The sequence below is a fragment of the Streptomyces alboflavus genome (assembly GCF_000716675.1).
GTDB classification, from domain to species: Bacteria; Actinomycetota; Actinomycetes; order Streptomycetales; family Streptomycetaceae; genus Streptomyces; species Streptomyces alboflavus.
Window position 1 is genome coordinate 55,118 of sequence record NZ_JNXT01000029.1, and the last position, 56,576, is coordinate 111,693.

The window sequence follows — 56,576 nt, forward strand, 5'->3', positions numbered from 1 at the left end:
CCGTGGAGTGGTCCTGGACGGGGGCCGGGGCGGGGCGCCCGGGGCCGTGCGGACGGGCCGCGGCACCCGGGGGGCGCTCGCTAGGGCGCGCGCCGCCGTGAGTGCGCCCCTCGCGCTCCGTCCACCGCTCGGCTCCGCCATGCGGTGGTGCCTGCCGGCGCTGTGCACCAGCAGACCGGGGGCGAAGGGACGCAGAACGAGTGCGTCGAGACCAGGCGTGTGACGCAGTTCCGGATACGACGTGGTCAGCAGTTGCCCGATCCGGTCGAGCCGGAAGCCGTCCACCTTCTCGGTGGACATCCGGCCGCCGACGTAAGGGGCGGCCTCCAGGACAACGGTCGTTACACCGGCGCTGGTCAGCTGGTGGGCGGCCGACAGTCCCGCGACCCCGGCTCCCACGATGACGACATCCACATGGTGCGCAGGCTCTGGCACGTGCTCCTCCCGGAGGTTGCGCGGCTCGCTCGACTGCTGGGGAGCCTTATGCCCTCACGAGGGCGGCGGAATCCCCGAGTTCCGGTCGAGGGTAGGAGCGCGGACGGCCTCTGGGAGTCGCGCATGGACCGGGCATGGTCGCACGGCGGTCGCACGGTCGGGCGGGGGCGGTCCGGGCGTCAGGCCAGCGCGGCTCTGACGGCGTCCTCGATGCCGGGGTGGGTGAACGCGAACCCGGACTCCGTGAGCCGTGTGGGCAGCACGCGCTGGCTGCCGAGGACGTCCCCCGCCATCTCGCCGAGAGCCACCCGCAGCGCGGGCGCGGGCGCGGTGAACACCGTCGGGCGGTGCAGGACCCGGCCCATCGTGGCCGTCACCTCGCGGTTGGTGACCGGCTCGGGGGCCGTCAGGTTGAACGGCCCCGACAGGTCGTCCCGCGCGAGCAGATGCCGCAGCGCCGCCACCTCGTCGTAGAGCGCGATGAAGCTCCAGTACTGCCGGCCGTTGCCGAGCCGCCCACCGAGACCCGCCTTGAAGAGCGGGAACATCCGTCCCCAGGCGCCGCCCCCGCGCGCGACCACCAGGCCGGTGCGCGTGAACACCGTGCGCACGCCCGCCTCCTGGGCCGCGGCGGCCGCCTGCTCCCACGCCACGCACATCGACGGCAGGAACCCCTCTCCAGGAGGGGCCGTCTCGTCCACCGCGCGCTGACCGGTGTCTCCGTAGTAGCCGATCGCGCTGCCGTTCAGGAACACCCGCGGCGGCTCGTCCATCGCCGCGACGGCGGCCGCGAGCGTCCTGGTGCCGAGCACCCTGCTGTCGCGCAGCTCGCGCTTGTACGCGTCGTTCCAGCGCCGGTCGCCGATCCCCGCGCCCGCCAGGTTCACGACGGCGTCGCAGCCCGCGAGCCCGGCGGCGTCCACGTACCCCTCCTTGGGGTCCCAGCGCACCTCGTCCTTCGCGCGCGGGGCCCGGCGCACCAGACGCACCACCTCGTGGCCGTCCTCGGACAGCGAGCGTGTGAGCGCGGAGCCGATGAGGCCCGAGGCGCCGGACACCGCGACGCGGCGCGGCCCGTGCGAGGGCTCCGCCGGGTCCACCTGGTTCCCCGGGTCCACCTGGCTTCCCGGGTCCACCTGGCCTCCCGGGCCCGCCGGGGGCGCCGGATCCGTCGACTCCGGGGGTGACGCGTGCTGCTCCATGGGGCCATCCTGCCGTGAAAGGGACGGTTGTGCCGTCGTACGCCCGCCGTACAGTGGCGCTCATGCAGCAGACGTACATACGCACCGCGCGGGCCGACGACGATGCCGTCCTGGCCCGCATGGACCGCGCGAACTGGTCCACCGTGCACTCCGTGCAGCCGTGTCCGCAGCCACCCTACGAGCCGTTCTTCTCCGAACGCTTCGGCCCCCGCGACCACTTGGTCGCCGAGCTCGACGGTCACGTCGTCGGCTACATAAGGCTCGGCTTCCCCACCCCGCTCGCCGTGAACGCACACGTGCGCCAGATCCTCGGATTCGTCGTCGCCGACGAGGCACGCGGCAAGGGCGTGGGGCGCGGACTGCTCCAGGCCGCGGTGGCGGAGGCGCGCCGCCAGGGCGCGCGCCGCATCACGCTGCGGGTGCTCGGGCACAACACCGCGGCGCGCACGCTCTACGAGTCCGAGGGGTTCGTGACCGAGGGCGTGCTGCCCGGCGAGTTCCTCCTGGACGGCCGCTACGTGGACGACGTCCTGATGGGCCGCCCGCTCTGACACCTGACGGACCGGCCCGGCGTGCGCCCGCCACGCGCGCGTAGGAGCGTGGACCTGTCCTTTGCTGAGCGTGGACGGCTGAGCGCGGACACGTGTGCCGCGCGCGAGGACGCCTCCTGTGCGGACGTGGGCACGTCCTCGGGCCCGCCGGGAAGGAGCACCGATGATCAGGGCGGCGGCCAGGCGGCGCGGCGCGCGCGACGTGGGCTGGCACCGCGGCGCGCCGACGCCTCCCTGGGCGCGCTGGCCCGCACCGGTCCTCCTGGTCCTGACCTGCACCGTCCAGCTCGCGACCCCCAAGACCCTGGACCTCAGCTTCCTGCTCGCCGCCGTGCCGCCGCTCGCCGCCCTCGCCTACGGGCCCGCGGCCACCGCGCTCCTCGGCGGCACCGTCCTGCTGCTGCTCTCCCTGCCGCACTTCGATCTGGGGCACCCCGGGACGAGCGACACCGCGACCGTCGCCTTCGTGGCGGTGCTCAGCGTGCTCTTCTCCTGGGTGCGCAGCCGCCGCGACGCCCAGCTCGTCACGGTCCGCACGGTCGCCGAGGCGGCCCAGTTCGCGGTCCTGCCCCCGCTGCCGGAACGCGTGGGTCCGGTGCGCTGCGCGGGCCTGTACCGGGCGGCGCAGCGCGGCACCCTGGTCGGCGGTGACCTCTTCGACGTGCGCCGGGGGCCGTGCGGGGTGCGGGCCCTGGTCGGGGACGTGCAGGGGCACGGGCTCGCGGCCGTCGGGACCGTCGCGGCGCTGCTCGGCGCCTTCCGGGAGGCGGTCCTCGACCAGGGCGACCTGGAGGGGGTCGCCGCGCGCCTCGACCGGCGCCTGGTCATCGACTCCGAGGACGCCGAACACGGTGAGCCGGGCGAACTCTTCGCCACCGCCGTCCTCCTGGAGTTCGGCGCCACGGCCGGCGAACTGCGCCTCGTCTCCTGCGGCCACCCGCCGCCCCTGCTGCTGCGTGACGGCGCGGTCACCGCACTGGACGTCACGCCGGGACCGCCCCTCGGCCTCGGCATCGCGGGGGTGGCGCCGCCGGATCCGGTCGTCGTCGGCCTCGAACCCGGCGACTGGCTGCTGACCGTCACGGACGGCGTGACCGAGGCGAGGGACGCGTCCGGGGCCTTCTACCCGCTGGAGGAGCGGCTGCCCGCGATCTTCGCGGCGGAGCGGCACGATCCGGCCGCCTTCACGGACGCGATCTGGAACGATCTGGTCCGGTTCTCCGGTGGGGTGCGGGACGACGTGGCGCTGTTGGTGTTCGTGGTGGAGGAAGGGGCGGGGGCGTAGCGAGGGAGCGGGGCGGGCCGCGGTGGGGGCGCGGCCGGACGGCGAGGGCCTGGGGAGCGTGGGTCGCCCGGCCCGGCCGCCTCATCGCTCCAGGAGCCTGAGGCCGCCCGTGAGTTCGCGCAGGCAGCGGACCGCGAGGTCCGCGGGGGAGCGGGGGCCGCGCGGCGGGTCGTCCGTGGCGGCCCAGGTCTCCAGGGCGATCCGGATGGCGTCGGTGGCGGCCGCGGCGGCGAGCCGGACCTCCAGCTCGTCGGCGCCCTCCCCCGCGAGCCGGGCGAGCACCGGGACCAGCTGCTCCTCCGACTCCTGGTTCACCCGGTACCAGACCGCGCGCAGGGCCGGGTCGTCCTGGGCGGCGCGGAGCAGGCCGCGGGTCCACTCCAGGGCCTCGTCGGTCCGCGTGTCCACGGGGGTGAGGGCCTCGGCGATGGAGCGTTCGAGCGCCGTCGGCACCCCTGCGTCCAGCTCCGCGAGGCGGGCCCGCCACTGGGCGGCGCCTCCGGCGAGGAGCGGCGCGACCGCGTCCTGCTTGTTGCGGAAGTAGCGGTAGAAGGTGCGCAGCGCCACGCCCGCACGGTGCGCGATCTCCTCGGCGGTGGTGCCGTCCGGACCCCGCTCGGCGAAGAGTTCGGCGGCGGCGCGGGCGATGTCGAGCTGCGTGGCCGCTTTGCGGCGCTCGGTCAGCGAGGGGCGGGCCGGCTGTGGTGCTCGCGTGGGCTGCGGCGGTTGGGTGCTCACGTTCGAAGCCTACGCGGGACCGGGCCAGAATTCACGAAATGACGCTATGGCAAAATGTGCCATGAGGGCGTACATTGAAATCAGATGAAGCGTGCCGGACCCGCAGCGGGCCGGCTGTCGGAGGCTGATCGGAGAGACCCATGAACCTGACGCGTCACGCGGACCGCCGCGCCCTCGTCACCGGCGGCGGCTCGGGCATCGGCCAGGCCACCGTGCTCCGCCTGCTCGCGGAGGGCGGCAGCGTGGTGGCCGCCGACATCAGCGAGGCGGGCCTGAAGGACACGGAGCAGAAGGCGGGCGCCGCCGCGGGCCGGCTGACGACGCTGGTGGTCGACGTCGCGGACGAGGCGTCGGTGCGCGCGGGCGTGGCCGCTGCGGTCGCCGCGCTCGGCGGCCTGGACGTGCTGGTCAACGCGGCGGGCGTGCTGCGCTCCTCACACACGCACGAGACCAGCCTCGACTCCTTCGAGCAGGTGCTCCGGATCAACCTGACCGGCACGTTCCTGATGATCCGCGAGGCGATCCCGGCCCTCCTGGAGGGCGAGGACGCGGCCGTGGTCAACTTCAGCTCCACCTCGGCGGCGTTCGCCCATCCGTACATGGCGGCGTACGCGGCCAGCAAGGGCGGCATCCAGTCCATGACCCACGCCCTGGCGAGCGAGTACGCGAAGCGGGGCATCCGCTTCACCGCCGTCCAGCCCGGATCGATCTCCAGCGGCATGACCGACGGCAGCGGCGCCAGCGGGCAGAGCCACGGGCCCGGCCTGCCCGAGGACGCGGACTTCAGCCTGTTCGCGAAGCTGACCCCGGCGATCGGTCAGGGCTTCGCGGGCCCGGAGACGGTGGCGTCCGTCGTCGCGATGCTCGCGTCCGAGGACGGCGCGTTCATCACGGGCACGGAGATACGGGTGGACGGGGGCACACACTTCTGAGGCCGCGGCCCGGACGGCCCACGGGCGCGCGGGGCCGGCGTCAGCGGGCCGCGAACCGCTCCCACAGCTTGGGGTAGCGCTCCGCGAGCACGCGGTCGTCCTCGAAGTCGATCGGGGTGCCCTCCGGCTCCGGCGGGGCGGGTGCGATGCCGAGGTCGGGGGCGACCACGCCGGTCATCCGCTCGTAGGCCTCGTCGGCGGCGTAGCCCAGCTCCTCGCCGTCGCCGTCGATCTCCTCGTCGAAGTCGTCCAGGAGCTCCGCCAGCGAGTCCGGGTCGTGCACGGCGCCCTCGAAGACCTCCCGCCCCTGCCCGATCAGCCAGCACCGGAAGTAGTCGAAGGCGTCGTCGCTCGCCCCGTCGAGCACGATCCAGGCGGCGCCCCACAGATCCCAGCGGTAGGCGCGGTTGTAGCGGGCCTCGAAGTGCCGCGCGAAGTCCAGAACGGCGTCCGGGTCGTATTCGAGCAGCTTGTCGATGAGCAGCTCGGCCTGGTCCTCGGGGTCGCCCTCGGCGGCCTCGCGGGTGCTGTCCACGATCTCCCAGAACTCCGTCTCGTCCATCACGGGTCAAGCATCGGTCCTGGGGGGTGGGGGCGCACGCGGAGTGCGCCGGAATGCGGCTGTGTCGTTATGTGTGCACATGCCCGTGGAAAGACCGACAGGAGGTGTCGGCATTCGCTGCGAGGCTTCACCCATGGAGAACACACAGCGGTCGGCAGGCCGGGCGAGCGGAGCGGAGAGCGCAGTGACGACGAAGCCGGGATCCGAGGGGACCGGGACGACGGGGGCAGCCGGGGTGGCTGCTTCCGGCGGTGGTCTGGCCGGGAAGATCGCGCTGGTGGCGGGGGCCACGCGCGGGGCCGGGCGGGCCATGGCGGTGGAGCTGGGCCGCGCGGGGGCGACCGTGTACGTGACGGGGCGGACGACGCGGCAGCACACGAGCGAGGTCGGCCGCACCCAGGAGACCATCGAGGGCACGGCGGAACTGGTCGGCGCGGCGGGCGCCGAGGCGGGCACGGGCGGCACGGGGATCGCGGTGCCGACGGATCACCTCGATCCCGAGCAGGTGCGCGCCCTCGTCGAGCGGATCGAGCGGGAGCAGGGCCGCCTCGACATCCTCGTCAACGACATCTGGGGAGGGGACATCCATGTCGAGTGGGACAAGAAGATGTGGGAGCACGACCTGGACAAGGGCCTCAGGATCCTCCGGCTCGGCATGGAGACGCACATCGTCACCAGCCGCTTCGCGCTGCCGCTCCTCGTCAGGAACCCCGGCGGCCTCGTCGTCGAGGTGACCGACGGCACCGAGGAGTACAACCAGCGCTACCGCAAGCCGTTCTACTACGACCTCGCGAAGGCGGCCCCGCTGCGCATGTCCCGCGCGCTCGCGGAGGAGGTGAAGGAGTACGACTGCACGGCGCTGTGCCTGACGCCGGGCTGGCTGCGCTCGGAGGCGATGCTCGACACGTACTTCAAGGTCACCGAGGACGACTGGATGGCGGGCACCAAGCAGAACCCGCACTTCGCGATCTCCGAGACACCGACGTTCGTGGGCCGGGCCCTGGTGGCCCTGGCCACCGACCCCGAGGTGGCGCGGTGGAACGGCGCGTCCCTGTCCAGCGGCGGCCTCGCCAAGGAGTACGGCTTCACGGACGTGGACGGCTCGGCCCCCGACGCCTGGCGGTACATCACGGAGGTGGACCAGGAGAGCAAGGAGGCGGACGTGACGGGCTATCGGTAGAGCGCGGCCATGCGGGCCGTCGTCGCCGCGAGGCGGTCCCGCAGCTCCGGCGGCCCGAGGACCTCGGCCTCCGGGCCCAGCATGAGCAGTTGGGAGTAGGCGACCACGGTGGACTCGACGGGCAGGGTGATGGTGACCCGGCCCCGCTCGTCGGGTTCGGCGTCCGCGAGGGCCTCGTGGGCGGCGGCGCGGTCGGTGACGTAGGGGAGTTGCCGGGCGCCGTCGGGGGACAGGCGCAGGACGACGCTCTCGCGCAGGATGGCGCGGGCGAACTGGGCGGCGCGCTCCTCCCAGAAGCCGGGGAGGTCGAAGTCCTCGTCCCGCACGAAGCGGTTCTCGCCGTGGGGTTCGACGGAGGTGAAGCGATCGATGCGGTAGACCCGGTAGGAGCCGGAGCCGGAGCCGGAGCCGGAGCCGGAGCCGGAGCCGGGGTCCGGGACGCGGGCGCACAGGTACCAGACGCCGGCCTTCAGGACGAGGCCGTAGGGCTCCAGTTCGCGGCCGACCTCGGAGTCCTGGCGGCGGTAGCGGGCGAGCAGGCGGCGGTCGTCCCAGACGGCGTCCGCGACGGCGGGCAGCAGGGCCGGGGCCGGGGTCTCCCTGAACCAGCCCGGGGCGTCCAGGTGGAAGCGCTGGGCGGCGCTCTGGGACGCGTCGCGCAAGGAGGGGAGCAGGGCGGCGGAGACCTTCAGGCGGGCGGCGGACGCGGCGTCCTCCAGGCCCATCTCGCGCAGCGCGCCCGGGACTCCGGACAGGAACAGGGCCTCCGCCTCGCTGCGGGCAAGCCCCGTCAGACGGGTCCGGTACCCCCCGATGAGCCGGTAGCCGCCCGTCCGCCCCCGGTCCGCGTACACGGGCACCCCCGCCTCGGACAGGGCCTGGGCGTCCCGCGTGATCGTGCGCTCCGAGACCTCGAGCTCCTCCGCGAGCTCGGCGGCGGTCATGGAGGCCCGAGCCTGAAGCAGAAGCACCATCTTGATGAGCCGGGCAGCGCGCATGCCTCCATGATGCCCGGCACTCGGGGCAGGGGCGCAGCCCAGTGGGGCGAACCCGGGGTCGGCAGTAACGGGTGGGCGGGTGGGAGAAACCGCCGCGGAGCGGCGGGGAACGGTTGCCGCCCGGCGGCAACACAAGGGTGGGGCCCCGTCACCCCGACGGGACCCCACCCTGCGTACCGAGCCGGAGGCTTACCGACCCTGCGTACCGAGCCGGAGGCTTACAGCCCGTACTTGGCCCGAGCCTCCTTCACCGCCGCAGCGGGCACAACCCCCTGCGCGGCGAGCCGAGCCAACGCCGCGACGACGATCGACTCCGCGTCGACGCCGAAGTGGCGGCGGGCCGCGTCACGCGTGTCGGACAGGCCGAACCCGTCGGCGCCGAGCGAGGAGTAGTCCTGCTCGACCCACTGGGCGATCTGGTCGGGGACCTGGCGCATGTAGTCGGAGACCGCGAGGACGGGGCCTTCGGCACCCTGCAGCGCCTGCCGCACGTACGGCACCCGCTCCTCGCCGCGCAGCAGCGCCGCGTCCGCCTCCAGGGCGTCGCGCCGCAGTTCGGTCCAGGAGGTCGCGGACCACACGTCGGCGGCCACGCCCCACTCCTCGGCGAGCATCCGCTGGGCCTTGAGCACCCAGTGGATGGCCGTGCCGGAGCCGAGCAGCTGGATCCGCGCGGCGTTGGCGGCGGGCGAAAGTCCAGCCGTCTCCGCCGTGTTGAAGCGGTAGAGCCCCTTCACGATGCCCTCGTCGACACCCGCGGGCTTCGCGGGCTGCGGCATGGGCTCGTTGTAGACGGTCAGGTAGTAGAAGACGTCCTTGTCCTCGCCGGGCGCGCCCTCGCCGTACATGCGGCGGAGGCCTTCCTTGACGATGGCGCCGATCTCGTAGGCGAACGCGGGGTCGTACGAGAGCGCGGCGGGGTTCGTCGCGGCGATCACCGGCGAGTGGCCGTCGGCGTGCTGCAGACCCTCACCGGTCAGCGTCGTGCGCCCGGCGGTGGCGCCGATGAGGAAGCCGCGGCCGAGCTGGTCGCCGAGCTGCCACATCTGGTCGGCGGTCCGCTGCCAGCCGAACATCGAGTAGAAGATGTAGAAGGGGATCATCGCCTCGCCGTGCGTCGCGTACGACGACGAAGCGGCGATGAAGTCCGCCATCGAACCGGCCTCGGTGATGCCCTCGTTGAGGATCTGGCCGTTCTTGGCTTCCTTGTAGTACATGAGCTGGTCGCGGTCGACCGGCTCGTACGTCTGGCCCTTCGGCGAGTAGATGCCGAGCGAGGGGAACAGCGACTCCATGCCGAAGGTGCGGGCCTCGTCCGGGACGATCGGCACCCAGCGCTTGCCGGTCTCCTTGTCGCGTACGAGGTCCTTGACCAGCCGTACGAGCGCCATGGTCGTGGCGACCGACTGCGATCCTGAGCCCTTGTCGAAGGCCGCGAAGGCCTTGTCGGCGGGGGCGGGCAGCGGCGCGACGGCGTGCGTGCGGCGGGCCGGGGCCGGGCCGCCGAGGGCCGCGCGGCGCTCCTGGAGGTAGCGGACCTCGGGCGAGTCGGCGCCGGGGTGGCCGTAGGGCACGAGCCCGTCCACGAACTGCGCGTCGGAGATCGGCAGGTCGAGCAGATCCCGCATGTTCTTGAACTCGTCCGTCGACAGCTTCTTCATCTGGTGGTTCGCGTTCTTGGACGCGAAGCCCTCACCGAGGGTGAAGCCCTTGACGGTCTGCGCCAGGATGACGGTCGGCGCGCCCTTGTGGGACAGCGCGGCCTTGTACGCGGCGTACACCTTGCGCGGCTCGTGGCCACCGCGGGAGAGGTGGAAACACTCCAGGATCTTGTCGTCGGAGAGCAGCTTCGCCATCTCGACGAGCGCCGGGTCCGAGCCGAAGAAGTCCTGGCGGATATAGGCGGCGTCACGCGTCTGGTACGTCTGGACCTGCGCGTCCGGCACCTCGCGCAGACGGCGGACCAGGGCACCCGTGGTGTCGAGCGCGAACAGCTCGTCCCAGGCGTTGCCCCACAGCGACTTCACGACGTTCCAGCCGGCGCCGCGGAACTGGGCCTCCAGCTCCTGCACGATCTTGAAGTTGGCGCGCACCGGGCCGTCGAGGCGCTGCAGGTTGCAGTTGATGACGAAGGTGAGGTTGTCCAGCTCCTCACGCGCCGCAAGGGCGAGGGCCGCCGTCGACTCCGGCTCGTCCATCTCGCCGTCGCCGAGGAACGCCCACACGTGCGAGGACGAGACGTCCTTGATGCCGCGGTTCGTCAGGTAGCGGTTGAAGCGGGCCTGGTAGATCGCCGACAGCGGGCCGAGGCCCATGGAGACGGTCGGGAACTCCCACAGCCAGGGCAGCCGCCGCGGGTGCGGGTAGGACGGCAGGCCGTCGCCGCCCGCCTCCTGGCGGAAGTTGTCGAGCTGCTGCTCGCCGAGGCGGCCGTCGAGGAAGGCGCGGGCGTAGATGCCGGGGGAGGCGTGGCCCTGGATGTACAGCTGGTCGCCGGAGCCGTCGCCCTCCTTCCCGTGGAAGAAGTGGTTGAAGCCGGTCTCGTACAGCCAGGCGGCGGACGCGAAGGTGGCGATGTGGCCGCCGACGCCGTACTTGGAGCCGCGGGTGACCATCGCGGCCGCGTTCCAGCGGTTCCACGCGGTGATGCGGGACTCCATCGCCTCGTCGCCGTCGATGACGGGCTCGGCGGAGGTCGGGATGCTGTTGACGTAGTCCGTCTCAAGAAGCTTGGGCAGGGCCAGGCCCGCGCCCTCGGCGCGCTCCAGCGTGCGGCGCATCAGGTACGCGGCACGGTGCGGCCCGGCCGCCTTGGTCACGGCGTCCAGGGAGGCCTGCCATTCGGCGGTCTCCTCCGGGTCGCGGTCCGGGAGCTGGTCGAGCTCGCTCGGCTGGATGCGGGGGTCGGTCATGACGCCGCCTTCCTGAGTCGGACGGGGTGCCCGTGCCCGAGTCGGGCGGGGTCCCTAAACGGAAAGGGTCGGGGGTGCCCTTGGTCTTTGGCAGGACAGGGCGAGGGCCCTGGTGAGGGCCCGTCGTCGACTGTAAGCCCGCGATCGATGATCGATCAAAGTCTTGAAGGGAAAACTTCCTCAGATCGACAAAAGTGGGCACAGGGTGCCGCACCGGAAGGCACGGAGTGCCTTCAAAACGAAGGGTTTACGCAGGTGGGGCGACGTATGAGCAGCCTCGCCGGAGAATGAGCGCGCGGCGCCCGCGACCCCTTCCGGCACCCGGCAGGCGCGCGTCGAGCACCCGCCACGTACCTCTCAGGCCCGCGGCGCGCACCCCAGCACATGCGCCTTCACCAGCTCCGCGATGGCCGGGTCACGCCGACGGAAGGCCGAGACAAGCGCCTCGTGCTCCTCCGCGTACGACTGCTGGACCGTGCCCAGCCACCGGATGGACAGCGCGGTGAACACCTCGATGCCGAGCCCCTCCCAGGTGTGCAGGAGCACGGAGTTGTGCGCGGCCCGCACCAGCTCCCGGTGGAAGCCGACGGTGTGCCGCACCTGCCCGGTCCCGTCGGAGGCCCGGTCGGCCTCGTACAGGGCCGCCACGTGCGGTTCCAGCGCCGAGCAGTCGTCGGCGAGCCGCTCGGCGGCCAGCTCGGCGGCGATGGCCTCGAGACCGGCCCGGACGGGGTAGCTCTCCTCCAGGTCGGCGGCGGTCAAGTTCCGTACCCGCACGCCCTTGTTGGGCGCGGACTCGATGAGCCGCAGGGACTCCAGCTCCCGCAGCGCCTCCCGCACGGGCGTCTGGCTGACCTCCAGCTCGACCGCGATCCGCCGCTCCACGATCCGCTCGCCCGGCTTCCAGCGCCCGCTCACGATGCCTTCCACGATGTGCTCGCGGATCTGTTCCCGCAGCGAGTGAATGACGGGGGCGGTCATGTGAGCTCCTAAGAGACAGGGCGACGACCTTTAGACAATACGGCCGCGCCCCCGCCCGGAAACCTCCGGACGGGGGCGTACTCGCTGATGAGACGAGTGTTACAGCCGTAAACGGGCGATTACAGGCCGAGCTCGACCTCGAACTCGCCGGCCTCCAGGATCGCCTTGACCGTGGTCAGGTAGCGGGCGGCGTCGGCGCCGTCCACCAGACGGTGGTCGTAGGAGAGCGTCACGTACGTCATGTCCCGCACCGCGATGGTCTCGCCGAGGTCGGGGTGGTTGATGACGACCGGGCGCTTGACGGTGGCGCCGATGCCCAGGATGCCGACCTGGTTCGGGGGCACGATGATCGTGTCGAACAGGGCGCCGCGCGAGCCGGTGTTGGAGATGGTGAACGTCGCGCCCGACATCTCGTCCGGGCTGATCTTGCTGGTGCGGACCTTGTTGGCCAGGTCGGCGGTCGCCTTGGCGATACCGGCCAGATTCAGGTCACCGGCGCCCTTGATGACCGGCGTCATCAGACCCTTCTCGGAGTCCACGGCGATGCCGATGTTCTCCGAGTCGAAGTACGTGATGGTGCCCTCGTCCTCGTTGATGCGGGCGTTGACGACCGGGTGGGCCTTCAGCGCCTGCGCCGCCGCCTTGACGAAGAACGGCATCGGGGACAGCTTGACGCCCTCGCGGGCGGCGAAGGAGTCCTTGGCCGCGGCACGGAGCTTCATCAGCTTCGTGATGTCGACCTCGATGACGCTGGAGAGCTGCGCCTGGCCGTGCAGCGCCTTCATCATGTTGTCGCCGATGACCTTGCGCATGCGGGTCATCTTGACCGTCTGGCCGCGCAGCGGGGACGCCTCGATGACCGGGGCCTTCTTCGCGGCGGCCGCGGGAGCGGCGGCGGCAGGGGCGGCGGCCGGAGCCGGGGCCTTGGCGGCCTCGGCGGCGGCGAGCACGTCCTGCTTGCGGATGCGGCCACCGACGCCGGAGCCCTTGACCGAGCCCAGGTCGACGCCGTTCTCCGAGGCGAGCTTGCGCACCAGCGGGGTGACGTAGGCGCCGTCGTCGGCCGGGGTGACCGGGGCCGGGGCGGCGGGGGCGGGGGCGGCGGGCTGCGCCGGAGCGGCCGGGGCCGCGGGCTGCACCGGAGCCGGGGCGGCAGCGGCGGGCTGCGCCGGGGCGGCCGGAGCGGCGGGAGCCGCGGGGGCAGCCGGAGCCGCGGGAGCGGCAGGGGCCGGAGCCTCGGCCGGGGCGGCCGGGGCGGCAGCCGGAGCGGCGGCGGGCGCGGCCCCGGGCGCACCGATGACGGCGAGCTTGGCGCCGACCTCGGCGGTCTCGTCCTCACCGACGACGATCTCGAGCAGCACGCCCGCGACCGGCGACGGAATCTCGGTGTCGACCTTGTCCGTGGAGACCTCGAGGAGGGGCTCGTCGGCCGCGACCTCCTCGCCGACCTCCTTCAGCCAGCGGGTGACGGTGCCCTCGGTGACGGACTCGCCGAGCGCGGGCAGGGTGACCTCGGTGCCCTCGGCGGAACCGCCGGAAGCAGCCGGGGCCTCGGCCTGCGGGGCGGCCTGCTGGGGGGCCTCCTGCGCCGGGGCGGGGGCCTCCTCCTGCGCGGGGGCGGCCGGGGCCTCCTCCTGCGCCGGGGCGGCGGAGCCGCCCGCGTCGCCGGAGCCGTCGTCGATGACGGCCAGCTCGGCGCCGACCTCGACGGTCTCGTCCTCGGCGACCTTGATGGAGGCGAGCACACCGGCGGCGGGGGAGGGGATCTCGGTGTCGACCTTGTCGGTCGAGACCTCGAGCAGCGGCTCGTCGGCCTCGACGCGCTCGCCTTCGGCCTTCAGCCAGCGGGTGACAGTGCCTTCAGTGACGCTCTCACCGAGCGCCGGAAGGGTTACGGAAACCGACATGGTTTCTGTTGCTCCTTAACTACGTACGTATGTGGTCGTCGCGCCCGTGTGACTGAAGGCTCAGTCGTGGGAGTGCAGCGGCTTGCCGGCGAGGGCGAGATGGGCCTCGCCGAGCGCCTCGTTCTGCGTCGGGTGGGCGTGGATGAGCTGGGCCACCTCGGCGGGCAGCGCTTCCCAGTTGTAGACCAGCTGGGCCTCGCCCACCTGCTCACCCATGCGGTCGCCGACCATGTGGACGCCGACCACGGCACCGTCCTTGACCTGGACGAGCTTGATCTCGCCCGCGGTCTTGAGGATCTTGCTCTTGCCGTTGCCCGCGAGGTTGTACTTCAGAGCGACGACCTTGTCCGCGCCGTAGACCTCCTTGGCCTTGGCCTCGGTGATGCCCACGGAGGCGACCTCGGGGTGGCAGTACGTCACCCGGGGCACGCCGTCGTAGTCGATCGGGACGGTCTTGAGACCGGCCAGACGCTCCGCCACCAGGATGCCCTCGGCGAAGCCGACGTGCGCGAGCTGGAGCGTCGGGACCAGGTCGCCGACGGCCGAGATCGTCGGCACGTTGGTCTGCATGTACTCGTCGACCAGGACGTAGCCGCGGTCCATCGCGACGCCCTGCTCCTCGTACCCGAGGCCCTGCGAGACCGGGCCGCGGCCGATGGCGACGAGCAGCACCTCGGCCTCGAAGGTCTTGCCGTCGGCGAGGGTGACGCGCACGCCGTTCTCGGTGTACTCGGCCTTGTCGAAGAAGGTGCCGAGGTTGAACTTGATGCCGCGCTTGCGGAAGGCGCGCTCAAGAAGCTTGGAGCTGTTCTCGTCCTCGACCGGCACCAGGTGCTTGAGGCCCTCGACGACCGTCACGTCGGTGCCGAAGGACTTCCAGGCGGAGGCGAACTCGACGCCGATGACGCCGCCGCCGAGGACGATCGCCGACTCCGGCACGCGGTCGAGGACCAGCGCGTGGTCGGAGGAGAGGATGCGGTTGCCGTCGATCGTGAGGCCCGGCAGCGACTTCGGCACGGAGCCGGTCGCGAGGAGGATGTGGCGGCCCTGGATCCGCTGGCCGTTCACGTCCACGGAGGTCGGGGACGACAGGCGGCCCTCGCCCTCGATGTAGGTGACCTTGCGGGATGCGACCAGGCCCTGCAGGCCCTTGTACAGGCCGGCGATCACGTCGTCCTTGTACTTGTGGACGCCCTTGATGTCGATGCCCTCGAAGGTCGCCTTGACGCCGAACTGGTCGGCCTCGCGCGCCTGGTCGGCGATCTCGCCGGCGTGCAGCAGCGCCTTCGTGGGGATGCAGCCGTTGTGCAGGCAGGTGCCGCCGAGCTTGTTCTTCTCGATCAGTGCGACGTCGAGACCCAGCTGCGAGGCGCGCAGGGCCGCGGCGTAACCGCCACTTCCACCGCCGAGGATCACTAGGTCGAAAACGGTGCTGGCGTCGTTCGCCACGTCACGTCCTCCATGCATGTGCGCCGTGCGCCGGACCCCTCTGAGCCGGGGACGACCGGTCGGTCGGCTGGTATACGGCCGCTCTTCTTCGGCCCTGTGGTGGGGGCCCTGTCCTGCCGAGAACCCATCTTCGCACTTGTCGGCGACAGGCGGGACGCCGGGCCGGGCGATGGGGCGGCCGACGGCCCGTCGGCAGGGTCAGAACCACGGGTGCACGTGCGGATTTCATTCACAGCGAAATCCGCACGTGCTTGCGTACGCGCACGGCGGTACGCCCATGGGTACGGCCCCGGACCCGAGGGCGTCCGGGGCCGTACCCAGCGAAACGAATCAGCCGAGGTCACCCGCGGCGGTGCGCTCGGCGAGGCGCACCAGGGTGCGGACGGCGGAGCCGGTGCCGCCCTTCGGGGTGTAGCCGAAGGGGGCGGCCTCGTTGTAGGCGGGGCCCGCGATGTCCAGGTGGGCCCAGGTGATGCCCTCGCCGACGAACTCGCGCAGGAAGAGTCCGGCGACCAGGCCGCCGCCCATGCGCTCGCCCATGTTGGCGATGTCGGCGGTGGGGGAGTCCATGCCCTTGAGCAGGTGCTCCGGCAGCGGCATCGGCCAGGACGGCTCGCCGACCTCCTCCGCGATCTCGTGCACCGAGGTGCGGAAGGCGTCGTCGTTGGCCATGATGCCGAAGGTGCGGCCGCCCAGGGCCATCATCATGGCGCCGGTCAGGGTCGCCACGTCGACGATCGCGTCGGGCTTGTCCTCGGAGGCCTTGGTGATCGCGTCGGCCAGGACCAGACGGCCCTCGGCGTCGGTGTTCAGGACCTCGACGGTCTTGCCGCTGTACATCCGCAGGACGTCGCCGGGGCGGGTGGCGGAGCCGGACGGCATGTTCTCGGCGAGCGCGAGCCAGCCGGTGACGTTGACCTCGAGGCCCAGGCGGGCGGCGGAGATCACGGCGGCGAACACGGCGGCGGCGCCGCTCATGTCGCACTTCATGGTCTCGTTGTGCCCGGCGGGCTTCAGCGAGATGCCGCCCGAGTCGTACGTGATGCCCTTGCCGACGAAGGCGAGGTGCTTCTTGGCCTTCGACGAGGTGTACGACAGCTTCACGAGGCGCGGCGGGGCGTCCGAGCCCACGCCGACGCCGAGGATGCCGCCGAAGCCGCCCTTGGCGAGCGCCTTCTCGTCCAGGACCTGGACCTTGACGCCGTGCTCCTTGGCGGCGGCGCCGGCGACCGCGGCGAAGGCCTCCGGGTTGAGGTCGTTCGGCGGGGTGTTGATCAGGTCGCGGGCGCGGTTGAGCTCTTCGGTGACGGCGGTCGCGCGCTCGACGGCGGCCTTGTGGGCCTTGTCGCGCGGCTTGGCGCCGAGCAGGGCGACCTCGGCGAGCGGCGCCTTGCCGCCCTTGCCGGCGGCCTCGGCCTTGCCCTTGCCCTTGGCGGACTTGGTGTCCTTGCCGTCGCCCTTGTAGGCGTCGAAGGAGTACGCGCCGAGCAGCGCGCCCTCCGCGACGGCGCCCGTGTCGGCCGCGTCGGCGATCGGCAGGGCGAAGCCCGCCCTCTTGGTGCCCGCGAGGGCACGGGCGGCGGCGCCGGCCGCGCGGCGCAGGGTGTCCGCGTCGTACGCCGAGTCCTTCTCGGGGACCGCGCCGAGGCCGACTGCCAGGACGACCGGCGCCTTGAAGCCGGACGGCGCGGGCAGCTTCGTCACCTCGCCCTCGCCGCCCGAGGCGCCGAGGGTCTCCAGGACGGACGCGAGCTTGCCGTCGTACGCCTTGTCCACGGACTCGGCGCCAAGGGCCACGACCGGCCCCTTGGCGCCCTTCGCGACACCGACGACGATCGCGTCGGCACGCAGGCCGGACGCGGCGGCGGTGCTGAGAGTCAGAGCAGTCACGGTGCTGAAGTCCCTCTTTCATAGGAGGTTTCAATGAAGTCTTGCGGGCTTTTGGGTGGTAAGCCCGTCGCGAGCCTACGCCCGTAAGTGTTGCGGTGCGCTTCACTGTGCGTGCTGGCCGAGGGCGAGCACAAGGAGAACAGTGGTGCAGGTGGTCTCGGCGAGTCCTCCGAAGACATCGCCGGTGACGCCGCCGAAGCGCCGCACACAGCGCCGCAGGAGCAGCCCCGCGGCGGCGCAGCCGAGCACGACGGCGGCCGCGTTGTGCGCGATCGCGGGCGCCCCGCCGGGCACTCCCGCCGCACCCGCCGCGGCTGTGACGGCGGCGAGGACGGCCACCGCCGCGGGCGTGGGCACGGTCCCGGCGACGGCTGCGCCGAGTCCCTCGGGCCGGGCCGCGGGGACGCCGGTGCGGGCGGCCAGGGTGAGGGCGAGGCGGGCCGCGGTGGCGGCGACGACAGTGGCGCCGGCGCCGTGCGTCCAGCTCTCGTCGTACAGCTCGGCGAGGGCCGCGACCTGGGCGAGGAGCGTCAGGACGAGCGTGATGACGCCGAACGGGCCGATGTCGGACTGCTTCATGACGCGCAGCGCGTCGTCGGCCGCCTTGCCGCTGCCCAGCCCGTCGGCGGTGTCGGCGAGCCCGTCCAGGTGCAGCCCCCGGGTGGCCGCCGCGGGCACGGCGACGGCGGCGACGGACGCGAGCAGCGGGCTCGCGCCGAGGGCGAGCAGGGCCGACCCCGCCGCGGCCGCGCCGAGCCCCACGACCAGGCCCGCGAGCGGGGCGCACAGCATGCCCGCGCGGGCGGCGTCCCGGTCCCACCTGCGGACGTGGACGGGGATCACGGTGAGCGTCCCGAAGGCGAACCGGAGGCCGTCGGCGGGGGTGGGTCTGGGCATTCGGCGAGGTTACCCGGGGCGGCCGGGCCCGGCAGGAGCGGGCGTGGGCGCCCCGTGACACCGTCGGCCGCCGCCCCACCTGCGAAGGCGGGAGGCGAACCGGAAGATGGGCCCATGGACGACTGGTGGTACCGGAACATCGTGGAGCCGGGGAAGCTGCCGCTGCTGCTCGCGCTGCTCGCCTTCGTGGGCTCGTTCCTGGTCACCAGGACCATCACGCGCCTCATCCGCGCCGGGAAGGGGCCGTTCCGCAACATCAGCACGGGCGACATGCACGTCCACCACGTCGTGCCCGGCATCTTCCTGATGCTGGTGGGCGGCTTCTGGGCGGTCGCCGCCGGGCGGCACAGCTTCGGGTCGATGTGCGCCGCCGTCATCTTCGGCGTGGGCGCGGGCCTGGTCCTGGACGAGTTCGCGCTGATCCTGCACCTGGACGACGTGTACTGGAGCGAGCAGGGCCGCAAGAGCGTGGAGGTCGTGGTCCTCACGACGGCCCTGGTCGTGCTCATCCTGACCGGCTTCAGCCCGCTCGGCGTGAACGAGCTGTCCGCCGACGAGCGCCACGACCGGGTCGCCTTCGCCCTGAACATCACCCTGAACTGCGGCTTCGCCGTGATCGCGCTGGCCAAGGGCAAGCTGCGCACGGCCCTGATCGGGATGGTGGTGCCGTTCGTCGCGCTGGTCGGCGCGGTCCGCCTCGCCCGGCCCGGCTCGGCGTGGGCGCGCAGGTTCTACCGCAACCGGCCGCGCGCCCGGGCCCGCGCGGGCCTGCGCGCGTTCCGCCACGACCGGCGCTGGACGGGCCCGCGGCGCCGCTTTCAGGACCTGATCGGCGGCAAGCCGGACCCCGAGCCGCGCCCCCGCTGACGTCCCCGCCCGCGCACCCGCGCCACCACCTCGACGACCACGGTCGCCACCAGGACCCCGGCGATCGCCGCCAGGTGCTCCTTGCCCGCGAGGTTGTTCTTGACGAGGACCTCGACGACCATCAGGACGATCACCAGGGCCCCCGTGACGTACGCCCGGTAGCGCCAGCACACGTACACCGCGAGCCCCACGACCGCGGCCGAGGGGCCGGTGTCGACCACCTGCGCGTCGGACGCGGGCAGACCGATCCAGTTGTCGGGGCCCAGCTCGATGCCGAGGCGCGCGTACAGGGTGCCGCCGAGCGTGGCCGCGTACCCGATGAGGAGCGTGCGCCACCAGCCGAGGCAGCACTCCGCGATGCCGAAGACCAGCAGGATCTGCGCGAGCGCGCCCCACACCGGCAGGTCGAGTGCGGGCACGAAGAGCGAGAGGGGGGTGCGCAGCAGGGACAGCCACAGCGGGTCCTCGGCCCGGACGCAGCCGACGTTCTGGACGAACTGATAGCCCCAGGACTGGTTCTGGACGTACTGGAACGCCGCCGTCAGACAGACGGCGGCCAGCGTCATGGGGATCGCCCGCCAGCGCCGGGCCACGAGTCTGTCCCGGACCGTGCTGTACAGCGGGCCCCACTCGGCGCGGGCCAGCCGGGTCAGGGTGCTCATCGTCGGGACTCCAGATGTGTGCGGTGCAGCCATTTGGGCAGTCCCGGCGCCTCCAGGAACCCCTCCGCGCGGGCGGCGGCGACGCCGATGCGCAGCAGGTCGCCGCTCTTCTCGAAGAGGAGGAAGCGGGGTTCCCAGATGGGCCGGTACTTGGCGTTGGCGCGGTACAGCGACTCGATCTGCCACCACCGGGAGAAGAAGCTGAGCAGCGAGCGCCACAGCCGGAGCACCGGGCCCGCGCCTAGCCGTGAGCCACGCTCGAAGACCGACCTGAACATCGCGAAGTTCAGTGACACCTGCGTGATCTGGATCTCGGCCGCGCGCTGGAGCAGCTCGATGACCATGAACTCCATCAGGCCGTTCTCGGAGTCCCGGTCCCGCCGCATCAGGTCGAGCGAGAGCCCGTGCGGCCCCCACGGCACGAAGGAGAGCACCGCCCGCAGCGTCCCTTCGCCGTCCCGGCACTCCAGCATCACGCACTCCCCGTCCGCCGGGTCGCCGAGTCGCCCGAGCGCCATGGAGAAGCCCCGCTCGGTGGCGCCGTCGCGCCAGTCGTCGGCGCGCTCCAGGAGGTACGCCATCTCGTCGGCGGGGATGTCGCGGTGGCGCCGGATACGGACCTCGTACCCGGCGCGCTTGACGCGGTTGTAGGCCTGCCGGACGGTCCGCATGGCCCGGCCCTCCAGGGTGAACTCCTGGATCTCCACGATCGCCTCGTCACCCAGCTCCAGGGCGTCGAGGCCGTGCCGGGCGTAGATGGTGCCCGCCTCCTCGCTCGCGCCCATCACGGCCGGGGTCCAGCCGTGCTCGCGGGCCTCGGCGAGCCAGGGCTCGATGGCGCCGGGCCAGGCCTCGGGGTCGCCGATGGGGTCGCCGGAGGCCAGCGAGACGCCGCTGACGACCCGGTACGCGACCGCCGCCTTGCCCGTCGGCGACCACACCACGCTCTTCTCGCGGCGCAGCGCGAAGTAGCCGAGCGAGTCGCGCTCGCCGTGTCGGTCGAGCAGGGCCCGCAGCCGCTCCTCGTCGGCCTCCGACAGCGGGTCGACGGCCCGGCGGGAGCGGAACGCGGCGTACAGGACGGCGCACAGGAGCACCGTGCTCAGGACGTTGATGGCGACGTTGACCCAGCCCGGCGTGGAGATCCCGGCGAACCGGGAGTCGTCGGCGGCCAGCGACACCAGGCGCATCGTGCCGTAGCGCCAGCGGTCGAGGAACGTCGAGCGGTAGTCGTCGTGGGCGTGGTTGGTGACGGTCACGAGGAACGCGGCGAACAGGGACGTCACCAGGAGCCCGCCGACGGCCACGGCCGCCGCGAGCCTGGGGTTCGAGCGGTCGCCGACGGCGTAGAACTCGCGGCGGCCGACGAGGAGCGCGGCGACGAACAGCGCGGTGAGGCCGAGCGAGATCCAGTTCTGCGCGTACTGCCTGATCTCCGGGAAGCACATCGCGAAGGCGAACAGGAGCAGGAACAGGCCGCTCAGAACGAGGTTGAGGATCCAGGCGGCCCGCTTCCTGCGCCGCATGGTGATCGCCAGGAACATCGTGAAGACGCCGGAGGCGAAGCCCGCGGTGAGCAGGTACGGGGTGAAGTAGTTCTCGGTGTTGTGGCGCCGCAGGTCCTGGCCGAGGGAGACCCACACGGCGCTGAGGAAGTTCAGGAACGTCACGGCCCGCAGATACCAGACGGCCACGGCGGCCCCCCGCCGCGAGGCCACCGTGGACGTCCGGAGCCGCTCCTCGCCCGCCCGTTCTTCCCCTGCCCGTGCATCTCCCATGAAACGGGATCTTATGGGGCGTTGTGGTGTGATATGCGGTCAGCGCGACGGGCTGCTGCGGCTGTCGGGGCGCGGCCGGGGGCTGTCGGGCGGCGGCGGGGCTGGTCGGCGGGTGCTGTCGGGGCTACTCGGCGGGTACGTCCGCGGACTTGGCGGTGGGGTCGGTGGACGCTTCGGTCCCGTCGGTCCCGTCGGTCCCGGCGGACTCGCCGGCGGTGTCGGACGCGCCGGTCTCACCGGAGGTGTCGGACGTGCCGGACGCGTCGGATCCCTCGGACTCGGCCTCCGCCACGGGCAGTTCCGCCGACATTGCCGCCGCGGCCCGCACCACCGGCACGGCGAGCAGGGCGCCCACGCCCTCGCCGACCTTCACGCCGTGCGACAGCAGCGGTTCGAGTGCCATCCGGTCCAGGGCCTTGGCCTGCGCGGGCTCCCCGCTGTCGTGCGCCGCGAGCCACCAGTCCGGCGCCCGGAACGCCACCCGCTGGGCCACGAGCGCCGCCGCCGCCGACACGACCCCGTCGAGGATCACCGGGGTGCGCCGCACCGCGCACTGCAACAGGAACCCCGTCATCGCGGCCACGTCGGCCCCGCCCACCGTCGCGAGCAGTTCCAGCTGGTCGCCGAGGACGGGTCGGGCCCGCCGCAGCGCGTCCCGCACGGCGGCGCACTTGCGCATCCACGCGAGGTCGTCGATCGGCGCCCCGCCCCGGCCGGTGACGACGGAGGCGTCCGTGCCGCAGAGCGCGGCGATGAGCGTGGCCGCGGGCGTCGTACCGCCGACGCTGATGTCGCCGAGCACGATCAGGTCCGTGCCGGAGTCGGCCTCCTCGTCGGCCAGCGCGATGCCCGCCGCGACGGCCCGCTCGGCCTCCTCCTGCGTGAGGGCGTCCTCGATGTCGACGCGTCCGGAGCCGCGGCGCACCCGGTGCCCGGCGACCTCGGCGGGCAGCGTCTGCGGGTCGCAGTCCAGGGCCATGTCGACGACCCGCACGGGTACGTCGAGCTGGCGCGCGAGCACGGCCGCGGGGCTCGCGCCGGAGAGGACGGCACGCACGAGGTCGGCCGCGCCGCCGGCCGCGCGCGCGGAGACGCCGAGCTCGGCCACTCCGTGATCGCCCGCGAACAGCACCGCGCGGGGCCGCTCGATCGGCTTGACCGGCACCGCGCCCTGCGCCGCCGACAGCCACTCGGCGAGGTCGTCCAGGCGGCCCAGCGCGCCGGGCGGCAGGGCCTGGCGCTCCCTGCGCTCTTCGGCGTCACGGCGCACCCCGCCGTCGGGCCGCTCGATCAGGTCGGTGAAGTCGTCGAGAATCAGCGAGCTCATTCGGCGAACAGTACCGGCGGGGCGCGACGCGCGCGCGGACGGGCCCGGCGGCCCGGACCACGGCCGACGCGCGCGTGACGCATCGTCAGCGGGTCCGGACGCCCGCAGCGTCGACCGGCCCTCGCCACCTGGCTCGGCGGCCTCCGCCTGGCTCGGCGGCCTCCGCCTGGCTCGGCGGCCGGTTCCGGGCGCGCGCCGCGACGGGCGGCCTTGGGCGTTCCGGCGGTCGGCCGGGTTCTGGTGCCTGACTCGGTGGCGGGTTGTGGTGCGTCTGTCGGGGCGGTTGGTTCTTGGTGTGTGGTCCGGTGGTGCGGTGCGGGCGTCCGCGCCGCGTTGGTGCTGGGCGTTCCGCTTGTGGGCCGGGTCCCGACACCCGGCTCGGTGGCGGGTTGTGGTGCGCCTGCTCGGTCGGCTGGTTCTTGGTACGTGGCCCGGCGGCCGGTTCCGCGCGCCCGGCTGTCGGCCGGTCCTCGGCGCCCGGCCCGCAGGTCGGTCCCGGGCACCGCTCGGTCGGCCGGTCACCCGGCGTCAGCCCGTCGGCAGGTCCCTGGCCGCCGCGGCGGTCGGTCCTGGCGATCCGCGGCGGCAGCGGCCCGTCCCCGGCGTTCGCACGGCCGCCTGCCTCCAGGCCCTCGCCTGTGCGCCGGTCCGGGCCCCCGCCCGTCAGCAAGTCCGGGCCCCGCCATCAGCAGGTCCGGCCCCGCCAGTCCCCAGTTCCCAGTCCACCAGCCCCCAGTCCACCAGCCCCCCCGCCCGACCACCGACCCCGGCACGCCCCCACCCGGTCGCCGGACCCGGCCCTCGCCCACCACCCGGTTACGCCATGCGACGCAAGCGCGCCCCAGCGTCGTTGAATCCCCGCAACGCGTCCCTTACGTTCCGAATGTCCCGCATGTATCGCATGGTCGTACCGCCGGCCGTCCCTCCGGCGCGCTGCCGCCCCGCGCGAGCGTCCCGCGGGCCGGAAGCATCCGGGAGTACGTCATGGACCTCGCCCAGCAGACCGCCGAAGGCCGCTCCGCCTGCCTCGCCCGCCTCGCCGAAGGCACCGCCCGGTTCCACGAACCGCGCCGCGACGACTGCCCCTGGTGCGGCTCGACCCGCCTGCGCGTGCGGCTGCGCACCGCCGACCTGATCCAGCGCAAGCCGGGCGGCTTCACCCTGGAGCGCTGCGACGACTGCGCCCACACCTTCCAGAACCCCCGCCTCACCGCCGAGGGCCTGGACTTCTACCGCCTGGGCTCGGCCCGCCACGACCTCGGCCACCGGGACTTCTGGCGCCAGGACCTGTGCCACGGGCTCGACGGCGGCGCCCCGGCGCTGCTCGCGCGGGCCGGGTCGGGCCGCACCCGGCGGCTCGCCGGGGTCCGCGCGCTGAGCCGCATCGACGAGCCCGAGAGCTGGCTCGACGTGGGCACGGGCCGGGCCCGCTTCCCGGGCGCCGCCAGGGACGTGCTGCCGTACACGGCCTTCGACGGCCTCGACACCGACCCGGGCCTCGCGCAGGGCGTCCGGCGCGGCCGCATCGAGGAGGCCCACCACGGCCGCCTCACCGACCTGGCGGAGGACCTCGCCGGACGCTACGACGTGCTCAGCATGGTCCACTACCTGCAACGCCGCCCCGACCCCCGCGCGGAACTCGCCGCGGCCCGCACGGTGTTGCGCCCCGGCGGGCACCTGCTGATCGAGGCCCCGGACCCCGAGTGCCGCTCGGCCCGGCTGCTCGGCAAGTGGTGGGCCTCCTACCGCCAGCCGCGCCACCCGCACTTCGTGCCCCTCGCCAACCTGTGCCGGGAACTGGACGAGCTCGGCTTCACCGTCGTCGACGTCGACCGCCGCACCCCGCACGTCCCGTCCGACCTGACCACGGCCTGCGCCCTCGCCCTCAACCGCCTGCTGCCCGAGGCGGACGCCCCCTGGCACCCCCGCCCCCCGAGCCCCCTGCGCCGACGCCTGCGCCGCACGGCCTGGCAGACGGCCATCCCCCTGCTGGCCCTCGCGTACGCGGCCGACCTGCTGCTCGCGCCCCTGCTGACGCGCACCGGGGGCGGGAACGCGTACAGGGTGATCGCACGCCGGGAGCCGGAGGCGTGAGGGGGCCGGGGCGTCCGCCGCGTGGCCCCTGCCCGCACCCGCCCCGCTCAGCCCCGCAGGGCCACCGCCTGCCCCGCCACCACCAGCAGCACATGCTCGCACTCGGACGCGAACGCGGCGTTGAGGCGGCCGAGTTCGTCGCGGTAGCGGCGGCCCGACGCCGTCGCGGGCACGATGCCCGAGCCGACCTCGTTGGAGACCGCGACGACGACCCGGCGGGTGGCGCGTACCGCGTCCGTGAGTTCCGTGACCCGCTTGCGCAGCGACCGCTCGCCGCCGCTCGACCACTCGGCGTCGTCCCAGGCGCTGACCTCGTCCATCGCGTGCGTCAGCCACAGCGACAGGCAGTCGACGAGCAGTGGTGGCCCCGGTTCCGTGAGCAGCGGTACGAGATCGCAGGTCTCCGTGGTCCGCCAGGAACCGGGACGCCGCTCGCGGTGCGCCCGCACCCGCTCCGCCCACTCGCCGTCCCCGCCCCGGGTGCCGCCCGTGGCGACGTACAGCACATCGGGAAAAGCCTCCAGGCGCCGCTCCGCCTCGACGGACTTCCCCGAGCGGGCCCCGCCCAGGATCAGGGTGCGGCGCGGCACGTCGGGCACGTCCTCGTAGGCGCCGACGGTCAGCGTCGTGCCGTCCGGCACGGCCCGCGCCCCGGCCGCGGCGAGCCGCCGCGTCAGCTCCGCCCCGGCGGGCGCCCCGTGCCCGATGTGGACGGCCACGACGTCCGTCGTCGGGGTGACGCCCCCGGCCGCGCGCAGCCGGGCCAGGACGTCCGGGCGGCCGACGATGTCCGCGACGACCATCTCGTACGCGACCTGCTCCGCGGGGAAACCGGCGGGCGCGGCGCCCGGCGGCAGGTACAGCAGCCGGTCGCCGTCGGGCCCGGTCACCTCGTAGCCGGTGCCGGGCGCGTCCGTCGCCACCGCCCGCACCCGGTGCCCGGTGAGCAGCGCGAGCTCCCGCCCGTCCGGCACCCGCCCCGGCTGCGGAAGCCCGGCGGGCACCTCCACAGCGGGCCCTTCGTGCGGGTGGGAGAGCAGCACCTGGCGCACCCCGCCGAGGGTGTGCCCCGCGCGGGCGGCCGCGAAGGCGGCGCCGGGCGTGAGGTCGAGCAGCAGGACGCCGTCGACGAGCAGCGCCGTGGTGGCCCGGGCCGCGTCGCCGAGGGCGGTCGCGCACACGGCGCAGGGGCAGCCGGGATACGGCAGCCCTTCGGGGGCTCCGGTGCCGAGCAGTGTCAGTTCCACAGGAAGATCCTCCCGCGTCGCCCCCGGCGCCGCGCGCCCGGCTAGGCTTCAAGCGGCTCCGGCTCCCGCTCCTGGCGGCTGCCGGGACACCCACTGGACCTCGGGAGGCTGACATGGCGGCATGGACGTGGCGGTTCGAGAAGGCGGACGGGACGGAGGTCCAGCCTGCCGTGCAGCCCGAGGAGTTCACCACCCAGGGAGACGCGGAGACCTGGCTCGGTGAGCACTGGAAAGAGCTGAGCGAGGGCGGCGCGGACCAGGTGACCCTCTTCGAGGACACCTCGGAGATCTACGGCCCGATGAGCCTGCACGCCCAGGACGCGGGCAGCGCCCAGGGTTCCTGAACCCCGGCGGCCCCGGACCTCGGCGGGGGCGGTGCGAGCGCGCCGCCCCCTTCCGCCGTACGGCTGCTACATCTCGCCGAGCGTGACCTCGGCCGTCCGCTCGGCACCGTCGCGCACGTACGTCACCCGCTCCTTGGCGCCCGGCTCGACCGCCGCCAGGGACTCGGACAGCGAGGTGATGGTGGTGATGGGGGTGCCGCCGAGGTCGGTGATGATGTCACCGGCCTCCAGGCCCGCCTTCGCCGCGGCGCCGTCGTCCTGCACCTCGACGATCGCGACGCCCGCGGGGCGGTAGTCGTCGCCGAGCACGGTGCGCGCGGTGATGCCGAGGGCGGCCCGGCCCGAGTCGGTGACCCTGCCGTTCTTCACGATCTGGTCCGCCACGGTCCTGACCATGGACGAGGGGATCGCGAAGCCGATGCCGGGGGCCGCCCCGTCGCCCATGTCCGGGTCGGTCGCGGCGAGCGTCGGGATGCCGACGACCTGGCCGTCGAGGTCGACGAGGGCGCCGCCGCTGTTGCCCGGGTTGATCGCGGCCGACGTCTGCACCATGTTGCCGATCGTCGCGCCGGTCCCGCCGCCGTCCCGGCCCTCGCTGACCGTACGTCCGGTCGCCGAGACGATGCCCTGGGTGACGCTCGACGACAGGCCGAGCGGCGAGCCCATCGCCAGCACGATCGTGCCGACCTCGATCTTCGTGGAGTCCCCGAACCTCGCGGCCTTCAGCCCGCTCGGCACCTTGTCCAGCTTGATCACGGCGAGGTCCTGCTCCGGGTACGCCGACACCAGCTTCGCCGCGAGCGGCTGCTCGCCGGTGGCCGTGGTCACCCGGAACGTCTTCTCCTCGCCCACGACATGGGCGTTGGTGACGATGTGCCCCAAGCCGTCGTAGACCACCCCGGAGCCGAGGCTGTCGGACGCGTCGATCTGGACGACCGACGGCAGCACGTCCTTGATCACCTTCTGGTAGTCGTCCTGCAGGTCGCTCGCGGCGGCGGGCGCCGCCTGCGTGGTCGACCGGTCCGGCCGGTCCGCCCGGTCGCCGTCCCCGCCACCACCGCCGGAACACCCGGCGACGAGGACGACCAGAACGGCGGTGACGGGAAGGGCCGGGAACAACGGGACGCGGGTACGCGGCAGTCTCATAGCCCGAGTCTCGGCGCCGCCCCGCGCCCCCGTCCTGCGGGAAGCGTCCGAACAGGGGGCCGCCCGAACGGGGCGGGCCGCCGCCGCCAGGGCCGCCGCCGTCAGGGGCGCCGCACGGACCGCGACGCCCCGGGGCACGTACCTCGTTACGAGGCGTCAGTCCCGCCCGCCGCACAGGTGCAGCATCGTCGCCACCCGCCGGTAGGGATCCGTGCGCCCGGCCCGGGTCTCGGCGGAGAGCAGGGCCTCCAGGTCGGGTCCCGCGGCCGGTATGTCGGTGGCCTCGGAGAACACCCGCACGCCGTACCAGGCGACCAGCGGCGCCGCGATGCCCGCGAGGGACTGCCCGACGGCGTCCAGGCGATGAGCCCGGACCTCCGCGCCGCTCTCGTCGCGGTAGGTGTCGGAGCCGAAGGCGGCGAGCGCGCCGGCCCAGTCCGCCCGCAGCCCGGGGCGCATGGCCAGGGCGTCGGCGTTGCGCACCACCAGGGACAGCAGGCCGCCGGGCGCGAGCACCCGGCCGAGCCCGGCGAGCAGCGCGTCCGGCTCGTCGACGTGCATCAGGCCGCCGTGGCACAGCACGACGTCGAAGCTGCCGGGCAGGAAGTGCACGCCGGTGTCCCGCGCGTCGCCCTCGACGACACGCATCCGCGACCGAATGCCCTCCGGCTCCGCGGCCACCACCGCGCGCACGGCGGCGAGCGCGTCCGCGTCCTGCTCGACGCCCGTCACCTCGTGCCCGCCGCGGGCGAGACGCAGCGCCTGCGCCCCGCGGCCCATCCCGACGTCGAGCACGCGCAGTCGCTTGCCCAGCGGGAACCGCGCCACTATCCGCTCGTCGAGCTGGCGGCCGACCAGTTCGTTCCGGACGGCCTCGCCCGGGCCAGGGCTCGCGCCCCGGTCCTCGCTCAGGACCGGCCCCCGCGCTTGCCCTGCGGCTTCGGCAGCCGCAGTCGGCGCATCTGGAGGCTGCGCATCAGGGCGTACGCGACGGCGCCCTTCTTGTTCTCGTCCGGGAAGCGCTCGTTCAGGCGCTTCTTCAGCCGGATCACCGTGGCGACGGAGTCGACCACGATCAGGACGATCACGAAGAGCCACAGGAGCAGCGCGATGTTCTGCAGCTGCGGGACGCGGACCATGCTCAGGACGAGGATGATCACGGCCATCGGCAGGAAGAACTCGGCGACGCAGAACCGCGAGTCCACGAACTCACGTGCGTACTTGCGCACCGGACCCTTGTCACGCGCGGGCAGATACCGCTCGTCGCCGCTGGCCAGCGCCTCGCGCTGCTTGGCCATCGCGGCGCGGCGCTCGTCGCGCTGGCGCTTGGCTGCCTCCTTGCGCGTCGTCGGCGTGTTCATCACGCTGCGGCGCTGGGACTGGGCCAGGGCACGCTTGGGGGTGGGGCGGCCCTTGGGGGCCTGCGGGTCACGGGGCTCGGACGAAGAGTCGGTCACCGGGGCCTTGGCTGCCGGGGCCTTCTCGTCCTTGGATCGGCTACGGAACACAAAGCCCAAGGGTACGGGGTTCCGGGGAATGGACCGCAGTCCCGTGGGGAACGATCCCGCAACACCGGACGTCTTGATTATGTGGCTAAGGGGCCTTGCGGGGCGGTTTCCCAGGGGCGCACCTACTCCTTGCGCCGGAGAGTCGGGCAGAGCAGTCGTCCTTGGGGATGAGCGCATCCGCTCGCGAACAGTGCGGTAATGGATACAGACCCCGTACCGTGGGTTCTGTTGCAGTAGCTGGAGCTGGAAGTCCGTCAGAAGGGGGCGCGCGAAGCCCATGAGCGGTGTCATGAAGCGTATGGGGATGATCTTCCGCGCGAAGGCGAACAAGGCCCTTGACCGGGCCGAGGACCCGCGCGAAACCCTCGATTATTCGTACCAGAAGCAGCTGGAGCTGCTGCAGAAGGTGCGCCGCGGCGTCGCCGACGTGGCGACCTCCCGCAAGCGCCTCGAGCTGCAGCTGAACCAGCTCCAGAAGCAGTCCTCCACCCTGGAGGACCAGGGCCGCAAGGCCCTCGCGCTCGGCCGTGAGGACCTGGCCCGCGAGGCCCTGTCCCGCCGCGCCGCCCTCCAGCAGCAGGTCAGCGACCTGGAGGTGCAGCACCAGACGCTGCAGGGCGAGGAGGAGAAGCTCACTCTCGCGGCCCAGCGCCTCCAGGCCAAGGTGGACGCCTTCCGCACGAAGAAGGAGACCATCAAGGCGACCTACACCGCCGCCGAGGCCCAGACCCGGATCGGCGAGGCCTTCTCCGGCATCTCCGAGGAGATGGGCGATGTGGGCATGGCGATCCAGCGCGCCGAGGACAAGACCGCGACGCTCCAGGCGCGGGCCGGCGCGATCGACGAACTTCTCGCCTCCGGCGCCCTCGACGACTCCTCCGGCCTGGCCAAGGACGACATCCAGTCCGAGCTGGACCGGCTCTCCGGTGGTACGGATGTAGAGCTGGAGCTGCAGCGCATGAAGGCCGAGCTGGCCGGCGGCTCCAGCACGTCGCAGCAGGCCATCGAGGGCGGTCAGGGCCAGAGCCAGCAGGCGCAGCCGCGGGACACCCCGCGCTTCGACAAGCAGTAGTCGCTCCGGCCACGACCGAACCGCGCACGTCCGAGGAGGGCGTCATGATCGTACGGATCATGGGGGAGGGACAGGTGAAGCTGGCCGACAGCCACTTCACCGAGTTGAACAAGCTGGACGACGAGCTGCTCGAGGAGATGGAGAGCGGCGACGAGTCCGGCTTCCGCAGGACGCTGCACGCGCTCCTGGACAAGGTGCGCGAGCTGGGCGAGCCCCTGCCCGACGACGCCCTGGAGCCGTCCGAGCTGATCCTCCCCGCGCCCGACGCGACCCTCGACGAGGTCCGCGCCATGCTCTCCGACGACGGACTCATCCCGGGCTAGCCCCGGGGTGGCCGGAGGGCAGGCGGGGCCGGGCCCGGCCAGGCGCGTCAAGGGGACGCGTCAACGCCCGTCCAGGGAACCCCCTTTCCGTTCCCTCCGTCTGAGCGGCGCCGTACCGTTTAGTACGTGACCAACTTCGAACGGTGCCGCGGCTGGGCCAGAACGCACCCGTTGGCCGTCGACGCGATCCTTGCCGCCGTCGCCCTCTTCTGCATGGTCATCGGCTCCTTCGCCGAGCCCTATGGAGAGCACGGCTCCACCTGGAACGTCCACGCCCCGGGCAATCTGAGCCTCACCCTCATGGGAGCGGGCGCCGCCACCCTGGTCTTCCGCCGCCGCGCCCCCTGGACCGTGCTCGCGGCCAGCTGCGCCCTCTCCATCGTGGAGCTGGTGACCAGCGGCCCGCGCGCCCCCGTCGTGATGTGCGCCGTCATCGCCCTGTACACGGTCGCCGCCACCACCAACCGCCCCACCACCTGGCGCATCGGCCTGGTCACCATGGCGGGCCTCACCGGCGTCGCCATGCTGGCGGGCCCGCTGCCCTGGTACGCCCAGGAGAACCTGGGCATCTTCGCCTGGACCGGCATGGCCGCGGCCGCCGGTGACGCCGTCCGCAGCCGCCGCGCCTTCATCGACGCCATCAGGGAGCGGGCCGAGCGCGCCGAACGCACCCGCGAGGAGGAGGCCAGGCGCCGGGTCGCGGAGGAGCGGCTGCGCATCGCCCGCGATCTGCACGACGTGGTGGCCCACCACATCGCCCTGGTCAACGTGCAGGCCGGGGTCGCCGCCCACGTCATGGACAAACGGCCCGACCAGGCCAAGGAGGCCCTCGCGCACGTCCGCGACGCCAGCCGCTCCGCGCTCGGCGAACTGCGCGCCACCGTCGGCCTGTTGCGCCAGACCGGCGACCCGGAGGCCCCCACCGAACCGGCCCCCGGCCTCGGCCGCCTCGACGACCTCGTCGACACCTTCCGCAACGCGGGCCTGCCCGTGGACGTGGCCCGCGGCGACGCCGACCTGTCGCCCCCGGCCGCCGTCGACCTGGCCGCGTACCGGATCATCCAGGAAGCCCTCACCAATGTGCAGAAGCACGCGGGGGAGCACGCCAAGGCGGAGGTCAGCGTCGTGCGCGTGGGGCCGAACCTGGAGATCACCGTCCTGGACGACGGCGCCGGTGAGGACGCCCAGGCCGCCGACGACCCGGACCGCGGCGGCGGGCACGGCCTCATCGGCATGCGCGAGCGCGTGAGTGCCCTCGGCGGGAGGTGCAGCGCGGGGCCCCGCTACGGAGGTGGTTTCCGGGTACATGCGATCCTTCCCGTCACCACCGCGAAACAGGGCGACCGGGGGCAGACCCCGGTCAAGGGAGGGACTACCGCGTGACGATCCGGGTGCTGCTCGCCGATGACCAGGCGCTGTTGCGCAGCGCGTTCAAGGTCCTCGTCGACTCCGAGCCCGACATGGAGGTCGTCGGCGAGGCGTCCGACGGCGCGCAGGCGGTACGGCTCGCGAAGTCCGAGGCGGCCGACGTCGTCCTGATGGACATCCGCATGCCCGGCACCGACGGCCTGGCCGCGACCCGGATGATCAGCGGCGATCCGGCGATGTCCCACGTACGTGTGGTGATGCTGACCACCTTCGAGGTCGACGAGTACGTCGTGCAGTCGCTGCGGGCGGGGGCGTCGGGCTTCCTGGGCAAGGGCGCGGAGCCGGACGAGCTGCTCGGCGCCATCCGGATCGCGGCGGCGGGCGAGGCGCTGCTCTCGCCCACGGCGACCAAGGGCCTGATCGCCCGGTTCCTCGCGCAGGGCGAGGGCTCCGACGGGGACGCGCCCGCCCGCAGCGAGCGCCTGGACGCGCTCACCGGACGGGAGCGCGAGGTCCTGGTGCAGGTCGCGGGCGGCCACTCGAACGACGAGATCGCCGAACGCCTGGAGGTCAGCCCGCTCACGGTGAAGACCCATGTGAACCGCGCGATGGCCAAGCTCGGCGCCCGCGACCGGGCCCAACTCGTCGTCATCGCCTACGAGTCGGGCCTGGTCCGGCCGCGGGGCGACTGAGCTACGGCAGCGCCAGCATCCGCTCCAGGGCGAGCTTCGCGAACTGCTCGGTCTCGCGGTCGACCTCGATGCGGTTGACGAGCTTGCCGTCGGCGAGGGACTCCAGGGTCCACACCAGGTGCGGCAGGTCGATGCGGTTCATGGTCGAGCAGAAGCAGACCGTCTTGTCGAGGAAGACGATCTCCTTGTCCTCGGCGGCGAAGCGGTTCGCGAGCCGCCGCACGAGGTTCAGCTCGGTGCCTATCGCCCACTTCGACCCGGCCGGGGCCGACTCCAGGGTCTTGATGATGTGCTCGGTCGAGCCCACGTAGTCGGCCGCGGCCACGACCTCGTGCTTGCACTCCGGGTGGACGAGCACGTTCACGCCGGGGATGCGGGCCCGCACGTCCTCGACCGACTCCAGCGAGAAGCGCCCGTGCACCGAGCAGTGCCCGCGCCACAGGATCATCTTCGCGTTCCGCAGCTGCTCGGCGGTCAGGCCGCCGTTCGGCTTGTGCGGGTTGTAGACGACGCAGTCCTCCAGGGACATGCCCATGTCGCGCACGGCGGTGTTGCGGCCGAGGTGCTGGTCGGGCAGGAAGAGCACCTGCTCGCCCTGCTCGAAGGCCCACTCCAGGGCGCGCTTGGCGTTCGACGACGTACAGATCGTGCCGCCGTGCTTGCCCGTGAACGCCTTGATGTCGGCCGAGGAGTTCATGTACGAGACGGGCACGACCCGCTCGGCGATGCCGGCCTCGGTCAGCGCGTCCCAGCACTCGGCGACCTGCTCGGCCGTCGCCATGTCGGCCATCGAACAGCCCGCGGCCAGGTCGGGGAGCACGACCTTCTGCTCGTCGCCGGTCAGGATGTCCGCGGACTCGGCCATGAAGTGCACACCGCAGAAGACGATGTACTCGGCCTCCGGGCGGGCGGCCGCGTCCTTGGCCAGCTTGAAGGAGTCGCCGGTGACGTCGGCGAACTGGATGACCTCGTCGCGCTGGTAGTGGTGGCCGAGCACGAAGACCTTGTCGCCGAGCCGCTCCTTGGCGGCGCGGGCGCGCTCCACCAGGCCGGGGTCCGAGGGCGAGGGCAGATCGCCGGGGCACTCCACGCCGCGCTCGCTCCGGGGGTCGGCCTCGCGGCCGAGCAGCAGCAGGGCGAGCGGGGTCGGCTGTACGTCGAGCTCGGAGCGGTCCACGGTGGTCTGGGCGGTGGTCACGACACACACCCTTTCTTCTGTGATGGTCGCGGCCGGGGCCGGGACCGAAGTGGGCCGGAGGTCGGCACCACGGATCCTTTTCGTCGAATTGACACTATCTATCATAACTGCTTCACGTCAGTTTGACGATGGCCATAGTGTCGATGTGACGCATCCCCCGTGCGGCCCCGTGTGCGAGCATGGGAATGAACACGCCGCTCCGCCGGTTGCAACCGTCGGCAAGCAGTCTCCGTACAACCCGGGAGAGAAGCAGATGTCCGTATCGGACGAGACCACCACCGTGAGCGACGGCATCCTCCTGTCCGACGCCGCCGCGGAGAAGGTCAAGGCCCTCCTTGACCAGGAAGGCCGGGACGACTTGGCGCTGCGCGTGGCCGTTCAGCCCGGTGGCTGCTCGGGCCTGCGGTACCAGCTCTTCTTCGACGAGCGCTCGCTGGACGGCGACGTCGTCAAGGAGTTCGGCAGTGTGAAGGTCGTCACCGACCGCATGAGCGCTCCGTACCTGGGCGGTGCCTCCATCGACTTCGTCGACACCATCGAGAAGCAGGGCTTCACGATCGACAACCCGAACGCCACCGGCTCCTGCGCCTGCGGCGACTCGTTCAGCTGAGCCGGTCCGCGTCCGCCTCGCGCGGGCGGTGACCAGGCAGAGCGTACGAAGGCGGCGGCTCCCTTCCAGGGGAGCCGCCGCCTTCGTCGTGCCCGGCCTTCGTCCTGCCTGGCGCGGGCGCTACTTCTGGGGTGCCGGAGTTCCCTTGCGCATGCCGTCGTCGCGCGGCACCGCCTTGCCGCCCTCGGTCACGACCTTCCGGTCGCCGAGCGGCGCGTCCAGCTTCACCGACAGGACGTAGGACCGCGCCATCGCGACGCACACCGTGCCCTTCTTCGTGGTCGAGGTGACCTCCACCTCGACCTGCCCGCCGCGCTCCTTCGCCGAGGCCGCGAACGTGCTGCACACCCCGTCCGTGAAGTGCAGGGTCAGGGTCCGGCCCGCCGTGCTGTAGCCCTCGACCTTCACGTCCTCGGTCAGGGTGTCCGGGTCACCGGGCCGCACGGTCGGCCCCTCAGGAGGGCCGACGGTGCCGGAATCGCCCGGCGCCCGCAGGTACTTCGGGTCCACCGCGGGGTGCGTCACCGTGTAGGCCTCCGGCGCGCCCGCGGGCTTCACCTCGAACAGCCACGACGGCACGAGCGCGGTCCACCCGTCCACGAACTGCGCCGCGAGCCCGAACTCGGCGTCCTCGACCGCGATCGGCTGCGGTGCCGGCGGCTTGGGGGAGGGCGGGCACGGGGCGTTCTTGCCGGGGGCGGGCTCGCCCGGCGCCACGCCGTCGGCGCCCTGGCCCTTGGGCGCGTCGGCGCCCTTGTCCTCGTCCTTGTTCTTGTCCTTGGACGCGTCGTCGCCGTCCCCGTGCGGCACTGGCCGCGCACAGCCGCCGATGCCCCCGCGCCCGTCGCCCCGGCCGGACTTGTTCAGCAGGTCGAGCGCCTTGCCCGCGCCCACGACGGGGTACGTCGCCCCCTTCTCCGGCTCGGTCAGGTGCCCGCTGCCGCCGACCACTTGGCCGTCGGCGCCGACCTGGACGCCCGTCGACCAGCCGTACGTCGGCAGGCCGCCCACCTCCGGGTCGGCGTTCACCACCCGCACCGCCCCCATGAGCTGGCGCGCGTCGAGCTTCGCGTCGTCCAGGCCGACGGCCTTCAGGACGGGGGCGGCCGCCTTCTTCGCGGCGGCCTCGCTGACGGCGCCGCCGGAGTCGTCGGCCGGGCGGCGGTCGGGAGCCCCGGTGCTCGTACCCGCGTCGGAGCCGGTACCCGGACACCGCTTGCCCTTCAGGCAGTTGTCGCCGCCCGGGGTCGCGTGCCGGGTGTACGTCCAGGTGCCGGGCGCCGCCTTGCTCACCCGCAGCGAGGGGCCCGCGCCGTCGTTCGAGGGGCCGATCCACCAGGCGTCGTCGCGGGTGAGCGGGGTGCCGGAGATGCCGAGGGCCTTGGCGAGCCGGTCCACCCGGTCGCGCGGGACGTCGCCGCGCACCTGGTGCACGGCCGCCGATTCCGGCCCGTCGGGCAGCTCGCCCACGGCCTTGTACGTCGCGCCGTTCGGGTCGGGCTCGCCCGGCGCGATGCCTTCGGTGCTGCCGTCGGGGCCCTGGCTGCTCCGGCCGTCGCGGTCGCCGGTGTACGCGTCGAGGGTGAGCGGCGGCGGCGCGCCACCGTCACCCGTCGCCGAGTCGCGGCCGTCGTCGCCGTCGGACGACACGGTCGCCAGATACGCCCCGCCGCCGCCCGCGAGCAGCACCGCGGCCGCGACCGAGGCGACCAGCAGCGGGGACCGCCGCCGTTGTCCGTCCTGCGTCTGCTCGCTGCTCACCGCATCGCTCCTTAGAACGCCGAGCCGTCCCTGGTCGCAGAAACCCCACCCATGAGGTTTCGGCGTACATCGCATCCCCTCTGAAGGGGACAGCGGTGGGACGCGGCGGGGGAGCGCACGGTTCCCTCAGCGCGCGCCGGGGAGGCGCGGCCGGTGTCGGGGCCCCGGCCCCGGTCTCAGTTGCCGTACTCCGGCATCCGGTCGATGACGCGGGCGGACGCGGCCGGGACTGTGACCCCGTGGATCAGCGACGGCGGCACCGGCGCGGCCGCCACGGCGGGCACCACCCAGTGCGGGGCCATGCGGGCGCAGTCGCCGCGCAGCGTCTCCAGGGTCTCGGCGCGCGGCACCTCCACGGCTTCGGCGGAGTGCTGCGGAACGCTGTGCTTCGGGATGACGGCCATAACGGAACCGTATGCACCGCTACGGCGAAGAAGAAAGACCTACTATTGGGTATTTTTGGCCAGTTCTATGTTGGGTGTTCGACCGGATAGCGTTAACCGTCAACCCCTCGCCTCGCCGCAGGAGCTTCTCGCCGTGCGAATCGCAGTCACCGGCTCCATCGCCACCGACCACCTCATGACCTTCCCCGGCCGCTTCGCCGACCAGCTGGTCGCGGATCAGCTGCACACGGTCTCCCTCTCCTTCCTGGTCGATGCCCTAGACGTCCGCCGCGGCGGCGTCGCCGCGAACATCTGCTTCGGTATGGGCCAGCTCGGCACCGGCCCCGTCATCGTCGGCGCCGCCGGCGCCGACTTCGACGAGTACCGCGCCTGGCTCGACCGGCACGGGGTGGACACCGCCTCGGTCCGTATCTCCGAGACCCTGCACACCGCCCGCTTCGTGTGCACCACGGACGCCGACCACAACCAGATCGGCTCCTTCTACACCGGCGCGATGAGCGAGGCCCGCCTCATCGAGCTGAAGACGGTCGCCGACCGCGTCGGCGGCCTCGACCTGGTCCTGATCGGCGCCGACGACCCGGAGGCGATGCTCCGCCACACCGAGGAGTGCCGCACCCGCCGGATCCCGTTCGCCGCGGACTTCTCCCAGCAGATCGCCCGCATGAGCGGCGACGACATCCGCACCCTCCTGGAGGGCGCGACCTACCTCTTCTCCAACGAGTACGAGAAGGGGCTCATCGAGTCCAAGACCGGCTGGACCGACGCCGAGATCCTCGCCAAGGTCGGCCACCGCGTGACCACCCTCGGCGCGAACGGCGTGCGCATCGAGGCCGTCGGCGAGGACCCGATCGAGGTCGGCGTGCCCGAGGAGAAGGCCAAGGCCGACCCGACGGGCGTCGGCGACGCCTTCCGCGCCGGCTTCCTCTCCGGCCTGGCCTGGGGCGTCTCGCACGAGCGCGCCGCCCAGGTCGGCTGCATGCTCGCCACCCTGGTGATCGAGACCACCGGCACCCAGGAGTACGAGCTGCAGCGCGTCCAGTTCATGGAGCGCTTCACCAAGCAGTACGGCGACGAGGCCGCCGCCGAGGTCAAGGTCCACCTGCCGTGACCTGCCGCCGGGTGCGCGGCGCCGACCGGCACCCCGCACCCGGCACCCCGGCTCACACCAGCCGCCGCACCTCGTAGGCCACCCCGTCCGCCCGCTCCCGCGCCCCGACGTACTCCTGCTCCTGCGTCCAGCACCACGCCGGGATGTCCACGGCCGCGACCTCGTCGTCCGACAGGACGGTGACCGTGCCGCCGACCCGGACCCGGGGCAGCGCCTTCGCCAGCTCGATCACGGGCAGCGGGCAGCGCTCGCCCAGGGCGTCGACGGTCAGCTCGTCCAGGGTGCCCGCCGCGGTGACACCGACCGGCGCGCCCAGCTTCTCGCGCACCCCGGCCACGGCGCCCGGCAGCACCTCCAGGAACCGCTCGACCTCGGCGTCCTCGGTGCCCGGCGGCAGCGACACCCGCACATTGCCCTCGCTCACCACACCCATGGCCGTGAGCACATGGCTCGGCGTCAGCGTGCTGCTCGTACAGGACGAGCCGGACGACACCGAGAAGCCGGCCCGGTCCAGCTCGTGCAGCAGACTCTCCCCGTCGACATAGAGACAGGAGAAGGTGACGAGGTGGGGCAGGCGCCGCACCGGATCGCCGACCACCTCCACATCCGGCACAAGATCGGGCACCCGCGCCCGGATCCGCTCCGTCAGCTCCCGCAGCCGCGCCGCCTCCGCCACCGCCTCGGCCCGCACCGCCCGCAGCGCCGCCGCGGCCGCCACGATCGCCGGAATGTTCTCGAAGCCGGGGGAGCGCCCCGACTCCCGCTCGTCCACCGGCCCCCGCGGCGCGAACCGCACCCCCTTGCGCACCACGAGCAGCCCCACCCCGGCGGGCCCGCCCCACTTGTGCGCACTCGCGGCGAGCAGCGACCAGTCGCCGTCCACCGCGCCCCACGGCAGCGACTGCGCGGCGTCCACGAGCAGCGGCACCCCGGCCGCCCGGCAGACCTCGGCGACCTCGGCCACCGGCTGCTCGGTGCCGACCTCGTGATTGGCGGACTGCAGACACGCCAGCGCCGTGTCCGCGCGCAGCGCCTCCGCGTACGCCGCCGCCGTCACCGCGCCCGCCCGGTCCACGCCGACCTCGGTGACCGCCCCGCCCGCCGCCTCGTGCGCCGCGGCCGAATGGAGTACGGCCGAGTGTTCGACGGCAGACGCCACCAGATGCCGTCCCACCCGACGCCGTCCGGCGAGGGCTCCCGCGATGCCGTCGTGCAGCGCCCGGGTCCCCGATGGAGTGAACACCAGCTCGTCCGCCCGGCACCCCACGGCCTCGGCGGCGGCCTCCCGCGCCGCGTCGAGCAGCATCCGGGCCCGCCGCCCCTCCCGGTACAACCGCGCCGGATCGGCCCACCCCTCGTCCAGGGAGGCCAGCAGCGCCTGCCGGGCTACGGGATGAAGAGGAGCAGCGGAGGCAACGTCGAAGTAGGACACGGGCCAAAGCTAAACGTTCCGGCGGATGCCGTGCCCCGTAAGGGGCGCGGGGAACTGCGCGAGCAATGGGAGCGGACCCGCAGCCGCCGAACATGCGATCCCCCCTGGGCGGGAGGGCGCCCCAACCCTCCGTCAGATACCGGCCGACGGAGGGGCATCCCACCTCTTCAGGGTGACCCGCGGCGCGTTAGGCACCCTCCCCGCGCGACCCCAAATAGCGTCCAGTAGGGTTTGGTCCGCATAAACATCCAAACCCCTGCCCGACGCAGGGCGGCGACCGACCACCGAGAAGGCCGCAGCCAACAGCGCGGGCGAGACTCTCGGGAAGGCGCTACGTGAGTCCCAACGGCTCCGACCGCTCGCCGCGGCGCCCGATGCGGCGGAAGCTGCTGCAGGCATTGACTGCGGGCCTGGTCCTGGTAACCGCCACCGGTTGCACATACAAGGACTTTCCCCGCCTTGGTATGCCGACCCCGGTCACGGAGGAGGCTCCGCGGATCCTCTCCCTCTGGCAGGGCTCGTGGGCGGCTGCGCTCGCCACGGGCGTGCTGGTCTGGGGCCTGATCGTGTGGAGCATCATCTTCCACCGGCGCAGCCGCACCAAGGTGGAGGTCCCTCCGCAGACGCGTTACAACATGCCCATCGAGGCGCTGTACACGGTGGTCCCGCTCATCATCGTCTCGGTGCTCTTCTACTTCACGGCACGCGATGAGTCCAAGCTCCTGAAGCTCGACGACAAGCCCGCCCACACCATCAACGTGGTCGGCTTCCAGTGGAGCTGGGGCTTCAACTACATCGAGAACGTGAAGGGCTCCAACAAGGACAACGCCAGGACCGCCAAGGAACTGGACGCCATTCCGGACCGGTTCCGCAAGGACTTCCCGGCCAACGCCGGCGGCGTCTACCAGGTCGGTACGCCCGGCGAGCGGAACCCGCAGAACGGCAACCCCGGCCCGACCCTCTGGCTCCCCAAGGGCGAGAAGGTCCGCTTCGTACTGACTTCGCGTGACGTCATCCACTCCTTCTGGGTGGTTCCGTTCCTGATGAAGCAGGACGTCATCCCGGGTCACACCAACGCCTTCGAGGTCACTCCGAACAAGGAGGGCACCTTCATGGGCAAGTGCGCCGAGCTCTGCGGCGTCGACCACTCCCGGATGCTCTTCAACGTCAAGGTCGTCTCTCCCGAGCGCTACCAGAAGCACCTCGAGGACCTCGCGAAGAAGAACCAGACCGGTTACATCCCGGCCGGCATCGAGCAGACGGGCCACGAGAAGAACCGGGAGACGAACAACCTGTGAGCATCCTCAACGAACCCCAGGGTGCCGCGGCAGCAGCCGACTCGTACGAGGACGAGCTGCCGGTCAGGCGCAAGCAGCCGGGAAACGTCGTCATCAAGTGGCTGACCACCACTGACCACAAGACGATCGGCACGCTCTATCTGGTCACGTCGTTCGCGTTCTTCTGCATCGGCGGAGTGATGGCGCTCTTCATGCGCGCCGAGCTCGCCCGCCCGGGTACGCAGATCATGTCGAACGAGCAGTTCAACCAGGCGTTCACGATGCACGGCACGATCATGCTGCTGATGTTCGCGACGCCGCTGTTCGCGGGCTTCGCGAACTGGATCATGCCGCTCCAGATCGGCGCGCCCGACGTGGCGTTCCCGCGTCTGAACATGTTCGCCTACTGGCTGTACCTGTTCGGCTCGCTGATCGCCGTCGGCGGCTTCCTGACCCCGAACGGCGCCGCGGACTTCGGTTGGTTCGCCTACTCGCCGCTCTCGGACGCGGTCCGGTCGCCCGGCATCGGCGCCGACATGTGGATCATGGGTCTGGCCTTCTCCGGCTTCGGCACGATCCTCGGCTCGGTCAACTTCATCACCACCATCATCTGCATGCGCGCCCCCGGCATGCGGGGCCTTGCTGTGGCAACACCTCTTCTGGTTCTTCGGCCATCCAGAGGTGTACATCATCGCCCTGCCATTCTTCGGAATCATTTCCGAAGTCATCCCGGTGTTCTCGCGCAAGCCGATGTTCGGCTACATGGGTCTCATCGGCGCGACCATCGCCATCGCCGGTCTCTCGGTGACGGTGTGGGCGCACCACATGTACGTCACAGGCGGCGTACTCCTACCGTTCTTCTCCTTCATGACGTTCCTGATCGCCGTGCCAACAGGCGTGAAGTTCTTCAACTGGATCGGAACGATGTGGAAGGGGTCCTTGTCCTTCGAGACCCCGATGCTCTGGGCGATCGGCTTCCTGATCACCTTCACCTTCGGTGGTCTGACGGGCGTCATCCTGGCCTCGCCGCCGATGGACTTCCACGTGTCGGACTCGTACTTCGTGGTCGCGCACTTCCACTACGTCGTCTTCGGCACCGTGGTGTTCGCGATGTTCGCCGGATTCCACTTCTGGTGGCCCAAGTTCACCGGCAAGATGCTGGACGAGCGGCTCGGCAAGATCACGTTCTGGACGCTGTTCATCGGCTTCCACGGCACGTTCCTCGTCCAGCACTGGCTGGGTGCCGAGGGCATGCCGCGCCGGTACGCGGACTACCTGGACGCGGACGGCTTCACCGCCCTGAACACGATCTCGACGATCGCCTCGTTCCTGCTCGGCCTGTCGATCCTGCCGTTCTTCTACAACATCTGGAAGACGGCCAAGTACGGCAAGAAGATCGAGGTCGACGACCCGTGGGGCTACGGCCGCTCGCTGGAGTGGGCCACGTCCTGCCCGCCGCCGCGGCACAACTTCCTCACGCTGCCGCGTATTCGTAGCGAATCCCCGGCGTTCGACCTGCACCACCCGGAGATCGCCGCTCTCGACCAGCTCGAGAACGCCGGTCACGGCGAGAAGGCTCTCGCTGGCGGCAAGGAGGCCGGCAAGTGAAGATCCAGGGCAAGATGTTCATCTGGCTGAGCGTCTTCGTACTGGCCATGGCGATCGTCTATGGCTGGTGGTCGAAGGAGCCCGCCGGTACCACCGCGCTCTTCCTGGCCTTCGGCCTGTGCATCATGATCGGCTACTACCTGGCCTTCACGGCCCGGCGTGTCGACGCCTCCGCACAGGACAACACCGAGGCCGACGTGGCGGACGAGGCCGGCGAGGTGGGCTTCTTCAGCCCGCACAGCTGGCAGCCGCTCTCCCTGGCCGTCGGTGGCGCGCTCGCCTTCATGGGCGTCGTCTTCGGCTGGTGGCTGCTGTACTTCTCCGCTCCGCTGCTCCTCATCGGACTGTGGGGCTGGGTCTTCGAGTACTACCGCGGCGAGAACCAGAACCAGTAGTTCTCCCGTACCAGCGGTCCCGAGGGGCCCGGACACTCCGTCAGGAGCGTCCGGGCCCCTCGGCCGTTCGCCCACTCGGCCTTTCGGCGGAACTCGTACGGGTCACTCGGCGCGCCGGTGCCGACGAATCTTCATAGCGTGTGCTCATGAGACACTCACCGCGAATCCGCACGGTACTGAGCTGCACGATGCTGGTGGTCGCCCTCGGTGCGGGGGCCACGGCCTGCGGCAGCGACGGCCATCCGCTCTCGGCCAAGCCGTACGACGCGGCGAGCCAGATCGCGTTCAACGGCCCCGCGGGCAGCCAGAAGGCCGACCCCGACAAGCCGCTGGAGATCACCGCGGAGGGCGACGAGGGCCGCATCACCGACGTGACGGCCACCGACGCCATGGGCAGGTACGTGGCGGGCGAGCTGACCGCCGACGGCTCCCGGTGGCACAGCACCGCGCCCCTCGCGGCGGGCGCCGACTACACGGTGCGGGTGAGCACCGAGGACGACGAGGGCTCACCGGGCCGCAAGGTCCTGAACTTCGCCACCGACAAGGCCGCCAAGAAGAAGCAGCTGAAGGTCACCCTCGGCCCGGTGGCGGGCAAGTACGGCGTCGGCCAGCCCGTCACGGCCAAGCTCAGCGCCAAGGTCAAGGGCAAGGAGGCCAGGGGCATCGTCGAACGCGCCCTGAAGGTGCGCTCGCAGCCCGCCACGGAGGGCGCCTGGCACTGGGTGGACAGCCAGACGCTGCACTACCGCCCCAAGGACTACTGGCCCACCGACGCCACCGTCGACGTCACAAGCAACCTCGAAGGCATCAAGGTCACCGACAAACTCTGGGGCGCGGGGACCAAGCCGCTGCGGTTCACCACCGGCGACAAGATCGTGGCCGTGACGGACGCGGGCTCGCACTGGATGACCGTCTACCGCAACGGCGAGGAGATCAACTCCATGCCGGTCACCACCGGCAAGCCCGGCTACGCCACCCGCAACGGCATCAAGGTGGTCCTGGGCAAGGAGTACGCGGTCCGCATGACCAGCGCCAGCATCGGCGCGTCGGACTTCTACGACAAGATGGTCTACTACGCGACCAGGGTCACCGACAGCGGCGAGTACGTGCACGCCGCCCCCTGGTCGGTGGGCTCCCAGGGCAACGCGAACACCAGCCACGGCTGCACCGGCATGAGCACCGGCAACGCCGCGTGGTTCTACGAGACCGTCCGTCAGGGTGACATCGTGAAGGTCGTCAACAGTTACGGCGCCGACATGGACCCGTTCGGGAACGGATTCGGCGACTGGAACGTGAGCTGGAAGAAGTGGGTCGAGGGCAGCGCCCTCCTCGACGGCGCCAAGAAGGGCCCCAAGCCCGCGGACGTGGCGAGACTGCGCCCTCAGTCGGTCTGAGTCCCGCCCGTCAGGCTGGTCCCGCCCGTCCTGCTGGTGCTCCTGCTGGACCAGTCGGGTCCCACTGGTCCAGCAGGGCCCCGTCAGGCGCTCAGCGCCGTCCTGTCACGCAGCAGGGCGGCCAGTGAGGCCGCGAACTCCACCGGGTCGACCGGCAGGGTCACCGCGGCCTCCGCACGGCTCCAGGTAGCCAGCCAGGCGTCCTGCGGGCGCCCGATGAGCAGCAGCACCGGCGGGGCCTGGAAGATCTCGTCCTTGATCTGCCTGCACACGCCCATGCCGCCCGCCGGAACGGCCTCACCGTCAAGGACGCAGGCGTCGATCCCGCCCCGTTCGAGCTCGGCCAGGACCGCGGGCAGGGTCGCGCACTCGATGAAGCGGACTTCTGGGACATCGCTGGCCGGCCGGCGTCCGGTGGCCAGGCGGACCTGCTCACGGGTGTTCGCGTTGTCGCTGTAGACCAGCACCGTGGCGGTCGGCTGCATGGTTCCTCCGCTTGGTCGAGTGGTGTCTCGCGCGGATGCTACTCCTCCCGACACCCCGTCAACACCGCTTCGGACGCCCCCGCGATGGGCCATCCGGGCAGGACACACCCCACAGACACTCCGAACGGCACCCCCCGGGGTGAGAGCGAGATAAGCGACCGACATAATGTCGGTCGTGGCGACAGCAACGACAGTAGATACCGGGCACGCGCACCCGCCGGTCAATCGACCGAACCTCACCAGCGTCGGAACCATCATCTGGCTGAGTTCCGAGCTGATGTTCTTCGCGGCCCTCTTCGCGATGTACTTCACCCTGCGATCGGTTACGGGTCCCGATCACTGGAAGGAAATGGCGTCGAGCCTGAACTTCCCGTTCTCGGCGACGAACACCACGATCCTGGTGCTCTCCTCCCTCACCTGCCAGCTCGGCGTTTTCGCCGCCGAGCGCGGTGATGTGAAGAAGCTCCGGATGTGGTTCATCGTCACCTTCATCATGGGTGCGATCTTCATCGGCGGTCAGGTCTTCGAGTACACGGAGCTGGTCAAGCACGAGGGCCTCTCGCTCTCGTCCGACCCGTACGGCTCGGTGTTCTACCTGACCACCGGCTTCCACGGACTGCATGTGACAGGCGGCCTGATCGCCTTCCTGCTGGTCCTCGGCCGCACCTACGCGGCCAGGAGGTTCACCCACGAGCAGGCGACCGCCGCCATCGTCGTGTCCTACTACTGGCACTTCGTCGATGTCGTCTGGATCGGCCTCTTCGCCACGATCTACATGATCAAGTAGACGGTAGCGGGGACCGCGGCGGCCCTCGGCCGCGCTGACGCACCCGACGTACCGACACATTCCAGAAGCATCGACGCAGAAGATCCTGACACCGGGGTAATCCGTGAAAAAGCTCTCCGCACGACGACGCCATCCGCTGGCGGCGGTCGTCGTCCTACTCCTCGCGCTGGCGGCCACCGGGGGGCTGTACGCCGCGTTCGCGCCGGCGGACAAGGCGCAGGCCGACGAAACCGCTCAGTCCCTCGCCATCGACGAGGGCAAGAAGCTCTATGCCGTTGGCTGCTCCAGCTGCCACGGAACCGGCGGTCAGGGCAGTTCCGACGGCCCGAGCCTGGTGGGCGTGGGCGCCGCCGCTGTCGACTTCCAGGTCGGCACCGGCCGGATGCCGCTCCAGCAGCAGGGCGCCCAGGCGCCCAAGAAGAAGGTCATCTACAGCCAGGCTCAGATCGACCAGCTCGCCGCGTACATCGCCTCGCTCGGCGCGGGACCGAACATCCCCACCGAGAAGCAGGTCAGCCCCGAGGGCGCCGACATCGCCAAGGGCGGCGAACTGTTCCGTACCAACTGCGCCCAGTGCCACAACTTCACTGGTGAAGGCGGCGCGTTGACGCACGGCAAGTACGCACCGAGCCTTGAGGGCGTCAGCCCCAAGCACATCTACGAGGCCATGCAGACGGGCCCGCAGAACATGCCGTCCTTCCCCGACACGACGATGCCGGAGAAGGCCAAGAAGGACATCATCGCGTACCTCGACGCGGTCAACGGTGAGAAGACCGAGAGCCCGGGCGGCCTCAAGCTGGGCGGTCTCGGACCGGTCAGTGAAGGCCTGTTCGCCTGGATCTTCGGCCTCGGCGCACTGATCGCGGTCGCCGTGTGGGTCGCCGCCCGGACCGCAAAGGCCAAGAAGTCATGAGTAGCCAAGAGAATCCAGAAGAGAACCTGCCCAGCGAGCAGGAATCCGCCCACGGCGCGGTAGCCGTGGCCGACGAGGCCGACCCGTTCGCGGACCCGGGGCTGCCGCCCCACGAGCACCGCGTCCAGGACATCGACGAGCAGGCCGCCCGGCGCTCCGAGCGCACGGTCGCGCTCCTGTTCACGATCTCGATGCTGGCCACCGTGGCCTTCATCGCCTCGTTCGTGGCCTTCCCGGTCGACAAGAGCGTCTACATCTGGCCCATCGGCCACATCAGCGCGCTCAACTTCTCCCTGGGCATGACCCTCGGCATCGCGCTCTTCTGCATCGGCGCGGGCGCGGTCCACTGGGCCCGCACCCTGATGTCCGACGTAGAGGTCGCCGACGACCGGCACCCCATCGAGGCCGAGCCCGAGGTCAAGGCCAAGGTGATGGCGGACTTCGCGGCGGGCGCGAAGGAGTCCCAGCTCGGTCGGCGCAAGCTGATCCGCAACACCATGTTCGGCGCCCTCGCCATGGTCCCGCTGTCCGGTGTCGTCCTGCTGCGTGACCTCGGTCCGCTGCCGGAGGACAAGCTCCGGCACACCCTGTGGTCCAAGGGCAAGCTGCTCGTGAACATGAACACGAACGAGCCGCTGCGCCCCTCGGACGTCCAGGTCGGTTCGCTCACCTTCGCCAAGCCCGAGGGCCTGGAGGAGCACGACCACGACTTCCAGACCCAGATCGCCAAGGCGGCCCTGATGATCGTCCGGATCCAGCCGGACAACATCAAGGACAAGCGCGAGCTGGAGTGGTCGCACGAGGGCGTCGTCGCGTATTCCAAGATCTGCACCCACGTGGGCTGCCCGATCTCCCTGTACGAGCAGCAGACGCACCACGCTCTCTGCCCGTGCCACCAGTCCACCTTCGACCTCTCCGACGGCGCCCGAGTCATCTTCGGCCCCGCCGGTCACGCCCTTCCGCAGTTGAAGATCGGCGTGAACGAGGAGGGCTACCTCGAGGCGCACGGCGACTTCGACGAGCCCGTCGGTCCTGCCTTCTGGGAGCGCGGATGAGCACCGAGAACACCACGGCGACAGAGGCCCCGGCCGCCGACTCACGCAAGAAGGCACCCGCGGGCGAGCGGGTCGCCGACTGGGCCGACGGCCGGCTGGGGATCTACTCCCTGGCCAAGGCCAACATGCGCAAGATCTTCCCGGACCACTGGTCCTTCATGCTCGGCGAGATCTGCCTCTACAGCTTCATCATCATCATCCTCACGGGTGTGTACCTGACGCTGTTCTTCCACCCGTCGATGAACGAGGTGGAGTACCACGGCAGCTACGTGCCCCTGCAGGGCCAGCTGATGTCCGAGGCGTTCAACTCGACCATGCACATCTCCTTCGATGTGCGCGGTGGTCTGCTGATCCGGCAGATCCACCACTGGGCGGCGCTGATCTTCCTCGCGGCCATGTTCGTGCACATGATGCGCGTCTTCTTCACGGGCGCCTTCCGCAAGCCGCGCGAGGTCAACTGGCTGTTCGGCTTCCTGCTGTTCGTCCTCGGCATGTTCACCGGCTTCACCGGTTACTCGCTCCCGGACGACCTGTTGTCGGGCACCGGTGTCCGCTTCATGCAGGGTGCCGTCCTGTCGGTGCCGATCGTCGGAACGTACCTCTCGATGTTCCTGTTCGGCGGGGAGTTCCCCGGCGGAGACTTCGTGGCGCGGTTCTACTCGGTCCACATCCTGCTGTTGCCGGGCATCATGCTCGGGCTCGTGGTGGCGCACCTGATCCTGGTCTTCTACCACAAGCACACGCAGTTCGCGGGCCCCGGCAAGACCAACAAGAACGTCGTCGGCATGCCGCTGCTCCCGGTCTACATGGCCAAGGCCGGAGGCTTCTTCTTCCTGGTCTTCGGTGTCATCGCGGCCGTCTCGGCGATCGCCACGATCAACCCGATCTGGGCTCTCGGGCCCTACCGCCCGGACCAGGTGTCCACCGGCGCTCAGCCCGACTGGTACATGGGCTTCTCCGAAGGCCTGATCCGTGTCATGCCGGGCTGGGAGATCAACCTCTGGGGTCACACGCTCGTCCTGGGTGTGTTCATCCCGTTGATCATCTTCCCGCTGGTCCTGGTGGCCATCGCGGTGTACCCGTTCATCGAGGCCTGGATCACCGGGGACAAGCGCGAGCACCACATCCTGGACCGCCCGCGCAACGCCCCGACCCGCACCGCCTTCGGTGTGGCCTGGATGACGTGGTACTTCGTCCTGCTCATCGGTGGTGGAAACGACCTGTGGGCCACGCACTTCCACCTGTCGATCAACGCGATCACCTGGTTCGTCCGGATCTTCTTCTTCGCCGGACCGGTCATCGCGTTCATCGTCACCAAGCGGATCTGCCTCGGCCTCCAGCGCCGCGACAAGGACAAGGTGCTGCACGGACGCGAGTCCGGCATCATCAAGCGCCTGCCGCACGGTGAGTTCATCGAGGTGCACGAGCCGCTCAACAAGGAGCAGCTGCACACCCTGACCGCGCACGAGCAGTACCAGCCGCTCGAACTCGGCCCGACGGTCGACGAGAACGGCGTGGAGCGCAAGGTCAAGGGTCCGCAGAAGCTGCGGGCGAAGCTCTCCAAGGGCTTCTACGGCGAGGACAGCCAGATCCCGAAGCCCACCGCGGAGGAGTACAAGGAGATCACGAGCGGCCACGGCCACCACTGATCACCTGAGCGCCCTGTGAGGCGCTGACCCGAAGGTCGCCACGGCAGGAGCCCCGTCCAGAGCATGGACGGGGCTCTTTGCCGTCCTGGGGGCTGGATAGGGTGGACCCACCCCAAGAAGGCTTGGGATGTCTTCGTCTACGAACCCAGGAGCGGCCATGAGCGCTGTGACCCCCGCAGGAGGCGACACCGCGGCGGCCCGTTCCTGGCCCGACGTACTGAACGGGCTGCTCGACGGGCGCGACCAGAGCGCGGACGACACGGCCTGGGCCATGGACCGCATCATGAGCGGCGAGGCCACGGACGCGCAGATCGCGGGCTTCGCGGTGGCGCTGCGCGCCAAGGGCGAGACCGTCGAGGAGATCTCCGGCCTGGTCCGCACGATGTACGAGCACGCCCACGTCATCGATGTGCCCGGGCCGAGCGTCGACATCGTCGGCACCGGCGGCGACGGCGCCAAGACCGTGAACATCTCCACCATGTCGGCGATCGTCGTCGCCGGGACCGGCGCGAAGGTCGTCAAGCACGGCAACCGCGCGGCGTCCTCCGCGAGCGGCGCCTCCGACGTCCTGGAGAAGCTCGGCGTGAACCTGGAGCTGACCCCCCGACGGGTGCGGGAGGTCGCCGAGGAGGCCGGGATCACCTTCTGCTTCGCGGTGAAGTTCCACCCCGCGCTGCGGCACGTGGCGCCCGCGCGGCGCGAGCTGGGCATCCGGACCACGTTCAACTTCCTCGGCCCGCTCACCAACCCGGCCAAGGTGCGGGCGCAGGCCACCGGCGTCGCCGACGCGCGGATGGCGCCGATCCTCGCCGGCGTCCTCGCCGAGCGCGGCTCCTCGGCGCTCGTCTTCCGCGGTGACGACGGGCTCGACGAGCTGACGACGACGGCCACCTCGCGGGTGTGGGTGGTCCGGGACGGGAGCGTCCACGAGGAGGCCTTCGACCCCCGGGACGTCGGCATCGACCTGGTCCCGGTCGAGGCGCTGCGGGGCGCCGACGCCTCGTACAACGCGGAGGTGGCGCGGCGGCTTCTGGACGGGGAGAAAGGTCCCGTGCGGGATGCTGTGCTGTTGAACTCGGCGGCGGCGCTGGTCGCCCTGGCGCCGGGGGAGGGGGCGCTCTCCGAGCAGATCCGGGCCGGGATGGCCGAGGCGGCCGAGGCCATCGACTCCGGGGCGGCGAGGGCCGCGCTGGCGCGCTGGGTCACGGCCAGTAACAGCTGAGCCCCGTAAGGGGCGCGGGGAACTGCGCGACCAGCCACGAAAAAGCCGCAGACGCATCTGCTGAGTACTGAGCAGACGCGTCTGCGGCTTTTCGCGCGCTGAGCGCGCAGTTCCCCGCGCCCCTTACGGGGCTCGGCAGTCCGGATCGTGGACCTCGGTGTTGCGTGCCCTGGGGCGTATGGCAGGATGCTCCCAGGTCATGAGCGACAGCGACCAGGCCCCGGCCCGCTGTCCGGCAACCCTCCGTCCGTGGCGGGGTGCCCCGGGTGAAGACCAGGCGGTGGACAGCAAGGTTCGCCGCAAGCGCGGACCCCTTCTGAACCCTGGGGTCCTGGTCCTCAAGGGAGCAGTCTCGTGAGCAAGCGAATGCGATAGGGCGTCGACGCCCCTTTTCCGCGTACCCATTTCACCTTTTCCTGAGCCGTCGACCGACGTCCGGCCCAGTGATCTCGCCTGCCTCTTACGGGAGTTCGCCATGTCTGCCACCCCTGCTACCACCGTGTCCGCCGAGCCCACCGACTCCGCCGACCCCTGCTGTGCCGCCCCGCTGCCCGTCCTCGGCCGCGACGTCACCGTCCCCCTCGTCACCGGCGGCGAGGTGACCTACGCCGCGCTCGACTACGCCGCCAGCGCCCCGGCCCTGCAGCGGGTCTGGGACGACGTGGCCGCGTACGCGCCGTACTACGGGAGCGTGCACCGCGGCGCCGGATACCTGTCGCAGCTGTCGACCGACCTGTTCGAGAACGCGCGGAAGACCGTCGCCGAGTTCCTGGGCTGCCGCGAGGGCGACCAGGTGGTGTTCACGCGGTCGACCACCGACTCCCTGAACCTGCTCGCCGCCGCCCTGCCCGCCGACTGCCAGGTCTTCGTGTTCGAGACCGAGCACCACGCCTCGCTGCTGCCCTGGCGCGACGCCCGCGTCACCTACCTCGACGCCCCCCGCACCCACGACGAGGCCGTCCACACCCTGGAGCGCGCCCTCGCCGACCGCCACCCCTATGGCCCCGCCCTGGTGTGCGTCACCGGCGCATCGAACGTCACCGGCGAGCTGTGGCCGGTGCGCGAGCTGGCCGCCGCCGCGCACGCGCACGGCGCCCGCATCGTCCTCGACGCCGCCCAGTTGGCGCCCCACCACCCCGTGGACGTACGGGATCTTGACGTCGACTGGATCGCCTTCTCCGGGCACAAGCTGTACGCGCCCTTCGGCTCCGGAGTGCTCGCCGGGCGGGCCGACTGGCTCCAGGCGGCCGAGCCGTACCTCGCCGGTGGCGGCGCCTCGCGGAAGGTCGCGCGGCGCGCCGACGGGGGAGTGGACGTCGAGTGGCACGACACGGCCGCCCGGCACGAGGCCGGCTCGCCCAACGTCATCGGCGCCTACTCCATCGCCTCGGCCTGCAAGGCCCTGGCGGAGGCCGGGTTCGACGCGCTCGTGGCGCGGGAGCGGCAGCTGATCGCGACGGTCACCGAAGGGCTCGCCGCGGTGCCGCAGGTGCGGGTGCTCTCCCTGTTCGGGGACGACGCGCCGCGCGTGGGCGTCATCTCCTTCGTCGTCGACGGCTGGAACAGCTCGCACTTCGCGGCCGCCCTGTCCGCCGAGTACGGCATCGGGGTGCGCGACGGCCTCTTCTGCGCCCACCCCCTCGTGCGCACCCTGCTCGGCGGCGCCCCCGACGAGCCCGGCGAGTGCGGCGCCCCCGAGGCCGCGCCCGGCGAGCGGTCCCTGAACGCGATCCGGGTGAGCTTCGGCGCGGGCACCCCCGACGAGCACGTGGAGCGCTTCGTGCGCGCCGTCCGCGAGCTGGTGACCGAGGGGGCGCGCTGGAACTACCGCACGGAGGACGGGCGTTGCGTGCCGGACACCGGCACCGAGGCCGCCGCCGAGGCCACGGCCGCCTGACGGCGCAGCCGGGACCCCAGGACGATCATGCGCAGGGCGCGCTCCGTCGCGTCCGTCAGGAACTCGCCGCCCCGGCTCAGCGCCTCCGGGAGCGACACCGGGGCGGGCAGGATCGCGCTGTAGGCGTCCACGCCGAGATCGCGCACCGCGTGCGCCCCGTCCCCGATGGTGCCCGCGAGCACCAGGACGGGCCGCCCGAACCGCTTGGCGCGCCGGGCCACCTCGGCCGGGACCTTGCCGCGCGGCGTCTGGTGGTCAAGGGCGCCCTCGGCGGTGACGACCAGGTCGGCGCGGGCCAGGCGGGCGTCCAGGTCCAGATGGTCCAGGAGCACGTCGAAGCGGGGCAGGAGCTCGGCGCCGAGTGCGGCGAGCCCCGCGCCGAGGCCTCCGGAGGCGCCGGTCCCGACGCCCTTGTAGAGGTCGGCCGTGACCTTCAGGTCGCGGGTCAGGACGTACGCCCAGTGTTCGAGGCCCGCCGCGAGCTGCTCGACCTGCGCGGGGGTCGCGCCCTTCTGCGGGCCGAAGACGCGGGCCACGCCGTGCTCGCCGCACAGGACGTTGTGCGGGTTGCAGGCGACGAGCAGCTCGGTGTCCGCGAGGCGCGGGTCGAGGCCGCTGGTGTCGATGTGGTGCAGCCGCATCAGCTCCCGGCCGCCGCGCGGCAGTTCCCAGCCGTCCTCGTCCAGGAGCCGGGCGCCGAGGGCCTGCAGCGCCCCCGCACCCCCGTCCGACGTGCCCGAGTCGCCGCAGCCCACCAGGATGCGCCGGGCACCGGCGTCGAGGGCGGCGCGGATCAGCTCGCCCACGCCGTACGTGGTGGTGGCGCCCGGGTCGCGCAGGTCCCGCGGGACCAGGCTGAGGCCGGCCGCCGCGGCCATCTCGACGACGGCGGTGCCGGAGCCGAGGAGCGCGAAGTGGGTGCCGATGCGCTCGCCCACGGGGCCCGTCGCGGGCAGCGCCACCAGACGGCCCCCGGTCGCGGCGGCCAGCGCCTGCGCGGTGCCCTCGCCGCCGTCGACCAGCGGGATCAGGTCGATCTCCGCGTCCGGCACGACGCGCCGCACCCCGGCGGCGATGGCCTCCGCCACGGACTGGGCGGACAGGGACTCCTTGAAGCCGCTGGGCGCGACGGCGAAACGGGTCAGGGGCATGGACGTACTCCTTGAGTGGCGTGGACGGGCGGGCGGGCCAAGGGGGGCTCAGCGGACGACGGGCACGCCGAGCAGCGGCCACACCGCGAGGGCGAAAAGGAGGACCAGCGCGGCCGTCAGGGGCGCCAGGACGGCGGACAGGCGCAGCAGGTCGCGCGGGGTGTAGGTGGGCGTGCCGGGTATTTCGGCGAAGAGCGTCACCGGCTTCGCGGACGCGGGCAGCGTGTGGCAGAAGCCGGCGGCCGCCGTGGACGCGAGCGCCGCCGCGACCGGGTTCACGCCCGCGCCCACGGCCGCCGCGACCACCAGCGGCACCAGGACGGACGAGCGGGCCGAGCGGGACTGGAGCACCAGGTGCGCCGCCGTGCTGATCACGATGACGGCGGCCAGGAACAGCCCCGGCGGCAGGTCCACCGGAAGCCCCGACACCAGCCACTTCGCCGCGCCCGAGTCGGCGAGCGCCACCCCCATGGCCATCGTCGCCGCCATGAACAGCAGCAGCGCCCACGGCACGGTCTTCAGGGCGTCCTTCAGGCGTACGGTGCCGAGCGCGGGCGAGGACGCGACGACCGCGCCGATCAGCGCGACCACGGCGGGCGGCACCTGGTGCAGGGGCTCGCTGCACCACAGGGCGACGACGGTGGCGAGGAGCAGGGCGCAGCGCGTCTCGGCGGGCTCCCAGGGGCCGGTGACGGGGTGTTCGCTGTGCTCCTGGATCTGCTCGGCGGTGATGTGGACGGAGCCCGTGCGGTCGGCGCGGCGGGTCGTCGTCCACAGCACGGCCTCGGCCGCCAGGTGCGAGGACGCTATGGCCAGCGGCAGGCCGAGCAGCAGCCACTGGGTGAAGCCGATGCGTTCACCGGTGGCCTCCCACAGGACCGACACGGTGATCAGGTGCGCGCCCGCGCCGATCAGGGTCGCGACGGCGGACAGCAGGATCACGGTGGGGAACAGCAGCGCCAGCATCACCACGAGCCGTTTGCGGTCGGCGAGGACCTTGGCGAGCGCGAGGAAGACGGGCAGCGCGAGCGCGGCCCGCCCGGAGGTGGCGGGCACCGCGAAGGCCGTGACGACGAGCGCGGCGGTCGTCAGATGCGTCAACTGCCGTACGCTGCGGGCCCCGCTGACCAGGAACGCCGCCGCCCGCCCCGCGAGCCCGCTGCGCGCCACGGCGGCGGCGAGCACGAACGCGCAGATCAGCAGCCACACCGTCTCGTCGCCGAGGGTTCCGAAGAGGGTGTCGCTGCTGATCACGCCGGTGGCGGTGAGGGCGAGGCCCGCGCCGAGCGCGATGTACGTGTCGTCGATCGGCGTGCCGATCCAGGCGCAGGTGGCCAGGGCGAAGACGGCGAGGGTGAGGCGGGCGTCACCGCTCAGGCCGGGGAAGTTGCCGGGGACGACGAGGAGCGCGCACAGGCTGAGGGCCAGGCAGAGCAGGATCGTTTGCCGCAGGGTCAGGGTCACGGCAGTCAGCGTCTCGGTGCGCCGTGAGTCCCCAATGAGCCGAAGATGAAAGGAACTTCACCGGCGATCCCGCACCCGGGTCCCGCCGAGGTCACCCGGGCAGCCGGTACCCCATTCCCCGTACCGTCTCCACCCGCTCCGCCCCCAGCTTCTTGCGCAGTGCCCGTACGTACACGTCCACGATGTTCGACCCCGGGTCGAAGTCGTAGCCCCACACGTGGGACAGGATCTGCTCCCGCGAGAGCACCTGCCCGGGGTGGCGCAGGAACAGCTCGAGGAGCACGAACTCCCGCGCCGTCAGGTCCACCGTGCGCTCGCCCGAACGGGCCCTGCGCGTGCGCAGGTCGAGCGTCACCTCGCCGCTGCGCAACACCGTCACCTCGGGCGCCCGCGCCGCCGTGCGCAGCCTCAGGCGCACCCGCGCGAGCAGCTCCTCGAACCGGAACGGCTTCGTCATCCAGTCGTCGGCGCCGCCTTCGAGCCCGGCGACCGTGTCCCGCACGGAGTCCCGCGCCGTCAGCACGATCACCGGCGCCGAAACCCGCGCCTCGCGCAGCTCCCGGAGCACGGTGAAGCCGTCCCGGCCCGGCAGCCCGATGTCGAGCAGGATCAGGTCGAAGCCGCCGGTGAGGGCGTAGTCGTACGCCGCGTCGCCGTCGCACACGATCGTCGTCGTGAAGCCGTTGGCCCGCAGTCCCTTGTCGACGAAGGAGGCGATGCGCTCCTCGTCCTCCACGATCAGCACCCGGCTCACGTCCGGCCTCCGGTTCCCGCAGCGCGGCTCATGTCTGGTCCTCCAGTACGAGTACGAATGTGGCGCCGCCGCCCTCGGTGGGGCGGAGCCCGACCTCGCCGCGGTGGCCGCGGGCGATCGCACGGACGATCGAGAGCCCCAGCCCCGCGCCGCTGGTCCTGGCCCCGCGCCGGGACGTGCCGCGCCGGAAGCGCTCGAAGATGACCTCGGCGTCCTGCGCCTGGACGCCGGGGCCGCTGTCGGCGACGTACAGCTCGATCCGCCCGGACACCAGGCGTGAGCCGACGCGGATGCGGCCGCCGGGCACCGTGTGCTGCACGGCGTTCTGGGCGAGCTGGACCATCGCCTGGGTGATGCGCTGCGGGTCGAGCCGGGCCTCGCGGTCGGCGGTCTCGGCCAGTTCCCAGCGGCGCTCGCCGAGGGCGCGGGCCTTCACGAAGACGTCGGCGGTCAGCTCGGCGAGCTGCACCGGCTCCGGCCTGATGAAGTCCGGGCGCTCGGCCTTGGCGAGGAGCAGCAGGTCCTCGACGATGCGGCTCATCCGGTCCAGCTCGTCGGTGACGAGGCGGACCGTCTCCTCCCGCTCCGTCGCGTCGTCGCCCATCAGCTCCAGGTGGCCGCGGACGATGGTGATGGGGGTGCGCAGCTCGTGCCCGGCGTCGTCGACGAACTCGCGCTGCGCGGCGAAGGCCCGCTCAAGGCGGTCCAGCATGCCGTTGAACGTGTCGGCGAGCGCGGCGATGTCGTCCTTGCCGTGCACGGGGATGCGCCGGGTCAGGTCCTGCTCGGTGAGCTGGGCGGCGGCGGTGCGCACCAGGCGGACGGGTTTCAGGATGCGCCCGGCGACGGCCCAGGCGATGCCCGTCGTCAGGACGAGGGCGACGCCGGAGATGGCGAGCAGGATGCGGAACACGTCGTCCGCCTTGGCCTGTTCGGCGGCCGGGTGGAAGGCGACGACGAACGCCGCCTCCGGCTCGTCGCCGTGCCGGGCCACCTCGACCTTCGCCCAGCGCAGTTCGCCGGAGCGGCGGTCGAGGGTGCCCGTGGAGCCGTCCGCCTCGAAGATCGCACGCCGGGCGGCCGGGTCGCGGTGCAGCGGGTGGCGCACCGAGAGCTCCCGGGGCTGGGTGAACTGGGCCGGGCCCGCGCCCTCGCGCCGGACGAGGCCGATCAGCTCCTCGTCGGGGTCGGCGTACTGCCGCTCCAGGAAGGTCTTGAGCAGCTTGCGCGGGTCGGTGAAGCGCTCGCCGGTGTCCGGGTCGACGCCCCGGTCCACGAAGTTGGTGAACTCGCCGGTCTCCTGGGTGAGCAGCCGGTCGACGCGGTGGTCGACGTCGCGCAGCAGGATCGAGCGGGTGGTCGCGGCCACCGCGGCGAGCGCGACCGCCATCACCAGGAGCAGCCAGAGCAGGATGCGGACGCGCGCGGAGATGCGGCGGCGCGCGGCGCCGGACGTCTCGGGCAGCTCAGTCGTCCCCGGGTCCGTCGTCGCCGGGTCCGTCGTCCGCGTCGTCGTCGCCGGAGGAGCCGGGCTTGCCGGTCGCTCCGGGGGAGTGGGATCCGGTGCTGCCGTCGTCGTCATCGTCGCCCTGATCGTCCTGGTTGCCCCTGCCGTCCGTGGAGTTCTCGCCGACCGGGGGTGGCGAGACCACCTGGTCGCTGGGG

Annotated in this window: 50 protein-coding genes, 1 pseudogene and 1 riboswitch (2 of these 52 running past the window's edge); of the genes and pseudogenes, 23 read left to right on the plus strand and 28 right to left on the minus strand. The window is 72.0% G+C overall.

The features are described from left to right. Positions 1–435 carry the start of an NAD(P)/FAD-dependent oxidoreductase gene (locus OO63_RS22235; protein WP_030360940.1) on the minus strand. Its footprint begins 969 nt before the window's first position, so only the first 435 of its 1,404 coding nucleotides appear in the window; it begins with the start codon at positions 433–435; its stop codon lies beyond the left edge, outside the window. A 179-nt stretch (positions 436–614) separates the two neighbouring features. Further along, the gene (locus tag OO63_RS22240) at positions 615–1,637 is read right to left on the minus strand and encodes a TIGR01777 family oxidoreductase (RefSeq protein WP_078619290.1); all 1,023 of its coding nucleotides are present in this window, start codon (positions 1,635–1,637) and stop codon (positions 615–617) included. Between the two features lie 62 nt (positions 1,638–1,699). Between OO63_RS22240 and OO63_RS22245 the strand changes: the two genes are divergently transcribed. Together OO63_RS22245 and OO63_RS22250 are read left to right on the plus strand one after the other, a co-directional pair. Beyond that, a complete protein-coding gene (locus OO63_RS22245) occupies positions 1,700–2,188 on the plus strand; it encodes a GNAT family N-acetyltransferase (protein WP_030360938.1) in 489 nt (162 codons plus the stop codon). 163 nt (positions 2,189–2,351) lie between these two features. Next, a complete protein-coding gene (locus OO63_RS22250) occupies positions 2,352–3,473 on the plus strand; it encodes a PP2C family protein-serine/threonine phosphatase (RefSeq protein WP_030360937.1) in 1,122 nt (373 codons plus the stop codon). A gap of 81 nt (positions 3,474–3,554) precedes the next feature. Here the strand turns inward: OO63_RS22250 and OO63_RS22255 are convergent, their stop codons facing one another. Beyond that, complete coding sequence (locus OO63_RS22255) at positions 3,555–4,211, minus strand: TetR family transcriptional regulator (RefSeq protein ID WP_030360936.1); 657 nt, start codon at positions 4,209–4,211, stop codon at positions 3,555–3,557. A 140-nt stretch (positions 4,212–4,351) separates the two neighbouring features. On the opposite strand from OO63_RS22255, the gene OO63_RS22260 reads away from it, so the two are divergent. Continuing rightward, complete coding sequence (locus OO63_RS22260; RefSeq protein WP_030360935.1) at positions 4,352–5,143, plus strand: SDR family NAD(P)-dependent oxidoreductase; 792 nt, start codon at positions 4,352–4,354, stop codon at positions 5,141–5,143. 40 nt (positions 5,144–5,183) lie between these two features. Here the strand turns inward: OO63_RS22260 and OO63_RS22265 are convergent, their stop codons facing one another. Then, positions 5,184–5,705 carry a DUF4240 domain-containing protein gene (locus OO63_RS22265; RefSeq protein ID WP_030360934.1) on the minus strand — a complete coding sequence of 174 codons (522 nt, stop codon included), beginning with the start codon at positions 5,703–5,705 and terminating at the stop codon, positions 5,184–5,186. A 235-nt stretch (positions 5,706–5,940) separates the two neighbouring features. Between OO63_RS22265 and OO63_RS22270 the strand changes: the two genes are divergently transcribed. After that, positions 5,941–6,885, plus strand: coding sequence for an SDR family oxidoreductase (locus OO63_RS22270; protein WP_030360933.1), 945 nt, complete (start codon positions 5,941–5,943; stop codon positions 6,883–6,885). Here OO63_RS22270 and OO63_RS22275 read toward each other — a convergent pair. The 7 genes from OO63_RS22275 to OO63_RS22305 form a co-directional block, all read right to left on the minus strand. After that, positions 6,876–7,883 (minus strand): helix-turn-helix transcriptional regulator, encoded by a 1,008-nt coding sequence (locus OO63_RS22275; RefSeq protein ID WP_030360932.1) that lies wholly within the window; start codon positions 7,881–7,883, stop codon positions 6,876–6,878. The genes OO63_RS22270 and OO63_RS22275 overlap by 10 nt on opposite strands. A 218-nt stretch (positions 7,884–8,101) precedes the next feature. After that, positions 8,102–10,795: a pyruvate dehydrogenase (acetyl-transferring), homodimeric type gene (gene aceE / locus OO63_RS22280; protein ID WP_030360931.1), complete on the minus strand. Its 2,694-nt coding sequence runs from the start codon at positions 10,793–10,795 to the stop codon at positions 8,102–8,104. A gap of 357 nt (positions 10,796–11,152) precedes the next feature. After that, positions 11,153–11,776, minus strand: coding sequence for a GntR family transcriptional regulator (locus tag OO63_RS22285; protein ID WP_030360930.1), 624 nt, complete (start codon positions 11,774–11,776; stop codon positions 11,153–11,155). A 119-nt stretch (positions 11,777–11,895) separates the two neighbouring features. Then, positions 11,896–13,683 carry a 2-oxoglutarate dehydrogenase, E2 component, dihydrolipoamide succinyltransferase gene (sucB, locus tag OO63_RS22290; RefSeq protein WP_030360929.1) on the minus strand — a complete coding sequence of 596 codons (1,788 nt, stop codon included), beginning with the start codon at positions 13,681–13,683 and terminating at the stop codon, positions 11,896–11,898. A gap of 60 nt (positions 13,684–13,743) precedes the next feature. Further along, the gene (lpdA, locus tag OO63_RS22295) at positions 13,744–15,132 is read right to left on the minus strand and encodes a dihydrolipoyl dehydrogenase (protein WP_030360928.1); all 1,389 of its coding nucleotides are present in this window, start codon (positions 15,130–15,132) and stop codon (positions 13,744–13,746) included. A 330-nt stretch (positions 15,133–15,462) separates the two neighbouring features. Further along, positions 15,463–17,022: a leucyl aminopeptidase gene (locus tag OO63_RS22300; RefSeq protein ID WP_030360927.1), complete on the minus strand. Its 1,560-nt coding sequence runs from the start codon at positions 17,020–17,022 to the stop codon at positions 15,463–15,465. Positions 17,023–17,124: 102 nt separating this feature from the next. Continuing rightward, positions 17,125–17,919 (minus strand): adenosylcobinamide-GDP ribazoletransferase, encoded by a 795-nt coding sequence (locus OO63_RS22305; protein ID WP_030360926.1) that lies wholly within the window; start codon positions 17,917–17,919, stop codon positions 17,125–17,127. 114 nt (positions 17,920–18,033) lie between these two features. Here OO63_RS22305 and OO63_RS22310 point away from each other — a divergent pair, with 114 nt between their 5' ends. Next, on the plus strand, positions 18,034–18,786 hold the full coding sequence (locus tag OO63_RS22310) for a hypothetical protein (RefSeq protein WP_030360925.1): 753 nt from the start codon (positions 18,034–18,036) through the stop codon (positions 18,784–18,786). Here OO63_RS22310 and OO63_RS46370 read toward each other — a convergent pair. From OO63_RS46370 to cobT, 3 genes are all read right to left on the minus strand, one after another. Beyond that, positions 18,738–19,448: a hypothetical protein gene (locus OO63_RS46370; RefSeq protein ID WP_030360924.1), complete on the minus strand. Its 711-nt coding sequence runs from the start codon at positions 19,446–19,448 to the stop codon at positions 18,738–18,740. The genes OO63_RS22310 and OO63_RS46370 overlap by 49 nt on opposite strands. Further along, positions 19,445–21,226 carry a phosphatidylglycerol lysyltransferase domain-containing protein gene (locus OO63_RS22320; protein WP_030360923.1) on the minus strand — a complete coding sequence of 594 codons (1,782 nt, stop codon included), beginning with the start codon at positions 21,224–21,226 and terminating at the stop codon, positions 19,445–19,447. The genes OO63_RS46370 and OO63_RS22320 overlap by 4 nt, the downstream gene beginning before the upstream one ends. Positions 21,227–21,350: 124 nt before the next feature. Further along, positions 21,351–22,553, minus strand: coding sequence for a nicotinate-nucleotide--dimethylbenzimidazole phosphoribosyltransferase (gene cobT / locus OO63_RS22325; protein WP_051811089.1), 1,203 nt, complete (start codon positions 22,551–22,553; stop codon positions 21,351–21,353). Positions 22,554–23,537: 984 nt separating this feature from the next. On the opposite strand from cobT, the gene OO63_RS22330 reads away from it, so the two are divergent. Continuing rightward, on the plus strand, positions 23,538–24,647 hold the full coding sequence (locus tag OO63_RS22330) for a class I SAM-dependent methyltransferase (protein WP_030360921.1): 1,110 nt from the start codon (positions 23,538–23,540) through the stop codon (positions 24,645–24,647). Positions 24,648–24,694: 47 nt separating this feature from the next. Here OO63_RS22330 and OO63_RS22335 read toward each other — a convergent pair whose 3' ends face one another. After that, positions 24,695–25,894 carry a bifunctional adenosylcobinamide kinase/adenosylcobinamide-phosphate guanylyltransferase gene (locus OO63_RS22335; protein WP_030360920.1) on the minus strand — a complete coding sequence of 400 codons (1,200 nt, stop codon included), beginning with the start codon at positions 25,892–25,894 and terminating at the stop codon, positions 24,695–24,697. 113 nt (positions 25,895–26,007) lie between these two features. Here OO63_RS22335 and OO63_RS22340 point away from each other — a divergent pair, with 113 nt between their 5' ends. Continuing rightward, positions 26,008–26,238, plus strand: a complete 231-nt coding sequence (locus OO63_RS22340) for a hypothetical protein (protein WP_030360919.1) — start codon at positions 26,008–26,010, stop codon at positions 26,236–26,238. Between the two features lie 66 nt (positions 26,239–26,304). Here OO63_RS22340 and OO63_RS22345 read toward each other — a convergent pair whose 3' ends face one another. The 3 genes from OO63_RS22345 to OO63_RS22355 all read right to left on the minus strand — a co-directional run bounded on the left by OO63_RS22345 (position 26,305) and on the right by OO63_RS22355 (position 28,892). Beyond that, complete coding sequence (locus tag OO63_RS22345; RefSeq protein WP_030360918.1) at positions 26,305–27,384, minus strand: S1C family serine protease; 1,080 nt, start codon at positions 27,382–27,384, stop codon at positions 26,305–26,307. Positions 27,385–27,540: 156 nt separating this feature from the next. Then, positions 27,541–28,296 (minus strand): class I SAM-dependent methyltransferase, encoded by a 756-nt coding sequence (locus OO63_RS22350; RefSeq protein WP_397622224.1) that lies wholly within the window; start codon positions 28,294–28,296, stop codon positions 27,541–27,543. Continuing rightward, positions 28,293–28,892, minus strand: coding sequence for a DUF3043 domain-containing protein (locus OO63_RS22355; RefSeq protein WP_030360916.1), 600 nt, complete (start codon positions 28,890–28,892; stop codon positions 28,293–28,295). Before OO63_RS22355 ends, OO63_RS22350 begins: the two co-directional genes overlap by 4 nt. 277 nt (positions 28,893–29,169) lie before the next feature. On the opposite strand from OO63_RS22355, the gene OO63_RS22360 reads away from it, so the two are divergent. From OO63_RS22360 to OO63_RS22375, 4 genes are all read left to right on the plus strand, one after another. Continuing rightward, positions 29,170–29,964, plus strand: coding sequence for a PspA/IM30 family protein (locus OO63_RS22360; RefSeq protein ID WP_078619292.1), 795 nt, complete (start codon positions 29,170–29,172; stop codon positions 29,962–29,964). Between the two features lie 44 nt (positions 29,965–30,008). Then, a complete protein-coding gene (gene pspAA, locus OO63_RS22365) occupies positions 30,009–30,287 on the plus strand; it encodes a PspA-associated protein PspAA (protein ID WP_030360914.1) in 279 nt (92 codons plus the stop codon). Between the two features lie 126 nt (positions 30,288–30,413). Further along, a complete protein-coding gene (locus tag OO63_RS22370) occupies positions 30,414–31,670 on the plus strand; it encodes a sensor histidine kinase (RefSeq protein ID WP_051811090.1) in 1,257 nt (418 codons plus the stop codon). Further along, positions 31,667–32,347, plus strand: coding sequence for a response regulator (locus OO63_RS22375; RefSeq protein ID WP_030360912.1), 681 nt, complete (start codon positions 31,667–31,669; stop codon positions 32,345–32,347). Before OO63_RS22370 ends, OO63_RS22375 begins: the two co-directional genes overlap by 4 nt. Before the next feature lies 1 nt (position 32,348). On the opposite strand, the gene nadA is transcribed toward OO63_RS22375, so the two are convergent. Then, positions 32,349–33,545 carry a quinolinate synthase NadA gene (gene nadA / locus OO63_RS22380; protein WP_030360911.1) on the minus strand — a complete coding sequence of 399 codons (1,197 nt, stop codon included), beginning with the start codon at positions 33,543–33,545 and terminating at the stop codon, positions 32,349–32,351. 253 nt (positions 33,546–33,798) lie between these two features. On the opposite strand from nadA, the gene OO63_RS22385 reads away from it, so the two are divergent. Beyond that, positions 33,799–34,155 carry a HesB/IscA family protein gene (locus OO63_RS22385; RefSeq protein ID WP_030360910.1) on the plus strand — a complete coding sequence of 119 codons (357 nt, stop codon included), beginning with the start codon at positions 33,799–33,801 and terminating at the stop codon, positions 34,153–34,155. A gap of 120 nt (positions 34,156–34,275) precedes the next feature. Here the strand turns inward: OO63_RS22385 and OO63_RS22390 are convergent, their stop codons facing one another. Both OO63_RS22390 and OO63_RS22395 read right to left on the minus strand, forming a co-directional pair. Next, on the minus strand, positions 34,276–35,916 hold the full coding sequence (locus OO63_RS22390; RefSeq protein WP_031192685.1) for a hypothetical protein: 1,641 nt from the start codon (positions 35,914–35,916) through the stop codon (positions 34,276–34,278). Between the two features lie 176 nt (positions 35,917–36,092). After that, positions 36,093–36,320 carry a hypothetical protein gene (locus OO63_RS22395; RefSeq protein ID WP_234311322.1) on the minus strand — a complete coding sequence of 76 codons (228 nt, stop codon included), beginning with the start codon at positions 36,318–36,320 and terminating at the stop codon, positions 36,093–36,095. 133 nt (positions 36,321–36,453) lie between these two features. Between OO63_RS22395 and OO63_RS22400 the strand changes: the two genes are divergently transcribed. Further along, positions 36,454–37,428 (plus strand): carbohydrate kinase family protein, encoded by a 975-nt coding sequence (locus tag OO63_RS22400; RefSeq protein ID WP_030360907.1) that lies wholly within the window; start codon positions 36,454–36,456, stop codon positions 37,426–37,428. Positions 37,429–37,480: 52 nt separating this feature from the next. Here the strand turns inward: OO63_RS22400 and OO63_RS22405 are convergent, their stop codons facing one another. Beyond that, positions 37,481–38,860, minus strand: a complete 1,380-nt coding sequence (locus tag OO63_RS22405; protein ID WP_030360906.1) for a cysteine desulfurase/sulfurtransferase TusA family protein — start codon at positions 38,858–38,860, stop codon at positions 37,481–37,483. Positions 38,861–39,195: 335 nt separating this feature from the next. On the opposite strand from OO63_RS22405, the gene ctaC reads away from it, so the two are divergent. From ctaC to OO63_RS22425, 4 genes and pseudogenes are all read left to right on the plus strand, one after another. Next, positions 39,196–40,158 (plus strand): aa3-type cytochrome oxidase subunit II, encoded by a 963-nt coding sequence (ctaC, locus tag OO63_RS22410; protein WP_030360905.1) that lies wholly within the window; start codon positions 39,196–39,198, stop codon positions 40,156–40,158. Beyond that, a pseudogene (locus tag OO63_RS41520) lies at positions 40,155–41,745 on the plus strand (cytochrome c oxidase subunit I). The gene ctaC and the pseudogene OO63_RS41520 overlap by 4 nt, the downstream one beginning before the upstream one ends. Next, entirely contained in the window at positions 41,742–42,140 is a 399-nt protein-coding gene (locus tag OO63_RS22420; RefSeq protein ID WP_030360903.1) for a cytochrome c oxidase subunit 4, read from the plus strand. The pseudogene OO63_RS41520 and the gene OO63_RS22420 overlap by 4 nt, the downstream one beginning before the upstream one ends. Before the next feature lie 146 nt (positions 42,141–42,286). Next, a complete protein-coding gene (locus tag OO63_RS22425; RefSeq protein WP_030360902.1) occupies positions 42,287–43,534 on the plus strand; it encodes a L,D-transpeptidase in 1,248 nt (415 codons plus the stop codon). Between the two features lie 83 nt (positions 43,535–43,617). Here the strand turns inward: OO63_RS22425 and OO63_RS22430 are convergent, their stop codons facing one another. Continuing rightward, a complete protein-coding gene (locus OO63_RS22430) occupies positions 43,618–44,019 on the minus strand; it encodes a hypothetical protein (RefSeq protein ID WP_030360901.1) in 402 nt (133 codons plus the stop codon). Positions 44,020–44,185: 166 nt separating this feature from the next. Here OO63_RS22430 and ctaE point away from each other — a divergent pair, with 166 nt between their 5' ends. From ctaE to OO63_RS22460, 6 genes are all read left to right on the plus strand, one after another. Next, positions 44,186–44,806, plus strand: coding sequence for an aa3-type cytochrome oxidase subunit III (gene ctaE, locus OO63_RS22435; protein WP_030360900.1), 621 nt, complete (start codon positions 44,186–44,188; stop codon positions 44,804–44,806). Positions 44,807–44,909: 103 nt separating this feature from the next. Continuing rightward, the gene (gene qcrC / locus OO63_RS22440; RefSeq protein WP_030360899.1) at positions 44,910–45,719 is read left to right on the plus strand and encodes a cytochrome bc1 complex diheme cytochrome c subunit; all 810 of its coding nucleotides are present in this window, start codon (positions 44,910–44,912) and stop codon (positions 45,717–45,719) included. Further along, positions 45,716–46,774: a cytochrome bc1 complex Rieske iron-sulfur subunit gene (qcrA, locus tag OO63_RS22445; protein WP_030360898.1), complete on the plus strand. Its 1,059-nt coding sequence runs from the start codon at positions 45,716–45,718 to the stop codon at positions 46,772–46,774. The genes qcrC and qcrA overlap by 4 nt, the downstream gene beginning before the upstream one ends. Next, complete coding sequence (qcrB, locus tag OO63_RS22450) at positions 46,771–48,423, plus strand: cytochrome bc1 complex cytochrome b subunit (RefSeq protein WP_030360897.1); 1,653 nt, start codon at positions 46,771–46,773, stop codon at positions 48,421–48,423. The genes qcrA and qcrB overlap by 4 nt, the downstream gene beginning before the upstream one ends. Before the next feature lie 157 nt (positions 48,424–48,580). Then, on the plus strand, positions 48,581–49,645 hold the full coding sequence (trpD, locus tag OO63_RS22455; protein WP_030360896.1) for an anthranilate phosphoribosyltransferase: 1,065 nt from the start codon (positions 48,581–48,583) through the stop codon (positions 49,643–49,645). Positions 49,646–49,840: 195 nt separating this feature from the next. Continuing rightward, a riboswitch (SAM riboswitch) is annotated at positions 49,841–49,957 on the plus strand. 163 nt (positions 49,958–50,120) lie between these two features. Next, positions 50,121–51,542: an aminotransferase class V-fold PLP-dependent enzyme gene (locus OO63_RS22460; RefSeq protein WP_030360895.1), complete on the plus strand. Its 1,422-nt coding sequence runs from the start codon at positions 50,121–50,123 to the stop codon at positions 51,540–51,542. Here the strand turns inward: OO63_RS22460 and OO63_RS22465 are convergent. The 5 genes from OO63_RS22465 to OO63_RS22485 all read right to left on the minus strand — a co-directional run. After that, on the minus strand, positions 51,470–52,693 hold the full coding sequence (locus OO63_RS22465; RefSeq protein WP_030360894.1) for a glycerate kinase family protein: 1,224 nt from the start codon (positions 52,691–52,693) through the stop codon (positions 51,470–51,472). The two genes, OO63_RS22460 and OO63_RS22465, sit on opposite strands and share 73 nt — an antisense overlap. A gap of 48 nt (positions 52,694–52,741) precedes the next feature. Then, on the minus strand, positions 52,742–54,157 hold the full coding sequence (locus OO63_RS22470) for an SLC13 family permease (protein WP_030360893.1): 1,416 nt from the start codon (positions 54,155–54,157) through the stop codon (positions 52,742–52,744). Positions 54,158–54,248: 91 nt separating this feature from the next. Continuing rightward, on the minus strand, positions 54,249–54,911 hold the full coding sequence (locus tag OO63_RS22475; protein WP_030360892.1) for a response regulator transcription factor: 663 nt from the start codon (positions 54,909–54,911) through the stop codon (positions 54,249–54,251). A gap of 28 nt (positions 54,912–54,939) precedes the next feature. Then, a complete protein-coding gene (locus OO63_RS22480; protein WP_030360891.1) occupies positions 54,940–56,301 on the minus strand; it encodes an ATP-binding protein in 1,362 nt (453 codons plus the stop codon). A 76-nt stretch (positions 56,302–56,377) separates the two neighbouring features. Beyond that, positions 56,378–56,576: the 3' portion of a hypothetical protein gene (locus tag OO63_RS22485; RefSeq protein WP_030360890.1), read on the minus strand. 170 nt of this gene lie beyond the right edge of the window; only the last 199 of its 369 coding nucleotides appear in the window; the start codon falls outside the window, past its right edge; the stop codon is at positions 56,378–56,380.

Coding starts and splice junctions, on each gene's coding strand:
- OO63_RS22240 (WP_078619290.1), bottom strand. CDS start 1,637: ATGGAGCAGCACGCGTCACCCCCGGAGTCGACGGATCCGGCGCCCCCG.
- OO63_RS22245 (WP_030360938.1), top strand. CDS start 1,700: ATGCAGCAGACGTACATACGCACCGCGCGGGCCGACGACGATGCCGTC.
- OO63_RS22250 (WP_030360937.1), top strand. CDS start 2,352: ATGATCAGGGCGGCGGCCAGGCGGCGCGGCGCGCGCGACGTGGGCTGG.
- OO63_RS22260 (WP_030360935.1), top strand. CDS start 4,352: ATGAACCTGACGCGTCACGCGGACCGCCGCGCCCTCGTCACCGGCGGC.
- OO63_RS22265 (WP_030360934.1), bottom strand. CDS start 5,705: ATGGACGAGACGGAGTTCTGGGAGATCGTGGACAGCACCCGCGAGGCC.
- OO63_RS22275 (WP_030360932.1), bottom strand. CDS start 7,883: ATGCGCGCTGCCCGGCTCATCAAGATGGTGCTTCTGCTTCAGGCTCGG.
- aceE (WP_030360931.1), bottom strand. CDS start 10,795: ATGACCGACCCCCGCATCCAGCCGAGCGAGCTCGACCAGCTCCCGGAC.
- OO63_RS22285 (WP_030360930.1), bottom strand. CDS start 11,776: ATGACCGCCCCCGTCATTCACTCGCTGCGGGAACAGATCCGCGAGCAC.
- sucB (WP_030360929.1), bottom strand. CDS start 13,683: ATGTCGGTTTCCGTAACCCTTCCGGCGCTCGGTGAGAGCGTCACTGAA.
- OO63_RS22305 (WP_030360926.1), bottom strand. CDS start 17,919: ATGCCCAGACCCACCCCCGCCGACGGCCTCCGGTTCGCCTTCGGGACG.
- OO63_RS22310 (WP_030360925.1), top strand. CDS start 18,034: ATGGACGACTGGTGGTACCGGAACATCGTGGAGCCGGGGAAGCTGCCG.
- OO63_RS46370 (WP_030360924.1), bottom strand. CDS start 19,448: ATGAGCACCCTGACCCGGCTGGCCCGCGCCGAGTGGGGCCCGCTGTAC.
- OO63_RS22320 (WP_030360923.1), bottom strand. CDS start 21,226: ATGGGAGATGCACGGGCAGGGGAAGAACGGGCGGGCGAGGAGCGGCTC.
- cobT (WP_051811089.1), bottom strand. CDS start 22,553: ATGAGCTCGCTGATTCTCGACGACTTCACCGACCTGATCGAGCGGCCC.
- OO63_RS22330 (WP_030360921.1), top strand. CDS start 23,538: ATGGACCTCGCCCAGCAGACCGCCGAAGGCCGCTCCGCCTGCCTCGCC.
- OO63_RS22340 (WP_030360919.1), top strand. CDS start 26,008: ATGGCGGCATGGACGTGGCGGTTCGAGAAGGCGGACGGGACGGAGGTC.
- OO63_RS22345 (WP_030360918.1), bottom strand. CDS start 27,384: ATGAGACTGCCGCGTACCCGCGTCCCGTTGTTCCCGGCCCTTCCCGTC.
- OO63_RS22360 (WP_078619292.1), top strand. CDS start 29,170: ATGAGCGGTGTCATGAAGCGTATGGGGATGATCTTCCGCGCGAAGGCG.
- pspAA (WP_030360914.1), top strand. CDS start 30,009: ATGATCGTACGGATCATGGGGGAGGGACAGGTGAAGCTGGCCGACAGC.
- OO63_RS22385 (WP_030360910.1), top strand. CDS start 33,799: ATGTCCGTATCGGACGAGACCACCACCGTGAGCGACGGCATCCTCCTG.
- OO63_RS22395 (WP_234311322.1), bottom strand. CDS start 36,320: ATGGCCGTCATCCCGAAGCACAGCGTTCCGCAGCACTCCGCCGAAGCC.
- OO63_RS22425 (WP_030360902.1), top strand. CDS start 42,287: ATGAGACACTCACCGCGAATCCGCACGGTACTGAGCTGCACGATGCTG.
- OO63_RS22430 (WP_030360901.1), bottom strand. CDS start 44,019: ATGCAGCCGACCGCCACGGTGCTGGTCTACAGCGACAACGCGAACACC.
- ctaE (WP_030360900.1), top strand. CDS start 44,186: ATGTCGGTCGTGGCGACAGCAACGACAGTAGATACCGGGCACGCGCAC.
- qcrA (WP_030360898.1), top strand. CDS start 45,716: ATGAGTAGCCAAGAGAATCCAGAAGAGAACCTGCCCAGCGAGCAGGAA.
- qcrB (WP_030360897.1), top strand. CDS start 46,771: ATGAGCACCGAGAACACCACGGCGACAGAGGCCCCGGCCGCCGACTCA.
- trpD (WP_030360896.1), top strand. CDS start 48,581: ATGAGCGCTGTGACCCCCGCAGGAGGCGACACCGCGGCGGCCCGTTCC.
- OO63_RS22460 (WP_030360895.1), top strand. CDS start 50,121: ATGTCTGCCACCCCTGCTACCACCGTGTCCGCCGAGCCCACCGACTCC.
- OO63_RS22465 (WP_030360894.1), bottom strand. CDS start 52,693: ATGCCCCTGACCCGTTTCGCCGTCGCGCCCAGCGGCTTCAAGGAGTCC.
- OO63_RS22480 (WP_030360891.1), bottom strand. CDS start 56,301: ATGGCGGTCGCGCTCGCCGCGGTGGCCGCGACCACCCGCTCGATCCTG.